The following is a 57,671-nucleotide window of genomic DNA, read 5'->3' as shown; positions in this document are numbered from 1 at the left end:
ACAAGTGTAACATTTCTTATTTTGAGTATAACGGCAGTGAGTACCAATGATTCTGGATTAATACTTTCTTGCTACAAGGCTATGCATGTTTTATCAACAACTTCTGTCAGGGCCTCGTTTATTGGAACAATAGTGACAGGACTGCTTTTATCCGTGTGGACTCACTGGGGTTTGGTGAGATATTATTGGATCATAGCGAAAGAATTCCTTAGTTTGATCGCGCTTACCCTAGGTCCTATTGGCATGTACATTTGGACGCTTCAAGGCATATCGCTGATAACGGACGTGGGAGTCCAGGGAGCAAATCAAGGGGCTATGGTAGTAAACACGGTATCGCTGTTCATTGGCATAGCTTTACAGTTGATCTCTTTGGTTGCCATGTTTCTGCTTTCCGTTTTTAAGCCATGGGGGAAGCGCAGATAGGGCAAGTGCAATTAGTTATCTGGAAATGAGATATCGAATATCTCATTTCCGTATTATACAAGATAGAAGAACCGTTGTAAGATACATAAGCAGACAGAAACAACACAGTTAGCTAGCGCCTAAGAAAAGGACGCTTTTTTTAAACAAATTAACTACCTTTTAATAGGTAGAAACGGAGAGTGGAGAAAATGAGTAAACAAGGTAAAGTTGTCGTAATTACAGGTGGAAGCAGTGGAATTGGGCAAGCAGCAGCTATTGAACTTGTAAAAAGAGGAGCAAATGTCGTTATCAACGGGCGTCGTGAGGAAGAGCTAGTTAAGGCTGCAAATGAAATCGATCCGACAGGTGCGCATGTCGCTTATATTGCAGGCGATATTTCAAACCCGAAAGTAGCTGAACAGTTGATCAGTGAAGGACTTTCGCGTTTTGGCCGCATTGACACATTAATTAATAATGCTGGGATTTTCATTGCGAAACCATTCACCGAATACACGGAAGAAGATTTTGCATCGATCCTTTCCGTCAATGTTGCAGGATTCTTCCATCTCACACAGCGCGCGCTGATCGAGATGTTGAAAGAGGGTTCAGGCCATATCATCAACATTACAGCAAGTGGCTTCATCGAGCAGCCAATTAAAGCTATTCCTGCTGCATTGCCCGCTTTAACCAAGGGAGGCTTGAACGCAGCAACGAAATCGCTAGCGATTGAGTATGCGGACAAAGGAATTCGGGTGAACGCTGTCGCACCGGGAATTACCAAAACGCCGATGCATCCGATTGAGAATCACAATTATTTGGCTACCTTACACCCGATGGGCCGAATGGGCGAGATGCAAGAGATTGTTGATGCGATTGTATATCTGGAATCCGCGAATTTTGTAACGGGAGAAATTCTTCACGTCGATGGCGGACAAAATGCAGGTCAGTGGTAAGACAAGTAAGCAAGTCGAAGAAAGCTAATCCGTGAATAGGTTCATAAAAATTAGGAAGTTTGGAGCGATATCCGTGAGCATTTTTAAGAAAATATTTAAAAAGGAGTCTGCACAAGTGCCAATATCAAAAGTGAATTTAGCAGTTATTTATTACAGTTCAAATGGTACCAATTATCAATTAGCGCAATGGGCCGCTGAAGGAGGCCTTCAAGCAGGTGCAGATGTCAAAATTCTAAAAGTTCCTGAAACTGTGCCACAATCCGTTATTGATAACAATCCATCTTGGAAAGCTCATCTTGAAGAAACCAAAGATATCCCTACCGTGTCTTTGGCAGACTTGGAGTGGGCAGACACGATCATCTTTAGTATGCCCACAAGATTCGGTAATCTGCCAGCGCAAATGAAACAGTTCATCGATACGACAGGAGGGCTTTGGGCCCAAGGGAAAACGGTAAATAAAGTGGTGAGCGCCATGACTTCCGCCCAAAATCCGAATGCAGGACAGGAACAAACGATTCTTCAATTGTACACCTCCATGTACCATTGGGGCGCGATTGTGGCTGCGCCAGGCTTCACAGATCCTTCGGTATTTGTTGCAGGTGGTAATCCATATGGGACAAGCGTAACCGTGGATCAAAATGGTGCGATAAAGGAAGATGCACGCGCTGCTGCTCAGCACCAAGCAAAACGCACTGTGTCTGTTGCCAAATGGGTAAAGGCCGGTTTGGAACAATAATATAGCAAAGTAGTTAATTATATATAAACCCAGTGCCGTAATGGCACTGGGTTTATGTGCGTTATTTCCTATCCATAAGAAGGAGAGCGCGATGAAGAAGGCTGCTTCATCATAGAATATTTTTGGATGAAAAATGGGAAATTAGATCTATCCGTGTTTTCTGTAGGAGGCTGTTCAGTGAAATGGTTTAGGAAATGGATGCGCACGAAACCTGGGTATCCAGTCATACCTGAGGAACTTCATACGGAAGATGAAGAAAACGGCGGATTAACCGAGGATTTAGAGCATAATGAATGGATTCTTAAACGGATATTCCATAACAGCTCGGATATCGTTTTTCGTCATGTTCAAACTGCGGGACGCAATCATTGGCTGATTATCTATTTTGCAACCCTTGTTGAAGAAGAATTGATTAATGATCATATCTTGAAGCCAATGATCGCTGCGTCCGAAAAACAGGATGGGATCGTAAAAACAGAATGGCTGGATGATCAAAGCATCTCCCTAGGAATGACGAGTGTTACATCCGAAGTATCTGTTATCGTAAAACAAGTGTTAAGTGGCCATGCAGCCGTGCTAACCATAGGGAACTGCGATGCGATGATGGTGAAAGTAAACGCTAAATCTACAAGAAGCTTGGATGAACCATCATCTGAACCCGTTATCCGCGGTCCCAGGGTTGGATTTATCGAAAATATATCAAAGAATATCGGGTTAATACGCTCATTAATCAAAACTTCAAGATTAAAAATGGAAACTTTTACACTCGGGGAGCTTTCTCAAACGCAAGTTGTTATGACTTATATTGTTGGAATTGCTTCGGATCATGTAATCGACGAAGTTCGAGAAAGGGTCGCGCGGATCAAAATAGATGGAATCCTTGATTCAGGGTACGTCGAGGAGTTTATAGAGGATAGCCCGTTCTCCCCGTTTCCGCTTGTGCATAGTACGGAACGCCCGGACGTAGTTGCCGCCGAATTGTTGGAAGGGAAAGTAGCTATTCTTGTAGATGCTTCTCCATTTGTATTAATTGTTCCCATGACGTTCTGGACGGGTCTCCAGGCAAGTGAGGATTACTACATCCGTTGGCCAATCGCCACTTTTGTGCGATGGATTCGATTCCTTTTTATCAGCATCGCCATATTTGCACCTCCGCTCTATGTTGCGATTACCACCTTCAATCAGGAAATGATTCCAACGAATCTCGTGCTGAGTATTGCCTCTTCTAGAGAACCTGTTCCTTTTCCAGCCGTTATCGAGGCTTTTCTCATGGAAATAATTTTTGAGGCGTTGCGGGAAGCAGGGATTCGGCTGCCCAAGCAAATCGGTCAAGCAATAAGTATTGTAGGGGCATTGGTTATCGGGCAAGCGGCTGTTCTAGCAGGTATTATTTCCGCACCGGTCGTTATTATTGTGTCAATTACCGGTATTGCAGCGTTTACAATTCCTCGATACAGTTTTGCTAACGGTATCCGTTTACTAAGATTTCCAATGTTATTTTTGGCGGGTACACTTGGACTTTATGGCATCGTAATAGGGTTACTTGGCATCGTATTACATATCTCATCGCTTCGTTCTTTCGGAGTTCCCTATTTTACTCCGGCGGCACCGATGGTTTTCTCGGAATTAAAGGATGTCATCATCCGGGCACCGATTTGGGCTAAAACGCGTCGACCTTCAGAAATAAGCACTAAGAACTCGGTACGTGAGCCTGCAGGTCAAAAACCAACACCGGAATCTGCGGGGAAAGGGAAGGGAGCTCCAGAATGAAACCATTCCTTTACATGGCTCTATTAGTCACATTACTAACCACAAGTGGCTGCTGGGATCGTACGGAAATAAATGATCTTGCTTTCATTATGGGTACGGCATTTGACGTAACGGAAGACGGGAACTATATATTATCTCATCAAATTGCGATTCCTTCCTCCGCTCAAGGAGGTCCGGGCAGTGGCGTCAGCAGCAAAGAAAAGTTTTTCGTTATTTCCGCTGTCGGCAGTAATATTAATGAAGCTTTCTATCGACTTCAGAAAAAAAGTTCACGCAGGCTGTTTACTGCACATCGCGTCGTGATTTACATCGGCGAGAAGTTGTCTAAACGCGGGATTAAAGACATCCTCGACATCTATACCCACGATTCAAAACAACGCTTAAGAACATATATCATGGTTGTAAAGGGGGGGGAAGGGCGGGAACTTTTGAAAGTGAAATACCCCTTTGAACAAGTGCCCAGCGAAGCTATCAAGGAAATGGAAGGGTTAAGAAGTGAGTTGGCCATTTCCTTGCGAGACTTTTTTTTAGCTTCATCAGGCGAAGGAATCAGTCCCGTATTGGGAGTCATAATGGCTGATGGCATCACAGAAGGAGTAAAAGAAGGCAATATATTCAAGCTAGCTGGATCGGCCATTTTTAAGGACTTCAAATTAGCCGGTTTTCTAAACGAGAATGAAACAAATGGCTTTCTGTGGGTGACAGATCGAATGAAGAATGGGAGCCTTAATGCGAATGTACCTGATAGTAGCGGAACGGTTGGTATGATCTTGGCAAAGACGGATCGGAAAATTACCCCGGAGATCAGCGGCGATAAGATTAAATTTAACATACAACTTCACGGTGAAGGGAACATTTGGGAAAATAATACTAATTTAGATATTCGAAAGCCAGAGAATCTGAGAATTGTGGAAACAGCGTTGGAGAAAGCGGTTGAAGGACAAATTCACGATACGTTATCCAAAGTCCAGAAGCAATACAAAGTAGATAGTGTGGGTTTTGGCAGAGAGATTTATCGCGACAAGCCGAAACAATGGAGAACGTTGAAAAATCAATGGGACAATAAGTTTCCTGAGGTAACCGTTTCCCTTGAAGTGAAGTTAACTATATTGGGCAGCGGGATGGCAGGTCCTCCTTTACATTTGGAGAGAAAGGAGATCATAAAATGATTATGAGTATCATCTATTATCTAACGTTCATGGTTGTATGGTCTTTTGTTACAATCCGATCGATGCTGCGCAGGCAAAAAAAAAGAGAGGCAGCGGTATTCGGCGGAATAATGACCGTATCGTCCATCATCGGCACTTTATTAATTGCGCGTGTTAATTTGCCCAGTATGATTGTTCCGTTCAAAATTGTTTTTGAGCCTTTCGGAAAAATGCTTTTAATGCGGTGATGCCACAGCTTTCCTTTTGATAGTGTCGATCAGGAGAAGAAGCAACGGGATGAGACTCTGTGTGACAAAGCCACCGCTCGGGTAAATAAACGTAAGATAATTTTGAAGTTCTGCACCATTTTTGAAAACCCAAATCGAGCCAACGAGGCTCAAGAGGGTGATTGGTGCCACGAGATCGCGATAGTTCCGAATGCCGAAAACCTGGCTTATGCTAAGACATAAAATAAACAATGTCACCGAAACTTTCACGAAGCTTCCAATGACCCATACCATGACAGCAATAGCCTCGAGACGTTCGAATGAACCTTCAATTCCAATATATTGTATGACGCTTAGATATGCATAGTTGAGTTGCCCCGTTAATGAACCGAGGACCAAAATCGCTGAAAAAACGACGATAAAAATAAATATAAATATAAACAAAAGCGCATACAAGGAGGTTTTGCGCGCTTTTTGGGGTTGATTCAAATAGGGAAGAAGCCAACCCAAGATAAACAACTGATTCATAAAAGCTCCTGCCGGTAGGATGGCTCCTTGTAATACGGGCAGAAAACCGTTTGCCAATACTGGTTTTAGTTGATTATGATCGGCTGCACCAATCGTTAGAATCAAGAGCGGAATCAAAAATACTAATTTCAGCGGCGTAAGAAACTCAGAACATCTTCCAATGACCTCAATTCCCTTATAAACAGCTAGACCGCAAAGGATCAATAATGTCAGACTTCCAATTATAGACGGACTTCTTGGCAATAGCAGTGTTTTAATGAAAAAGGTATGTTGTATGGTCATAATCGAAATAGACATAAGCCAATAGTAAATATAGTATAAGCCCAAACAAGTTCCTAACCATTTACCGAGTATTTTTTGACTGTACGCAATGATTGTCAAACCCGGATATCGATTCGCGAGTTTAATCATGACCCAAATACTCAGTAGACCTGTTGTTGTGGATGGTATCACCGATATCCATGCATCTTGTTTGGCAAACATCGCCATCAATCCAGGAATGGTTAAGATGATTGTGGAAGCAATATAAGAGAAAAGTAATATACCTAATTGGTTAGCTGTAATTTTTTCTGTAGTTTGCATGGAAGCGCCCCCTCTCCTAACCTCACAGAGATTGCTCCAAGTATTGACTTTTTGGCAGCTAATTATACGTTAAGACCCGAGAAGTGCGCACGCATCGCCGTTAGGAAAGCGGACAATGCAGGTGTAATCAAAGCGTCCCTGCGCCGGATAAAGACCGTTGTCACGATGGCATGCTTGCCCGTAATTTCATGCGTGCGGATTCGTCCTTGCTCCTGTGGTTCAGCGGCGATTGTACGAGGCAAAAGCGAAATGCCTAAACCTGCGCCGACACAACCGATAATCGTTTCCGGTGATCCGAAATCCATGAGTTTAACGGGAATTAAGCCTTCTTCTTTGAGCAGCAGATTTAATTTTGCCCGGTAAGCACAACCGCTGCGCAAGACGAGAAGCGGGCGATCCTGCACATCATGGATGGAACGGATGGGCGGGTGGGAAGATGAAGTGACCAGAACCAGTTCTTCATCAATGACTTTTTCTTGAATGAGATCAGGATGATCGACAGGACCTGCCACAAATGCTCCGTTAAGCTCATAATGAAGCACGCCATGGATATGCTGTTCTGTAGGACCTGTCGTTAATGTGAAATCGACAGCCGGATACGCTGTATGATAGTTGGTGAGCAGCATGGGCAGCCGGGCGGAGGCGGTTGTCTCCATAGAGCCAATATGCAGAGGACCGGCGGGCTCGGAGGAGTCTCCCACGGCAAGCCGGGCTTCCTGAATCACATGCAATATTTTCTCCGCATAGGAAACAAGGATTTGACCGGAAGGCGTAAGTGTGATGCCCCGATTGTGGCGATAGAAGAGCTGTGTCTGCAAATCGGCCTCAAGCTGTTGAATCTTGTGAGTGACGTTGGACTGAGCGAAGTTTAATTTATTAGCCGCTTTGGAAATGCTACCTTCATGTGCCGTGGTAAAAAATACTTTGAGCAACTGTATATCCATATTAAATATAAACCTCCTGTATTTGGTGCGATTAGCTATCTGTAATTGAGATAATGAATGTCATTATTCTGCATTATACATGATAAAAGATTACCTTGCATGTTGACACGTTATCTACTGAAAGCTAGAATTTATTTATGGATAAAAATAATAAAAATACTGCAGAATTTATTTTAGATACCGCTCAGTCGCTGGTGCAGCAATTTGGATTTAACGGTTTTAGCTATTCACACATTGCAGACAAAGTAGGGATACGGAATGCCAGTATTCATTATTATTTCCCTAACAAAGAGGATCTGGGAGAAGCATTGATTACACGGTATCAAAGAAATTTTATTACCTACGTCGCACAAATTGATTTGGATACTCAGCATAGTTTGGAGAAACTGCGCAAATTCATTTTACTTTACAGTGGTCCAGTCCAAGATTATCGTACTTGTCTGAGTGTTATGCTTTCAACGGATTTAGCTACTTTATCCGGCAAGGTTCGAGATGGATTAGCTCAATTCTTCACTTCGAATTTAGAATGGTTGGAACGTGTGCTGGAGCAGGGGCGGCTTGATGGACAGCTCAAGTTTGAAGGTCCCGCAGATGTAAGAGCTCATCAATTTCTGGCTTCACTTCAAGGGGCGCAGCTGCTTGCAAGAAGTTTTAGCGATGTCAAAAAGTTTGATATGATTGTCGATGGTTTATTATCCGCCTTAACTTGAAAAAGAAGGCGGATTGTTTTTATATTATTCCTACCTTTTAGTAGGTAAAACAATTATATTCTAAATGGCGTATCATTTCTTGAGAAATAAAGAAAAATAATGAAGGTAAATGAGTGTGCCGTCCATCGTAATTTAAAACGAAATCAATGATGAAATGAGGCAAATAAAATGAAAACTTTAGTCATCGTTACGCATCCGAACTTGGAAGGATCCACTTGGAATAAAGCATGGGTGAAGGCTCTGCAAGATCAAACGGATTACACCATCCATGAGTTATACAAAACGTACCCAGACGAAAATATCGATGTTGCTAAGGAGCAGAAGTTAATTGAGTCGCATGACCGCATTATTTTTCAATACCCGTTTTATTGGTACAGCACTCCGCCATTATTAAAAAAGTGGTTTGATACCGTATTATTATACGGGTGGGCTTATGGACCGGAAGGTAAACTGGCAGGAAAAGAAATCGGTGCTGCGATCTCGACGTATGGCACCAAAGAGTCGTATTCAAAAAGCGGATCCAATCGCTTTACATTGGAAGAGATGCTGCGCCCGGTAGAAGCGCTAGCTCATTTTATTAGCGCCTCGTATTTGCCTCACTTTGCTCTGAACGATACGTCGAATGCGACAGATGATCGTGTAGCAAAAAGCGCCCAAGATTATGTTCAGCATCTCAAAACGGTCAAACCCGTTGTGATGGTTTAAGAATGTTTTAGTTTAAAGGCTTTCGCCCTCGTGGGTGGAAGTCTTTTTAATTTAGTAAGTTTCCAGACTCGCAATTGTGCTACAATGGTTTCGTAATTAAAATGAATCCTTATCAAAAGAGAAAGGAGGGGTGTATATGCTTATCCGATTGAATAAAGTTCTCGAGAAGGCCATGCCTTTTGTCACGCCAACGGCTGTTATTGTTGGGCTAATTTGCAGTGTTTGGCTGCACAATCTGAGCTTTCTGGTGCCATGGATTTTTGCGCTGATGACGTTCTTCGGTAGTATTGGCTCTAATTTTAAAGATTTACAGAAGGTCATGATGCATCCGCTGCCGATTGTCGCTAACTTTATCATTCTGCATCTTGCCATGCCATTGCTTGGTTGGGCGGCCGGCTCGCTTTTTTTCCCGGGAGATGATTTGACTCAGACTGGTTTTGTTCTCCTATTCGTTATTCCTACAGGCGTAGTTAGCTTGGTATGGGTCACTATTTACGGAGGAAATATAGCGCTTACTTTGGCGCTGATCTTACTGGACACGCTTCTGTCTCCTTTTATTGTGCCACTTAGTCTTTCACTTATCGTTGGAGCGAAGGTACATATGGACCAATGGGACATTATGAGAGGATTATTTCTAATGGTCGTGATTCCCTCATTGATCGGCACGTTCCTGAATCAGTGGACAAAAGGGAGAATTAAAACCACATGGGGACCCAGGTTTGCGCCTTTTTCAAAAATAGGCCTTTTTGTGGTCGTCGCGATTAATTCCTCGGTCATAGCTCCTTATCTGAAGAACATGAATGGCCAATTGGTCAAAATCATTGTAATCGCTTTCGTGAGTGCGACCATCGGATACTTGGCAGGGTGGCTGGTGTCACGGATGATGAAATGGGAACGCGAAGTTACGATAGCTTTAACGTTTAATTCCGGGATGCGAAATTTAAGTGCAGGCGCGGTGCTCGCCATCAGCTTTTTTCCGCCGCCAGTGGCGCTTCCTGTTGTCGCAGGCATGCTGTTTCAGCAAATTTTGGCGGCAATATTCGGGCAACGTCTGGCTAAAAGCTACGGTGTGAACGGCCACACAGCAAAAGCAGCCTAGATGAGATGTACTTACACTTGACGTATACATAAGAATAGCGCGAAACTAAAAAAGCCTTCAGGACCACTCTCAAGTGGGCTGGAGGCTTTTAACGTTAATCCATATTTTACTGAATCATGGTAAAAGAAAAATGTTGATCAAGCGCAAAATTAATCGCGCCGAGTGCACCGCCGATTTCGGGTAAAACGGCCGTGTCCACGGCGATCCCGGCAGAGAGGGCTAACATGGACCGCTGCTTCATAACTTTTGTAGCGGTTTGGACATATGTGCTGCACATGCTGGGGATGGATCCCCCAAGAATGATCGCCTCCGGATTGAGCAAATTGACCACATTAGCCAGCGCGATCCCGAGGTACGTGGCGGCGCGGTTAATGATGCGTAAGGCCAAAGCATCACCTTGGTCTGCAGCTAAGCAAACGTCCTTAGCTTGCAGAATTTGCAGATCATTTCCGGCTATCACACGGTTGAGCACACTGTCTTCCTGTCCGGAACGGAGCTGCCTGCGCGCTTCCTGTTCAATGGCCGAAGCCGTTGAATAGAGGTGTAAGCAACCGTTATTTCCACATGGACATACGGGTCCGTCCGGCTCAACTGTAATATGTCCGAGTTCACCTGCTCCGCCGAACGAACCTGAAACCAATTGTCGATCATTAAAAATCCCGGCAGCAATCCCGGAACCGACCCCGACATAGATCATATGCTTATAGCTGCTGCCTGAACCGAAACGGCATTCGGCAAGTCCACGGGCACGGTGCCTGTTGATGGCTACAGTGGGCCAGCCAAGCTTTTTACTTACCATGTCCTCAATCTCCACGTTCGACCAGCCCAAATCGGAAGCGCTTTTAATAATACCTCTTCTTGTATCGACAAGACCAGGCACTCCCAGACCGAACAATTGGATGACGCCAATCTTTAATTCTTTAACAAATTTTTCCGTTTGCTCCGTTAACTCCTGAATCGCGATCTCGGGCAGGGGAGAGCTGACAGGTATTTTCGTAAGATGAATGACATTCCCAAGTAAATCAAACACGCCCAACGTCCATACTTGATTATCGAGATCAGCGCCCATAATGCCTGGTGATCCTGGGACAAGCTCTAGTGAAATAGCTGGACGGCCTCCCGTTGAAGGGGCTTTTTCTGTTTCTTGGACCAGCTTACAATCCATGAGCTCGGAAATCGTGGAAGAGATGGTCGCTCTGCTCAGTTCCGTAACTTTGGTCAATTTAATGCGAGGCATGGAACCGTGCATACGCAAAGCTTGAATGATACTGGTTTTGGTACCCTTTTGATCGCTTTTATATGGACTTATCATGTGTTTTCACCGTCGCTATATCATTATGTAATTAAACCGATTATACCTGAACCCATACGAATAGTGGTAATGAGCTTACTTTAATAAAAATCAGAACAAAGATCAAGGTTTTCCTAGCAAAAATAAATAATAATAACGGGATGACAAATAACTTAATTTAAATGTTGACATAAGTTGCGGGTTTAATTTATGATATCCTCATACTATTGAAAGCGCTATTACGGAAAGGGCGGGATGACAACAATGATCGTTTTAGGCGGTAATATGTATGATGATTCAACCATTGAGCATTTTTTGAAAGATGCAGCTGCTATTGGGTATGAGGGCGTCGAGATTCGTGGTGTCGGTGAATTAAAAGACGGCCATATCTCGCAAGAACGAGCGGAGCAAATTAAAAGCTTGCTCGTAGGTTATCGGCTTACTCCAATCAATCTATCCCTTTTTGTTGGGAATTTTGCCTGTAATACGGAAGAGGAAAACCATGAGGAATTTCTGAAGTGGGAGCGCTACCTCGATTTCGCCTCAACCATTGGATGCGGCATGATGCGATTGAACCCAGGGTTCCAGCATTCCGATGAGGTATCCAAGGAGGACTTTGCTAAGGCCGTCAAGTGGTTCCAACAATGCGCCGATGCGGCAAACAGCCGAAATATTCGGGCGGTTATTGAGATGCATCACGGAACGCTTTGTGATCATGCCGATTCCTCCATCGCTTTTGTAGAAGCAGTAGGGCGCAGCAATGTAGGGCTGATCATGGATCCGGTTAATTTGTATCAGGTGCCGACCGATTATGGGATCGCAACCATTCAACGTTTAAAACCGTATCTCCTCAACGTTCATATTAAGGATATTGTGAAGCTGCAAGGCAACCAGTATCCTTGGGCTTTCGAATATAGCGATTATGTGCCGCATATCGGCCGCTATCATAGAGTCATACCGAAGCAGGGTAAGCAAGATGAGCAATATTTCTGTCATCGGCTTATTAATCAAGGTGGGATTGATTGGTATGAAGTGTTCCGGGGGCTGAAACAAATCGGATACAACGGTTATCTTACCGTTGAAAGTGTGAGCAAGCCTGGCTCCGATCTTCCCGTACATACCGAACTAGCTCAGCAGTGTTATAACGATGTGCAGCACCTGCTTAGCGTCACAAAATCTAACGTTAATGTATAAGAAGTGCGTTGAGGGAGAGGGAGGACGGGCGGCTGTGGAACATTCGGATTTGAAAAAGCCTTATTCGTTTTCACTGTTTGTGAAACATTGGAAAGATCAATCGGCTCCCGAGCTGGCCAACTTTGTAAGCCGAATTGGATTTGACGGCATCGAGCTTCCGATTCGAGACGGGTTTCAGGTAGAGCCAGAGACTGCTTGGAAAACATTGCCGCAATTTGCCAAGCAGTTAAACGAGCAAGGGGTCAACATTTATAGCGTTGCCGCTTCAACGGATGAATCGATTTTCGCCGCATGCTCGGAAGCCGGTGTACCGCTGATCCGAATTATGGTCAATATCGATCAGGACGGATATAAGGCGACGGAAGAAAGGACCCGGCGGAAGCTGGAGGCGCTTGTCCCGCTTTGCGAGAAATATGGTGTAAAGGTCGGTATCCAGCAGCATTACGGAAACTACATCATCGATTCGAACGGCATTATGCAGTTGATGCATCCAATAAACCCCAAGCATATCGGCGTCGTCTGGGATGCTGCGCACGATGCATTTGCTGGGCAGCAGCCGGAATATGGTTTGGACATCGTATGGTCCCATCTGGCGATGGTGAATTTGAAAAATGGGTTCTTTCTACGAAGTAACGGACCCGAGGCTGAAACAGCGGAGTGGAAACGTCATTTCACCACCGGACGGCACGGCATGGCGCACTGGCCGAGAATTGCCAGCTATGTGAAAGCACGAAACTATGCCGGTGTCATTTGTTTGACTGCAGAGTACACGGATTTGGCCAATAAAGACCGCTACATCACCGAAGATCTTGCTTATGCGAAATCGCTGTTCAAGTAAATAGGAGGTGCAGGGCAAATGGCAGCTCAGAGTGAATGGCATCTGGGTAGCATCCCGGAAGCTGTCCCGCAAAGCAGATGGAAACATGTGCTGCATGGACTTAGACGAGATAAATTTCTGTATTTGTTAATTGCTCCAGGTGTGTTGTTTTTCCTAATCTTCAAGTATGTCCCGATGTGGGGAGTTGTGATCGCGTTCCAAGATTACTCCCCATATATGGGGGTATCGGGAAGCCCATGGGTTGGTTTTGACCATTTTATCCGCTTCTTCTCCAATCAAGACTTCTACTTATTATTTCGAAATACGATGGCCATCAGCTTGTTAAGTCTGGTATTCTTTTTCCCGCTGCCCATCTTACTTGCACTTCTGCTGAATGAACTACGTAATGAAGTTTACAAAAAGTGGATCCAATCCATCGTCTACATGCCGCACTTTCTTTCGTGGGTTATTATCGCAGGAATTACTTTCTTGTTGTTATCGCAATCATCGGGGATTATTAATAAGATGCTAGTCAGTTTAGGGGCTGCCAAATACGACTTTTTAACGAATGAAAACAGTTTCTGGATCCTGCTTACCGTGCAGAACGTCTGGAAAGAAGCGGGATGGGGAACGATTATTTTCCTTGCTGCTATCGCGGGGGTCGATCCTGGACTTTATGAAGCGGCGAAAATAGACGGAGCGGGCCGTATTCGGCAAGCTTGGCACGTAACGCTGCCTGCGATTCGAAGTGTCATTATCGTACTGTTTATCCTCAAGCTCGGGCACATCATGGATGTTGGGTTTGAGCAAGTATTTCTGATGATGAATGGCGCTGTTTCCAATGTGGCTGATGTTTTTGAAACCTATGCTTACCGTTTGGGTATTCAGCAAGGGCAATTTAGTTTCAGCACCGCCGTCGGCTTGTTCAAATCTGTGGTTGGTTTGATTCTGGTTATTGGAGCCAATAAACTGGCCAAACGATTTGGTGAGGAAGGCGTGTACTGATCTCCGCAAATACAGGAAACGGGGTGAGAATGATGAATCGAAGCTTAAGCGAGCGTTTATTTGATACGATGAATATTATCGTGCTCGGTATCATAGCGATCATTACGATTTTTCCGCTTTATTATGTGTTTGTCGTTTCATTTACGGATCCAGCAGAATACATTCAAAAGCAAGGCTATCTCTTATTTCCGCAGAAATGGACACTGGATTCCTACAAATATTTGTTATCTACCTCAGCCTTTCAAAATGCAACGATGATCAGTGGTTTTCTGGCAACTGTCGGAACAGCGCTCAGCCTGGTGATCACTGCTGCACTGGCTTATGGGTTATCCCGTAAGCGGTTGCAGGGCAGAAGACTGATTATGTTATTGATTCTGATCACTCTTTTGTTCAGTCCGGGACTGATCCCACCGTATCTTCTGGTTCGCGACTTGGGCTTGATTAACAGCGTCTGGTCCTTAATTCTACCGGTGCTGACAAGCGGGTGGTACGTCATTCTTATGAAAAGCTTCTTCGACAGCATCCCTGTTGAATTAGAAGAATCCGCCATCATTGACGGCTCCACGGATATCGGCGTTTTCTTCCGCATTGTCCTTCCGCTATCTCTTCCTGCTCTTGCCGCATTTGGATTATTCTACGCAGTGGCGTATTGGAACACCTTTTTTAGTGCGGTGTTGTACATTAATGACTACACCAAGTGGCCGCTTCAGCTCGTGCTCCGCAATATGTTAATCGACTCATCGACGCAAGCAGGAGGGGCTGCTGCAGCACAGATGATGGCCGAACAAAGCATCCCTACCGAAACTTTAAAAATGGCTGCTGTCGTCATTGCGACATTGCCAATCCTATGTGTTTATCCGTTCCTGCAAAAGCATTTTGCCAAAGGCGTCATGCTGGGTTCGGTGAAAGGATAATCTTTTTAAAATGATAGAGGAGGGTTCTTATGAAAAGAAATGAGAGGTCAATGACGAGCAAAGCGGTGCCTGTATCGTTAACTTTCATGATGGCAGCATCGGTTCTGTCGGCTTGCTCAGGCGGAGCACCGGCTTCAACAACAGGAACAGGAACGGGAGCTGCAGCTGACAGCGGTCCGCCAACGGAAATCAGCATTTTTACGGAGTTTAGCACACCGGAACCACCCGCAGCCGATAATCCGGTGACCAAGGAATTCGAGAAGCGCACGAATACGAAGCTGACGATTACTTGGGCATCTCCGAATGCATGGGAAGAGAAGCAGAATGTCATGTTAGCTTCAGGCGATATGCCGGATTTAATGAAAATCAAAGACATGAAGCAAACGCAAGCGATCACCATGATCAAGCAAGGTGCTTTTTGGGATTTGACGCCGTACTTGAAGGATTATAAAAATTTATCGGCTTATCCGCAAGAAATTATGGACAGTGTCAAAGTAAACGGCAAGCAATATATCCTGCCATCGGTACGACCGCTGCATGGAAGCAGCTTCTTTAATATCCGCCAAGACTGGTTGGATAACGTTGGGCTGAAGATGCCGCACACGATGGATGAGTTCTACACCGCTTTGAAAGCTTTCGTCGACAAAGATCCCGACAAGAACGGGAAAGCTGACACGTACGGGTATAACGGCAAGAACTGGGAGAAAGTCATTGATATTTTCAATAAAAGTAATGGCAAGTGGAAATTGCAAGATGGCAAACTGGTGGATACTGATTTAGAACAAGGAACAAGAGACGGACTTATTTATCTGAACAAGATGTACAAGGATAAAATATTGCCTGAAGATTTCGTTGCTATGAAAACTACCGATTTTGAAAACATGGCGAAAGCAGGAAAAGTCGGTGTTCAAATGGATACCACAGAAGGCGTTTTCCGTGCTACGGAAGGCGCGCAAAAGCTTGATCCGAAAGCAGATTTTGTGGCTATGACTTATTTGGAAAGTGCAGCCGGTAAAATGGTTCCTACAGGTAGCGGATTCGCAGGGCTGTATGTGATTCCGAAAAAAGTTCCTGAAGCCAAAATGAAGAAAATCCTGGCTTTGATGGATTACGGCGCATCCGAGGAAGGTTTCGAATTGGCCTGTTACGGCCTGAAGGATATCCACTTCACCGTGGTAGACGGTTTCAAAACGGCGACAGAACAAGCGGTGAAAGACAGTGTATCACAAAGCTCGTTCGGTAAAATCTTCGAAAGATTCGATCCCTACTTATGGGCTTATCGCGTGGGTATGCCGAAAGCTACCTTCGAACGTAATAAGAAAATTATTGATGAACGAGGAAATTATGGCGTACCAGATGTATCCATTGGTCTGATGTCCGATATTGATTTGAAAATGGGACCTGACTTCAAGAAGAAAATGGATGATATGAAGGTCAAAGTGATAATGGGGAAAGAGCCGATCGAATCCTGGGATGCGATGGTAAAAATGTATAAAGCGGATGCCAATTACATGAAGATGATAGATGAATTTAATAAGTCCTATCAAGACAGGAAAAACAGCAAATAAAGAGAAAAAGGAGTCGAGCAAACATGCTGCGTAAATTACGATTAGCCGTTGTCGGATTGGGACGTGTGTCGAAGTCCCATCTTCCGGCTATCCGGGAGCTATCCGATCACATTGAACTTGTTGCCCTTGTTTCTCGTGATGAAGGTAAACTGCGGCAGGAAGCCGAAAAGTGGGAGGGGGTCCATACCTATACGTCATACGATGACGCTGTAGATGATCCGGATATTGACGCGTTTTTGCTGCTTCTGCCGCATGATCTTCACGCAGAATATTCGATTAAGGCGCTTCGTGCCGGCAAACATGTGCTGGTCGAGAAGCCTATGGCGATGAATGTGCAGGAAGCGGAGGAGATGGCGGAGGCGGCGGAGCGTGCTAACGTTACGTTAATGATTGGGCAAAGCCGCCGTTTCTATCAACCGGTCATGGAATCAATTCGTCAGGTGAGAAAGAAAGCCATTGGTGATCTGATCAACATCAATGCGATGTTATTGGCGCATATGGATAAGCCGGCAGCGGACTGGTGGAAGGATGAATCAAAAATTGGCGGATTTATCATTCCATTATGGGGAAGCCATATTCTAGACTATATTCAGTGGGCATATGGCAGAGCTCCGAAGTCCGTTTATGCGCAGGGACATTCCAACAATCCGAATTGGTCGGGTGAAGATGAAGTGGCGATTTCCATGAATTTTGGTGAGGGTCAAATGGCGAATGTGTGGATGTCGTTTAACGCCGGTTGCCGCCCAACCGATGAGGATGGGCTTACTGGGAAGCGGATATGGTCGACGCAGAACAGTATTTATGAGCGCTATTTAATTGGATCGAACGGCTTACTGCATCTGAAGGATGAGTATGAACTTAGCCTGAACGGCGAGACGCTGGAAACGTGTGAGTCTACATTCCCTAATTTCAAATGGCAGCTTGAGGAATTTGCCAATGCGATTCGAGAAGGGCGTGAACCGCTGGCTTCAGGCAGGGAAATTATCCAGGTAATGAGAGTCATGGATGGTTGCTTTGAATCTATGCGGACCGGTCAGGTTGTGCAGCTTTAAGCTTGGGATTTGTCTAAGGAAAACAGAGGGAGGACTTTCTGCAATGAAGTTAAAAACATTGGTGTTATCACCACAATCACGATTGGATGAAGTCTGTTCAGAGGCGTGCCGTGCACGAATAAATGAGTACTTCGAACCCGTGTGGAATGAGACAGGGCGTGATTACACGCAGGCAGAGCTTTCAGAACGAATTGCTGAGGCAGAAGTCATTATTACCAGTTGGGGCTCGCCCAGCTTAACTGATGAAATGCTGGAGAAGGCCGTCAAGCTTCGTGCCGTTGGGCATGCAGCCGGAACAGTGAAGAACCTTGTTCCCAAACAAATTTTCGCACAAGGGGTCAAAGTTTTCTCGGCGGCTCCAAGAATTGCCTTAAGTGTGGGTGAATATTGTCTGGCAGCGCTGTTGACAACTCTGCGGCATTTACCTGAATTTGACTCAACCATGCGGGATGGCAAATGGAAGATTGCTGGTTTGAAGGGCAGAGAACTTACCGGAAGTACGGTTGGCATCATTTCGGCCAGCTCTACGGCTCGCGCGTTTATCAAGCTGCTTGCGCCTTTTCAAGTCAATGTTCGCATTTATGATCCCTATTTGAGCGAAGAAGCAGCGGCTCGGCTGAATGCTAAGAGGGCTACACTAGAGGAGGTTATGAGCTGCCCCATTATCTCGGTTCACGCGCCCAAGCTTCCTGCTACGGAAAGAATGCTGACCCGAGAATTGCTCGCGCTCATTCCGGACGGTGCTGTTTTTATTAACTCTTCTAGAGGTCCTGTGGTGGATGAACAGGCTTTCATGGAAGAGCTTCAAAGCGGACGATTTTTTGCTGCTCTTGATGTGTTCGAAAAAGAGCCTCTTGCTGTAGATCATCCTATCCGCTCTCTTCCTAATGTGCTTCTCTCACCTCATATTGCCGGAGCCTCCGTACAAGGACATCTTGCTTTAATGGAGGAAGTCGTCGAAGACATCATTAGAGGCTTGCAGGAAGAGAAGACCATGTATGAAGTGAACGAGAAGATGTGGGAAGTTATGGCTTAACAGGCTGAAGTAAACTTTTGGTAGATGGAAGGGGAATTATGTAAATGGTTAGAAAAATGTCCGTGCCTCCCATGGAATTGGTTGATTATGATGGTCCTGGTACACAAATGTGTGCGGTTATGGACGCCATTGGTGAAATTAGCGTAAGAAGAGCCTTGATTCCAGAACCCAAGGATGGAGAAGTAAGAGTTAAGGTCAAGTGGGTAGGGATATGCGGCAGTGATGTTGAAGTATTCCGTGGCGCGCGCGAGCCTGAATTTATTTCGTATCCTACGAGGCTGGGACATGAAGTTGCAGGCATCATTGATAAGGTCGGCCCTAATGTAATAGGTGTCAAGGTTGGCGATCATGTTGCTCTTCGGTATGTTTGGGGAGCTTTTGCCGAGTATGTATGCTGTACCCCGTTCTCAGTCAAAGTGCTGCCCAAAGATTTGCCGTTAATCGAGGGCTCGCTGATTGAAGTGCTACCAGGTATTATCCATGCCGCAGAACTCGGAGACATTTCGCCGAATAAAAATGTATTGATCACGGGACAAGGCGTGAGCGGTCTAGTGATGACGCAGGTTATCAATATGTTTAGTCCCAGAAATTTGGTTGTCACCGATTTATTTGACGAGAAACTGGCACTTGCACGCAAATATGGCGCCACCCATACGTACAAAATCCCTCATGAACATGCGGATACGATGGATATTGTAGGAGCGGATTTCCCGGATGGCTTTGATGTTGTCATTCCGTGTCTTCTGGAAGGGGCAGGTATGGTTGATGCGATAAATGCTGCAGCGCAGAATGGGCGAATTGTCATGTATGGGTGCATTGGTACCTGTCACAAGCCGGTTGATTTCTTCAAGGTGCATAAAAAACGGCTGGATATCCTTTCAACGGAACCCAAACGTGACATTGATAATCGGCGTTACTTCGATGAAGGCTTGCGGCTGGTTCTCGACGGATTAGTGAATACGGAGGAAATGATTACACATGTCGTTCCGCTTGCGGAAGTTTCCCGGGCTTTCCAATTGCGAAACGAGCATAAGGGAGATACCATTCACGTCATGATTGACTGTGAAGTGAAATAAAATGAGGGGCTAAGCAGCTGTATGTGCTTAGCTCTTTTTTTGCTGTAACGATGAGAAATATCGTTACAGGCTATTGCGTCTAGGCGAAATTTTATGCAAGCGCTCACAATACTTTGTTATACTGAGAGTAAATGAATCCAATTGGCTTAGAGGTAACAAGGAGGAAATGCCCCATGCGCAAGTGGCTTGTACCGGATACGAATGTCAGACATAAAGTTTTTATTCGTATGCTAATCCCTTATCTTTTATTTATTTGTATGCTGTTAGGTATTGGTTATATCGTCTACCGAGAAACCATTAATGTAATGGAGAAGGATGCCACGGAGAATCATAGGCTCGTTCTGGAGCAAAGCAGAGACATTCTTGAACGAAGAATGGATGAAATTACTTCGATTGGACGTCAAGTTGCCGCCAACACGAAAGTCATTCAGTTTATGACGGTGAAGGACCCTTTTCAGGGTGCCAACACGTATTCTGTTTTAGATACGATTAAAAGCTTATATGATTTCAAGCTTTCCAATAACTTCGTCTATAACTATTATATTCTTTTTAAGAATAGCGACCTTGTTTTAACGCCGGGCTCTAGCTATACCATGGATGAATTTTTTAACCGGATTGCCGTTTATGATGGCGGAGATACAGAGAAAATGCGGAAGAATTGGCTGCAAACCTATCATTCCCGTTCTTTTCTCCCCTCAGAACACATGAGTATCGGAGAAAGCTCGTACCAAATGATGACGTATTTACAATCGTTAGGACTACCGGGTAATCCGCAGGCGGTTATCGCCGTTATGATTGATCAAGCTGAGATCCGCAAACTGTTTCAGGGACTTAACTTATCGCAAGGCGGCTGGGCGTATATTCTGGATGACCAAGGCCGCATTATGAGCTCGTTATCTGGTGAAAATACCGGACTTCCCGTCCGATTGGCTGATCTGAAGGAACAGCATGGCATTGTTGAGCAAAAGCTGAATAATCAATCCATGATTGTGACGTATACCAAATCAACGATAAATGGATGGACATACGTCGTTGGTCAACCGAAAGTTATTCTTTTAGGAAAAGTTCATTATATTCAAAAGATTATTTTCTCCTTAACGCTGCTTTTTCTAGTGATCGGTGTTTCCATGGCTTATTTCCTTGCTTATCGGAATAGCAAACCGCTTCGAGCTCTTGCCCAGTCGCTGAAAGAACTCGTCGGAGGCGGAGTGAAACAGCACGATGTGTATGGCTTTATAAGTGAAGCTGTGTCCGGCCTGGCGCTTTCCAACCGTAAACTGCAATCCGAGCTGGAGCTGCAGGTGCCTTTATTACGCGCATCCTATTTCAGAAGGCTTATGCAAGGACAATTCCTATCAACAAGAGATGCAGATATCCTGCTCAAACATCTAGGGTTAGGCATGGAGGATGAAGATCGGCAATATGTCGTCGCACTCATTCGCATCCAAGGATATGACAATGGCTATAATGAACGGCTGCTCAAGGATCTGGATCGAGTTCGCTTCGCATCCGCTGAGTTAATCAGGGAGCTTGTAGGCGCAGACGGATTTGCCTATGATGTGGCACAAGACCAAATAGCTGTATTACTTAGTGTATATTCGCATGACGCTAACAAGCATCGTGAAAACATAACGAAACTGATGGAACAAGTCTGTCAGGCGATTAACTTACGGTTTCAAATTGTATCCGATTGTGGCATCGGTGGGTACTGTGACCGGGTAACCGCAATCTCACGCTCATATGAGCAGGCTAGAGAGGCATTGTTTGCCTTGGTCCGATTAGACAAGGATGGATTGCAGTGGTTTGATGAACTCCCAGCAGCGCTTAATGATTACCATTACCCGCAAGACATGGAAGGGCGTCTGATGAATGTGGCATTGGCCGGTGAACAGGAGGAGGTAACACGTCTATTGCAGGCGCTGTATACCGAAAATTTTGAGAACAGGCACCTCTCACAAACTGTGCTCCGTTTATTTATTGGCGAATTGTGGGGGAATCTCGTCAAACTTTTAAGGCAATTAGGCATGCAAGCTGAGGAGGTTTATATGCAAATACAGCGTATAGATGGCGCGGAGCCTTCTTATGAGAGCTTGCAGCAGCATTTTACTGCGATTCGTCTTGCTTATGCGACGATTTGCCAGCATGTCGTGGAGCAACGATCAAGTCGTAACATTGAACTACTGGATAATATTCGTACGATGCTTCAGAAAGACTTTGCCGACAAGGCGTTATGTCTGGATGAAGCCGCAGATCGACTTCGTGTATCCAAGGTGTATTTGTCACAGTTCTTCAAGGATCAAACGGGTATCAATTTCTCAGATTATTTGGAGCAATTGCGGATGGAACAAGCGAAGCATCTATTAAGAAATTCGGATTACGCCATTCAAGAAATTGCCGACAAGGTAGGATACGCCTCATCCAATACATTCTGCCGAGCGTTTAAGCGGCTGCATGGGGTTAGCGCAACGGTTTATCAAAGGTCTGTAGAAGTGAATGTTTAGCGGGAAAATAACATTTGCACATGAATAAAGCAATTGCACATCCTCAAAACCTAAGGATTGCACAGGATTTAAACGTTTTCATATATACATGCAACGAGGGTAACCCTTACATTGAAGCTATACAACGACGAAGGGAGGTTACCCCATTGAAAACGGTGGCAAGTGTAAATACGATGACAAAAGCCAATACGGGGATCAAACGAATGTCATTTTTAAAGAAGCTGCATCGTAGTTGGCAGCTGTACGTTTTATTAGCATTGCCTGTTCTTTACATTATCGTGTTCAAGTATTATCCGATGTACGGTGCGCAAATTGCTTTCAAAAATTTTATTGCTTCAAAAGGAATCACAGGCAGTAGTTGGGTGGGATTTAAACATTTCATAAGATTTTTTAACTCGTATGAATTTGGCACCCTTTTAAAAAACACATTAGTTCTGAATTTCTACAGCTTGCTTGCAGGTATTCCGTTCCCGATCCTTCTGGCACTGGCTATCAACAACATTCAAAACAAGTGGTTTAAGAAATCAGTACAGATGATTACGTATGCTCCGCATTTCATTTCTGTCGTCGTTATGGCAGGGATTGTGCTCGTCCTTCTGGATCCAGAAAAGGGGATTGTCAATCTTTTGCTTGGGGTGTTGGGGTTTGAACCCATTCATTTCATGGCGAAGCCAAGCTATTTTAGTTCTGTCTTTGTCTGGTCGGGTATCTGGCAAAACGTAGGTTTCTCTTGCATTATTTACTTGGCAGCGCTTTCAGGTATTGATCCGTCTCAGCATGAAGCTGCGGTGATTGATGGCGCCAGCAAATTTAAACGAATTTTGCATATCGATATTCCTGGTATTATGCCTGTTGTCATCATTTTACTGATTTTGAACACAGGGCATATTATGGATTCCGGCTTCGAGAAGGTACTGCTTCTACAAAATCAATTAAACCTGAGGACCTCAGAGGTTATTGATACTTACGTGTATAAGGTGGGACTTGCCTCACAAGCGATGAACTACTCTTACTCAACGGCTATTAACTTGTTCAAATCGGTTGTTGGACTTGCCATGCTTATTATTGTCAATCAAATCGCGAAACGTGCAAAGCAAGAAAGCTTATGGTAACGGTGTAGCAGGGGAGGTGCAAGGAGGTATGAAAGAGTCACATATCCTCGAATCACGAGGTGACAAATGGTTTAATTGGGTCAATATGCTGCTGATCTGTCTGTTTCTTGTGGTCATCCTGTACCCGCTAGTGTTTGTTGTAAGCGCTTCTATCAGTTCTCCTGATGCCGTGATCTCGGGCAAAGTTTGGCTGTGGCCGGTACAACCAACCTTAGATGGGTATGCGGCCGTTTTTAAACACAAATTGATTTGGAGCTCCTTTCGAAATTCTGTTTTTTATACGGTAGCAGGTACATTGCTCAGTGTTGTACTGACCATTGCTGCTGCATATCCGCTGTCCAGACGAGATTTATTCGGTAAAAATTGGTTTATGCTGTTGTTTGTTTTCACGACCATGTTCTCAGGGGGGCTAATTCCTTCTTATCTATTGGTCAAAGACCTGGGAATGCTGAATACGGCGTGGGCGATGATTATTCCAAGTGCGATGAGTGTGTTTAACATTATCATTACACGCACCTATTTCAAAACGACATTGCCGGACGAAATGCTGGAAGCGGCTCAGATCGATGGTTGCAACGATTTCCGCTATGTGTTTTCAATCGTTTTGCAGCTGTCAGGTCCGATTATTGCTGTAGTTGCCCTTTATTCTGCGGTTGGTTATTGGAATCAATATTTTAATGGCTTACTGTATCTGGATAATCAGAAGTTATATCCGCTGCAATTAGTTTTAAGAGAAATTCTGGTGCAAAACGAAGTGGATGCTTCCATGCTGGACATGAAAGAAATCGCTGCTCAAGAAGGCTTACGCGCACTTTTGAAATACTCGTTAATTGTTGTTTCATCACTGCCATTACTGCTCGTTTATCCTTTTGTGCAAAAGTATTTCATAAAAGGTGTTATGATTGGCTCTTTGAAAGGATAAATAAGGGGAGGTTGTTCTTGGAATGAAAAAAATATGGGGTATGGGATTAAGCGTTATTCTTGCAAGCGGAGTTGTCCTTGCAGGGTGTGCAGAAAAACAAGATGATGCGCCTGCAGAAGCGGCCAAGGATCCGGTGAAAACCAGCAACGTTACAGCAGCGGGTGAATTGCCGATAACCAAAGAGAAAACGACCATTAAAGTATTGGTCAAAGGTTTTCCAGGCGTAAGTGATTATGCAAACAACGAGTTTACGAAATATTTGGAGGAGAAAACGAATATTCATATTGAATGGACGGTTGCTCCCGAAAAGTCGGCTGTGGAAAAATTGAACCTTGTGCTCGGCAGTGGTGATCTACCTGACGTCATCATGGGTTTCGGAATCTCGCCAACCCAACAGTTGATTTATGGCACGCAAGGAGACTTCCTGGATCTCGCACCTTACATTAATCAGTACGGTGTTGAGACGAAGAAAATGTTCGATATCGTTCAAGGGGTTAAGGATGAGATTACAGCTCCTGGCGGTAAAATCTATGCTTTGCCTCAAGTGAATGAGTGCTATCACTGTTCAATGTCGCAGAAAATGTGGCTTTACCAGCCGTGGTTAGACAAGTTGGGCCTTCAAATGCCAAAAACAACAGACGACTTGTATAACGTTCTCAAAGCATTTAAGACGAAAGATCCCAACGGAAATGGTAAAGCAGATGAAATTCCGTTGTCGGGTGCAGCGGTTGGGCCGAACGTAAATATCGATTCCTTCATCATGAACTCATTTGTACTAGACTCCGGTATTACGACTCGGTTATATGTTGATAATGGCAAGGTGACAACTTCGGTTAATACACCAGGTTGGAAAGAAGGGCTGACTTACCTTCACAAGCTGTACGCTGAGGGCTTGATTGCTCCGCAATCGTTCACACAAGATCGAGATCAAGCGAAAGCGATGGGTGAGAATCCGGATATTAACATTCTGGGCGGCGAAGTTGCACAGCACAATGGGATCTTCACCACTTTTAGCGGTCCGAGCGGCAGGTGGTTGGAAGTGCAATCCGTTCCTTCTTTGAAAGGACCCACAGGTGTACAGACGACGCCATGGAAATCAAGCGTACTTCAAGGTTATTATGTCGTAACACGCATAGCGAAAAATCCAGAGGCTGCATTCCGTTTAGGTGACCTGCTTTACAATACAGAGATGACGTTACGTCAAACGATTGGGCGTCCTGGAACTGAGTGGGATTATGCAGCAAGCGGAGAGTTAGGCATTAACGGAAAACAAGCGATATGGAAAACACTTCCTAGCGCCGTCCCGACCAATGCAACGAACAATATCAATTGGAGTGGGCAATCCGCACCGTCACTTCGTTCCAACGATTTCCGGCTTGGGCAGATGGCAGATCCGAAAAATCCACAGGAAGTCAAGCTCTTTACAGAGACCAGAAATAACTATGAGCCATATAGGCAAAAGCCCGAGTCTGTCCTTCCAGCCTTGTTCTTCTCCAACGACCAAGCTACAGAGCTTGCTGATCTAGAGAAAACTTTGACGGACTACATCAATCAGATGATCGCTCGTTTCACAACAGGTGACGCTAATATTGATAAAGAATGGGACGGTTATGTGAAGAAATTGAACGATATGAATCTGAAAAAATATTTAGACATCTATCAAGCCGCTTATGATGCGAAAATGAAAAAATAAAGTTCTAGTGAAAAGCATGGTGGGAATCCATGCTTTTCGAACTGTCCATTCCATTTAGGAGGAGAAACAGATGAAATCCAAACAACCGAACATTATTTATATTCTGGCGGACGATATGGGGTATGGCGATATTTCCTATCTGAATAAAAATTCCAAAATTCATACGGTTCATTTTGACCGATTGGCCAAAGAAGGGATTGCCTTTACGGATGCTCATTCTTCATCTGCCGTCTGTACGCCATCTCGATATAGTATCTTAACGGGAAGATACAATTGGCGTTCCTCGCTCAAGAAGGGCGTTCTGAATGGATTCTCCGCTCCACTCATTGAGGATGGCCGAATGACAGTCGCCAGTTTACTTCGTGAACAGGGTTATAAGACGGCTTGTATCGGCAAATGGCATTTGGGCATGGAATGGGCGAAGGTGGGCGACGCGGAAAGTGAAGTTGATTATCGAGAGCCTGTTCAAAAGGGGCCGATATCACATGGATTTGACTATTATTACGGGATTAGCGCATCGCTGGATATGCCCCCTTATGTCTATATCGAGAACGACCGGGTTACTCAACTGCCGGATCGCATCACGCGCAACGATGATCCGGTGGCTTATTGGCGTGAAGGGGCTACAGCACCGGATTTCGAACACCAGCAAGTACTTCCTAAACTTACAGCTAAAACATTGGAGTGGATCGAGAAATGCAAGGATGAGCCTTTTTTCATCTATTTCCCGTTACCTGCTCCGCATACCCCGATCCTGCCATCGGAGGCATTCGTTGGTCAATCCGGTACGAACGCGTATGGTGACTTCGTGCTCATGTGTGACGATGTGATTGGCCAAATTATGAATAAACTCGATGAATTACAACTGTCCGACAATACCATTGTCATCTATACGAGCGATAATGGCTGCTCGCCTCGAGCAAATTATGAGGAGCTTGCAGCATTTGGGCATAATCCAAGTTATGTTTTCCGCGGTCATAAAGCGGATATTTATGAAGGCGGGCATCGGATACCGCTGATTGTAAAATGGCCGCAGCGCATACAAGCTGGGCGCTTGAGCGATGAGCCTGTCTGCCTGACGGATTTGCTGGCAACGGTTGCAGAGATAGTAGAAGTAACGTTACCTCCGGACGCAGGTGAGGATAGTGTGAGCAATCTGCCTGTTTGGGCTGATCAACCTTATGAACGGCCATTGCGAGAAGCCATTGTTCACCATTCCATTCAAGGGGCGTTCTCTATTCGCCAAGGGAACTGGAAGCTGGAGTTATGTCCGGGCTCGGGCGGATGGAGCTATCCAAAGCCAGGCGAAGAGCCGGAAGGGTCGCCGCAGTACCAACTGTATGATCTCAGTACAGATATTGGTGAAACGAATAATCTGGTTGACGCGTATCCCGAAATCGTCCAAGCCATGAAGCTTGTCCTCGAAAGATATCAGGAGTCGGGGAGAAGCGTTGCTGTTTCATCGGAATGACACGCGGTTTTCTCCGCGTTTCGTTGAGATTGGGAAAAGATCGCCGCTGGCGATCTTTTTTTAGCGTTTGGGGAGGGCTTGGCGGATAGGGTGAGGTCGAACCTCACCACCTAGCCCTTCAGCATCGCTGAATACGCAGCGCGTTGCACTTGCTCATTCAGCGAAGGGAATTCCAGGTCGCTATTTCCTCGAAATGCGCCCTTTTTCGCGGGGAGGGGAACTGGTGGCTCTTATTTCTTCATGTTGGGCTAAAAATCAGCCAAATGTGAAGAAATAAGGCCCTGTAGTTCCCCTCCAGTCGCCACCCCTCCACTATTCATCGAAATAGTGGAGTGTAGTTCCTCTATGTGAAAATTTGATCTTTTAGAACGTTCGTTCTATAATAGGCATACAACTTGCTGACAAATGTTAAGCCAATATCACATATAAGAGGAGAATGTAGAATGACAGAATTTTGGGAATCCAGCTTTATCGAGAATCAAAGGATGTGGGGATTTGAACCTGCAGACTCAGCCATCTTGACCAAGGACTTTTTCCTGGCGAAAAACGTCAAGGATATCTTGATACCGGGCATCGGGTATGGTAGAAACGCAAAGGTTTTTATGGATAATGACATCCATGTAACAGGCATTGAGATCTCGAAAACAGCGATTGAATTGGCCGGGCAAGAAGGACTTCACATTGACATTTTTCATGGTTCAGTGTCTGACATGCCGTTTGAGAACAAGCAGTATGACGGCATATTCAGCTATGCGCTTATTCATTTATTGAATGAAGACGAGAGAGCAAAGTTTATCAAGGATTGTTACAACCAGTTAAAGCCGAACGGATATATGGTGTTTACGACGATTTCAAAAGAAGCCCCTATGTTTGGAAAGGGTAAACAATTGGGTAAAGACTATTACGAGACTCCCGCAGGTGTAAAAATGTTTTTCTATGACGCAGACTCGATCACCCAAGAATTCGGGAAATACGGGCTGTTGGAATTTTCGGAAATTATTGAGCCGCATAAGAATGCGGAAAATAAACCGCCATTTAAATTTCTAATGATAAAATGTAAAAAAACGTCTGAATAGGACGATTAATAAAGGTTTTTCACCATTGGAGACGAATACACTTACTATCACTTGATTGAACTAGGGGATATTTACTCATGAATTTAAAAGAATACTTAATTGATTCCTTCATGAATTTAACATCCGATGGGATTGTAATCGTCGATATAAATGGAACTGTGCTGGAAGTGAATAAGAAATTTGAAGATTTACATGGCTGGACGAGGGAAGAGGTTATTGGACAAATATTGCCAATGACACCGGATGATTACAAAGACGATGCTCTTCGATTGTACCAGTCATTAATCAATGGCGAGCAAGTCAAGGATTTCGAAGCGATAAAACTTAGAAAAGACGGAACGACTTTTATTGCCAGTGTGACAGTCTCGCCTTTGAAAGATACGGACGGAAACGTAGTTGGCTTTGTCGGTTTGGAACGAGACATCAGTGAAAAGAAAAGAGTGGAAGAGGAGCTTTTTGAGAGTGAGAAGCAGTACAGGAGGCTGCTCAAGCTTAATCCTGAACCTATTGTTTTGCATAAAGACGGACTCATCCTGTTCGTGAATGATGCTTGTTGTAAACTTTTTGGCGAAACTTCATCCGATGAATTCATTGGAGCTTCGATTTATAATTATTTCTGTCCAACGGATAAGGCAGTGATCATTGAGCGAATAGAACAGATTATGCAGATGGATAACTACAGTGATTTTGTGGAGCGGAAAATGCGCAAGAAAGACGGCACGCTTTTTGATGCGGAAATATCCTCGATTTATGTTCACAAAAATATTGGGAATCCGGTCATGCAGAGCGTCATTCGCGATCTCACGGAGCGCAAGAAGTCGGAAGAAGCGATTATCCGATCGGAGAAATTGTCTTTAATTGGTCAATTGGCAGCTGGCATCGCACATGATATCCGTAATCCGTTAACCTCCCTGAAAGGGTTCGTACATTTACTAAAAGCGAAAAATGCCGACTATGTAGATGTGATGATGGAAGAACTCGAGCATATCAATTATGTCGTGAATGAATTTATGACGCTGGCGAAACCACACTTGAGTTACTATCTGGAGAGTAATCCCCGGGAGCTTGTTCGAAGTGTTATTGCTTTTCTTCAGCCCCATGCTCATCTGTATAACGTACAGATACAAATGGACATGGATCAAGACATCCCGGCCATTTATTGTATTCCAGACCAAATTAAACAAGTTTTAATTAATATTTTGAAGAATGCGATTGAGTCCATGGGAAATGGTGGATTGATACAGTTATCCGTAAGAAATGTCCTGAATCAACGACTGATTATTTGTGTCGAAGATCAAGGTGTAGGTATTTCGGAAGATAAGCTGACTCAGTTGGGTGAGCCGTTTTTCACGACAAAGACGAATGGCACCGGTTTAGGGCTAATGGTGTGCAAACGAATTATTCATGGACATAATGGAGATTTGACGATTCAAAGTAAGATTAACCAGGGAACTAAGGTGCAAATTGAGCTTCCGATAAAAAAATAGCGTTGCGTCAGGATCATATCCCTTCAGGTAAACAGTGCTGTTTACTTGGAGGTTTTTCTCCATTTGACCGGTAGTTTCCTTCTTTTGTCAGGTTGAACAATCCCCATTCTTGCTTTATCATATGAGGAAAGGATTTACAAATGGTAATTTGTAAGCGTTACCAATATACGTGTGCCACATTGTCGAGCCTCTATTTTACACAGAGAAAAGGAGATAACCATGCGATTTTTACAAGGTAACATATCGGCCAGATTCAAGGTAATTTATGGTGTGTTTTTCCTAATCATCATTTCATCCACCGTATGGTTGTCCTATTTAAGCTCGAAAGGGGGCATGGAAGATCAGCTCCGCCGCACGAATACAGCGCTGCTTCATCTCAGTCAGCAGAAGATAGAAATGATGCTGCATGAAATTGATACGAGCACAATTAATTTCATCCAAGAACCCGATGTCGAGTTATTCCTCAATGGCAGATATGCGAGCGATGAACTGCGGCTCAATTACTTCCGCATTTTGAATACGCGGTTCAAGACGCTGATGTTTACGAACAGCAATATCTCATCGTTTTATTTGTATTCTCTAGCGAACAAGAGCTTGTTGACCGATGTGACGTACTCGGATGAATCCAGCTTCTACGATATGGCTTGGCATGATGCTTATGTGAGCATGAAGGGCTACGGCGAATGGCTTGATACCAGGAAGGTAACGGAGGTCAGCTCAGGACTGCAAATTGAGAAAAACATGATTACATTGGTGCGGACTTACCCCCTGATCAGTTTACCGCAGTTTCGCAAAGGTGCCATTATTGTCAATGTCGCGGAAAGCACGTTATCCAATCTCATTCAAGATGTGGATCAGCAAAGGGCAGGTCAAACACTAGTTATTAATAACCAAGGGATGATTATATCTTCACAGAACAAAGAGCATCTGTTTCATTCCTTCAGCACGATTCCCGGCGCCCCCGAGATAAGTGAGTTTAAGGATAACGGTTATATCACGACGCACTCGAAAAGCGGAAGCTACACCACTTTTTATTTAACTTCCAGTTACAATGGCTGGAAATACATCAGTATCGTTCCCGATCCCGAAATGAACCGACCGTTAATGATTGTCCGCAATTTATTGCTGGTTGTGACAGCGGGAATGTTCTTTCTAGCTATCGTTCTTGTCTTTGCAGTAAGCAACTACACGTTTCGGCCGCTTGAGCTTTTCTTTCATTCCGTTGCGGGTAAGAAATCGGTCCGCACCGGCGACCTTACCTATATGGAGCAGTTTTTCAAACAGATGATATCTGACAACGAATCTTTGCAGAAACAAATGAATGACAGCTTGCCTGCGTTGAAATGGCGTCTGATCATGAGTCTGCTAATGGGGGATAAAACGAACTATAACCGGATGAAGCCGTATTTCCATACGCTCGGAATAGATTTATATCATAAACAATTCATCGTGCTCATCATTGAACTGGATCGCATTCAAGAGAATCACACTCCGCGAGATGTGTATTTATTTACTTATGCCATCAGCAATGTTGCGGACGAACTCATCGCAGGCGTATGCAAGGGGACTTCCGTGGAATTGACCGATGGGAGAGTCACTGTCATTATGAGCTTCGAATCGGAGGATTCGCAAGGCAATCAAATTCAAGCTCTGCAAGTGGCTGATCTGGTGAAAAATTATGTAGGGGTGCATTTTAAACAAACGGTAACCATTGGTGTAGGCAGTCCACAATCCAATTTGGAAGGTATCCAGATTTCCTATGAAGAAGCGCTGAATGCGTTGAAATATAAGTTAATTATGGGCGATAACACGGTTGTGTCCATCGACGATATTGCGGGCAGCAATTATAATGAGAAATTTTACCGGATCACAGCGCTAATTGATTCTGTTGTCAACCTGATTCGGGAAACGGATAAAAACAAGCTTCGATCGCAGCTCGATAAAATCTTTGGCGAGGTTGTGGCGGGCAATGTTCCTCCCGAGTTAATTAAACAGATGTGCATTCAGATGATTATGAAATCCATTAAGGTCATATCGGATAAAGGTCTCGAAATCAAAGAATTCCTGGACCCGAAGGAAAACATCTATGACCGGATTGAAAGCTGTGTCAAAGTCGCTGAGCTGAAGAGCTACATGTCCGATTTCCTGCATCAGCTTATTGTGCGCACCGAAGAGAAGCGGCTCTCCAAAGGGCACCACGATACCATCGAACAGGTTCTGGCGTATCTCGAGCAGCATTATATGGATAGCGATCTCTCACTTAATTTGTTGGCAGCGCAATTTGAGCTAAGCGTTCCTTATTTAAGCAAGCTCTTCAAGGAAACGACGGAAACCAATTTTATGGATTGTCTGATTCAGATCCGCATGGAGAAGTCAAAGGAGCTGCTGCTGGGTTCAAAGCTGAAAGTCAACACCATTGCGGAGAGCGTTGGTTATAACAATGTTCAGAGCTTTATACGTATTTTCAAGAAATATACAGGCCTAACACCAGGGGAATTCAGGGAAAATCTTAAAAAAGGCGAAGATGATAAAAATAGCGAATCCGTTTCCGGTTAAAAAAGGTGTGTATTTTTAAAAAGTGTCTATATGCTAAATCGATCCTGGAACGATACCATAAAGGTGCAAGACATCGACCTGAAAGGAGGTAGGGACATGAAATCACGAACCGTCGGGGCCACCACCGCACAAGCCATTGCCGGCAAGAAGGAGCAAACAACGAAGCTTAAACGGGCATGGAAGTATGTGAAGCGGGACAAATACTTATATCTCTTGCTGCTTCCCATCTTTGCTTACTATTTCCTATTTAAGTACACGCCGATGTTCGGTGAGATCATTGCCTTCAAAAATTATCGTTTCGCCGATGGGATATGGGGGAGTCAGTGGGTTGGCCTAAAACATTTCAACAGATTGTTCACGAGTCCGGATTTTTTCAATGTATTAAAGAACACGCTTCTCCTGAATGTGTACAGTATCGTTTTCGCTTTCCCGGTTCCTATTGCACTAGCCATCCTTTTAAATGAAGTCCGGTTGGAGTGGTACAAGCGAACGATTCAGAATCTGCTTTATATTCCGCATTTTATCTCCTGGGTAGTGCTTGGCGGAATTGTTATCGCGCTGCTGTCTCCTTCCACGGGGATCGTAAACTTTGCTTTAGTGAAGCTGTTCGGCATTGAGCCGATCTATTTCATGGCAAGCACCTTCTGGTGGCCGATTACATTCATCTTGTCGGGAATATGGCAGAATGCGGGTTGGGGAACCATTCTCTACCTGGCCGCCATGGCCGGCATTGATCCTCAGCTGTATGAAGCAGCGAAGATTGACGGAGCGAGCAAGCTTCGTCGCATCTGGCACGTTACACTTCCGGGCATCCGATCCACAATCGCGATTCTGCTGATCCTGCGTGTGGGTCAGATGATGGATGTGGGCTTCGAGCATATTTTCGTGCTGCAAAATAAAGCGGTTTCAGAGGTCGCGAATGTCATCAGCACCTATGTTTATCATGTAGGTCTTGAAGGCGCGCAGTACAGCTATACGACGGCACTTGGTCTGTTTCAATCCGTCATTGGCTTGATTCTGGTGGTCAGCGTGAATCGATTAATTAAAGCCTTAGGCGAGAATGGGCTATGGTAGGAGGGGAATGCGGTGTCCGGCAGTCAGAGCTCGTCAGTTAAGCTAGTTTATGGTGTCATCTATGTGTTTCTGGCGGTACTTGCCATGATGACGTTGTTCCCGTTCATTCATGTGCTATCTACCTCATTAAGCAGTTCTCGGGCCATTATGTCAGGGGAAGTGTTCCTATGGCCGAAGGAAATCACATTCACTTCTTTTAAAAACTTAATTGAAGACGGTCAGCTGTTTAATGCTATGAAAAATACATTAATTATTACGGTTGTGGGAACTTCCATTAACCTTGTAGCAACGATCATGGCGGCCTATCCGTTAAGTCGCAAGCGGCTCAAAGGCAGGAATGCTCTGCTTATGATCATAACGTTCACCATGCTGTTCGGCGGAGGGATCATTCCCAATTATATTCTCATCAAAACGCTGGGCATCATGAACACGTATTGGGCACTTTGGCTGCCGGGGCTATTAAGTACGTACAATTTTTTCGTCATGAAATCATTTTTCGAAGGATTGCCTTCTGAACTTGAGGAATCTGCAGCGATTGACGGAGCTAATGACCTGTTCATTATTTGGAAAATTATCCTTCCGCTCTCCATGCCAATTATTGCGGCGTTGACGTTATTTTATTCGGTTACCTGGTGGAATTCGTATATGAATGTGCTCATGTATATTACGAATTCGGGGAAGCTTTCTTTGATGGTGAAGCTGCTGCAGATGATCGATACGACAAGCCAGAATCTGCTTAATACGAATGCGACCAACGGGAGCGAAGGTGCTTCTATGCAAACGATGGTAACTCCGGAGGGGTTAAGGGCTGCTGCCATCATCATCTCGGTGCTTCCGATCTTGTGTGTTTATCCATTCTTACAGAAGTATTTTGTCAAAGGCGTCTTGATTGGTTCAATTAAAGGCTAATCGAAAATTCAAGCTTATCATTCTTATTGCAGGAGGCGAAGATTTCATGATGAAACAAAAGCACGTAGCTTTAACGCTAGTCGCTTCTTTATTCACAATTGCAGCTTGCTCCTCTCCAACTAGCTCAGATAATACTGGAAAATCGTCTGGAGAGAATAAGAAACTGGAAGTCAGTGTTTCCATCCTTGACCGCGGCCAAGTAGCGAGTGACGAAGGGACTTACGAGAGTAACCGGACGACTAAATACATCAGTGAGAAATCGGGTATCAATGTAAAGTGGGTTCCGATCCTGCGGACTGAATCAACGAAGAAATTAAACACGCTCATCGCAGCCGGCGAAGCCCCGGATATGATGTGGGAGTTCGGGCGAGATTACATGGCGACATTGAAAGAGCAGGGAGCCATTCAGCCAATCGACGAATATATCGAGAAATACAGCACCTCCTACAAAGCTTATTTGAAAGCGCATCCGGAGCTGAAGCCGTACACGATGTTTGATGGCAAAACCTATATGGCGACCAGCGCAAGGGGCATTGACGCCATCGCGAATCACGGCATGTGGATCCGCCAAGACTGGCTCGATAAGCTGGGTCTGAAGGCGCCGACGACCATGGATGAGTTGGTCACTGTCATGCGGGCGTTTCGGGATAAAGATCCTGATGGCAACGGTAAAAATGACACGTTGGGTGCTGCTTTTAACTATAACTACACGGGTATTATTCAGGCGATGTACGCATCCAACAAGAGTAACTGGTATCTGGATAATGATAAAATCGTTTACGGCGGCTTAACGGATCGGTATGCCGATGTGCTTGCTGAGCTTAAACTTTTCTTCGATGAAGGGCTGATTGACAAAGAATATATCACAGACAAGAACTTCCAGAAGGAAAGACAGCTGTTCGTGACAGGTAAAGCAGGCATCTACTTCGCAAGTTGGAACATTAGTGCCGAATACCGTGAATTGAAACAAAATGTACCTAATTCGCAGCTTGTACCGCTGGAGCCGGTATCAACGAAGTATGGGAAGTTCGGCTTGTATCAAGAACCGCCGGCAAACCGTTTGATTGTGTTTAATAAGGATATGAAAAATCCGGAAGCTGCAATCAAATTGCTGGATTGGTGGATAGACAAAAACTGGTTCGATGTCAGATTCGGCACGGAAGGTGTTCATTACAAGCTGGTTAATGGTGTTCCTCAAACGATTGATGCCGAGAAGAATAAGAAGGAAACGATCTATGCGCCAGAGTATGCCGTGCTCGATCAATGGAGTCCGAAACCAGAGGATTTCGCTGTGATGGCGGCAACGGATGCAATCTCTCAGGAATATGCCAAAGTGCAGGGTGAATCGCTCAAGGTCGCTATGAAAAACAAATACAGACGCGATATTCCGTTCAACCCAACATTCCCAGAACTGAGCGAAACTTCTACGTCATTCGGACCACTGTCGGATGATATTGAAACAAAAGTCATTACAGGCGGTGCCCAATATTCGCCGCAATGGGGCATGGAACAGCTTCGCAAGGAATGGAAACGTCTCGGTGGGGATAACGTTGATAAGTTAGCGCAAGATTGGTATCAGAAAAATGTGAAGGGCAAGTAAACGGCATAGAAGGCTAAGCAGCCTCCCGATTCGAACAGGAGTTGGGGGGCTATTTCATACGAATGAGGGAGTGTAATCACGATGACAATGGATGCAAATAAGATGCTGCTTAATCAGCTTGATAAATGGCATGAAGACTATACGCCTGAACTGCGGATGGTTCGCAAGCCTTTCCATACGCCGGGTTATCACAGTACGTTGAAAGATGTAGCGTTTACTCACCCGACCCTGGCAGCGTGTGTGTATGCGCTGGGATTGCTGGACAGCCGCCAGCCTCTTCATGTAGAACGAGCACAAGGCATTCTTGAGCAGGTGATCAGCTTGCAGGATCAGAATCCGGAGCATGCTACCTTCGGAATCTGGTCTTGGTTCTACGAAGAGCCGCTGGAGAGGATGGCCCCGCCAGATTGGAATTGGGCGGACTTCTGCGGCAAGCGGCTGGTGCTGGCCGAGCAGCGGCACTCCGATATCCTGAGCCCGGAGCTGCGCGAACAAATCCGGCATGCACTTTATTGTGCATGCGACGCCATTATCAAGCGAAATGTCGGTCCAAGCTATACGAACATTGCCATTATGGGGGCATTCGTTACTTTGCTTACCGGCGAGGTCTATGGCGAAGAAAAGTACTTGAATTACGGTTTGGAGCGGTTACGCCTTTTCAGCGAGTACACGAAACAGCTGGGAACTTTTCAGGAGTATAACAGTCCGACTTATACGATCGTGGCGATACAGGAATTGTCCAGTATTCATACTGCGACCCAAGTTGCGGAAGCGAAACAACTCAGCTCGGAGATGCTGGATGTGGCATGGGGGATGGTAGCCGAGCATTTCCATGTCCCCAGCAAGCAATGGTCAGGCCCGCACAGCCGTGCCTATCATACGATGATGACGCCAGAAGTTTTATCGTTCTTGCAGCTTGCCAGCCAAGGGGAGTTGGTCTTCATGCCGGACGAACAGTTAACCTACAATCTGGATTGGTACGGCAATGATATCGGATGTCCTGAGAAGTACATACCGGCGTTCAAACGAACAGAAACAGCGGAGCATGTTCAGACGATTAGCAAAGACGAGGCTGGCGATACGGTTAACCAAGCAACTACGTATATGGAAGGGCCGGTCAGTGTGGGAACCTTCAGCAAAGATGTGATGTGGAATCAGCGTCGCAATTTGCTAGCTTATGTACGCAATGGTGACGCATCCACCTACATTCATTTGCGCCTTTTGAACGAAGGCTACGACTACTCCTCCGGAATTTATTCCAGTGTTCAAAAGGGGAAGGATGTGTTGTTCGGCATCGGATTTTGCACGAATGGCGGCAATACGCACATTGGACTCGATCCCATTGACGGGACTATCGAATCGGCGGACCTAAGAGTTCGCTTTGAGATTGGAGGCAGCCAGCACGAGGTTCGGGCAGAAGCTGTTTCACCAGCGGCCGATTCAGCTTTGGTACACATAGCTGAGCAGACGCTGCAGGTGAAAAAAATATTCGCAGCCTTTGACGATGAACAGCCAAGATGGGAGCTCGGGCAGGAGCCGGATAAACGGTTTCTTGACTATGTCATCTACGCCGGCGAGCGGAAGAAATTTGATTTCGCTAGCATGCAGGAAGCGCTGCTTCTGTTTGCATGGCGTTTGGGTGAACAGGGAGATGAGCTCGACGCTGAGGCTTCTGTCGTACAAGCGAACGCAGAGGTTCGGGCGGAGTTCCGTGCTCCAAACCGCTCGGTCCTTCAATTGACCTTGCCGCTTAAACCTGCCGAGAAGATGAAGATGCTGCGGCCTCGGCCCTAACATTAAGAGAATGGAGTGATCACAGATGGCTAAAGGATCTACGATTCGTAACGAGTTCCATTCGTTTGCCGATGCCTACACGGGCCGATCTATGACGCGTTTGACAGCCCCGGAGCAGGTAAATCATCATCCTTATTTTTATTATAAAATGATTACAAACGACAATCGCTATCTCATTTACGCTAGCGAGCGAGAGGGATCCCGTCAGCTTTACCGGATGAATCTCAACGATGGAACGGCCCTGCAATTAACAGAAGGGCCCGATATTCACGATTTCAGCTGCAGTCTGACGAGTGACGACAACTACTTGATTTATTGCAGAGATCAGCGAATTATGCGATTGAATATGACGACGCTGATGGAAGACGTTCTCTATACGACACCTGCAGGTTGGAAATCCAATGCCAATCCCGGTCTCAGCTCAGATGACAAGTATCTCGTACTGGTCGAAATCAATGAAAAGGATGTCGTACCAGGCAAAGGGGACTGGTCCAACTTCGAACCCCAATGGGCAGCGAAACCGCACTGCCGAATCATCTACCTGGATATCGAACAGCGAACCAGCCATATCGCGTTTGAGGAGCTGGACTGCTGGCTCGGGCATCCGCAAATTCGTCCCAATGACCCATCGACCCTTTTATTTTGTCATGAAGGTCCTGGACATCTGATTGATGCCAGACTCTGGCTAGTCCAAAAGGACGGGACGCGGCTGCGCTGTGCGAAGGAACAGACGCATGATGAGCTCATCACGCATGAATATTGGCTTGCTGATGGCTCTAGATTCGCTTATGTGTACCGGCATAAAGATGATCTCTATCACGAAAGTATCCGTTTCATGGACTCAGAGACATTAGTGGAAGAAGTCTGGATGAATTGCTCCAAGTATTGCCACTTTATTTCGAATGCCAATCATACGATGATCGTCGGGGACGGGCAGCTGCCCGAGCAGCACTTCATCTATTTAGTGGATGTAGAACAGAGACAAGAAAAGCGGCTATGCTCCCATGGTACCAGTTGGAAGTCATATGGCAACACACAGGATGCCCACCCGCACCCGGCTTTTTCTCCAGATGGCACATTTATCATCTTTACCTCTGATATGGAGGGCGTTCCTTGTATATATAAAGTGGATTTGTGACAAGGTTCGAGGCAGCCGGCTAGTTTGATCGGCTGCCTCGAATATATGATTGACATTAGTTTGACGTCAAACTATAATGTGAATATGAAACCAACAGATGCTGTGTCAATTATTTCCAGAATTAGAGAAAAGACCAATCGGTTTATCATAGCCGAGATGGCGAAATATGAGGTCGACGATATTGCCATTTCACATGGGGATATTATCTTTGCTCTATTTAAGATGCCTAGATTGACTATGGCTGAGATTGCCAAGAAAATTGATAGAGATAAGTCTACTGTGACTGCACTTGTCGACAAATTGGTCCGGCTCGGATACGTAACTAAGGAAAGGGACACCGTTGACTCAAGGGTCGTCTATGTTGCCTTAACGCCAAAAGGGGAGGAACTGAGACCTATATTTGAAACCATCTCAGAAAAAATGTTAGATGTATTTTACATGGACATTTCAGATAAAGAAAAGGAAGAATTACTGAGAATTCTAACGAAAATTTATAACAATTTTTAAATTTTTTTAAACCAATAGTTTGATGTCAAACTATATAATGAGGTGAAACTGATCATGAAAGATTATACAAAAGATTTGCCAGATCATCGTGTGAAATATATCGGAGAAAATGATCTATGTATAGAAATTTTCGAGGGAGATGAGCTACCGAAGGGAGCCTCCAAAAGACCTCCGCTTTTATTTGTACACGGTGCCTACACGGGCAGTTGGATGTGGAGCAAATACATCCCACACTTTATAAACAAGGGATGGAATTGTTATGTTATGAATTTGAGAGGTCACTACAAAAGTAGAGTGCTCGATTTGACAAATGTAACATTCGAAGATTATTTGGAGGATATGAAAGAGGTTTTCGCCGAGTGTGAGGTTCCACCGATTCTCATAGGATTTAGCATGGGAGGAATTTTGAGCCAGAAGCTGGCTGAAACCAACGAACTTGCAGGCTTAGTGGTGATCGATACAAGCATAAGTAAGGAAGTTTATGAAGCTGTACCCTACAAAGAAATAGCTGCAATGACAACAGGCGTTTTAATGCCCGCACCATCCCGAGAAGAGAATTCCAGTATAGATGAATCAGCGGATGACATTGATTTTCAGAGAAAGTATATAACTGTGGAGTCATTACAAGCATTTAACGATTTTTATTTCTCTTTGGGGGCAAATGGTGGAATATCGATAGACAGCAGTTTGATGGTTCATCCAGCCTTGGTTATTAAAGCAATTAATAGTGAAGAGGATGATCGGCGGGGAAAGGCGACAGCGGAGCATCTCCATGCTGAATATACAGGACTTTGGGATACGACTCACACCGGATTGCTTGTTGGGCAAAGATATATGGAGGTAGTAGATCGGATCATGTTATGGTTACAAGGGATGTATGACTAAGGACATAGAATAGATAAGAAAATATTACTATTGCTTCTCTTTATACATTGGAGTAAATTGATAAAATACGCTTAATTCTTTAGATTAAAGAAGCGGGGGAACCAAGTTTCCTGGGGTGAGTACACATGTAAAGTGTTAGGGTTAACTTTCAACCCGAATCCGTCAGCTAACTTCGTCAGCGTAGAAAGAAATGGATAGAAACATTCAATAGAACAATGTGATTTGAGGTTCTATATCCCTCGCTTCCTTTTTCTCTTCTAGAGAAAATAGGAGGAACTAGACATGCTGCTTATGAAAGTAACCAAAGAATGGAAGAATCTTCTTCCATGGAAGAGAGCCAACGATTCCGTACAGCGTCAACATGAGATTCTCCATTTGAAACAGCGGTTGGAGACGTACGACATTCAATTTCCGAATTTGGCTTACCGGCCATCAGACGTCGAAACACAGACGTTAATGGAAATTAGCAAAACGGTCGCTCTAAACAATGAGCTGCTTAAACAACTGAGTTCAGAAAAGGAATTAGCGGTTGAACTATCGCTAGCCCATCGCGTCGGAACCACGCTCCAAATTTTACAGGATCACCTCACCTTTATCGTAGCCATGGCGCATATTTTCAGTGGTCCGTATCCTAGCCTCAGAGCGTATATCAGTCATACCATTTAACGATCTTCAACAATAGAGAAGGAGCTTGCCTTGCGGCAGCTCCTTTTTTGTTTTTTCTCATGAATAGATACGGCCAAAAAAACGCTTGATCAGCTCCGCAACTTGCTGGCTTTGCTCTTCCAATACAAAATGGCCCCCGCATAAAAAGTGAGTTTCCACACACGTTAATAGTTCTCCGAAAGCAAGAGCCCCTTGCACCGTAAAAATAAAATCATTTTTGCCCCAGGTTATAAGCGTAGGAGGTTGATAAGTTCGCAAGTACTGCTGCCAAACAGGATATTGTTCGACGTTGGTCCGATAATCGTAACCCAATTCCAACTGAATTTGGCTATTGCCGGGTCGATCCAAAAATAACTGGTCCATTAAATAACCATCGGGACTAATCCGGTAGGGATGACACACGCCCGTAACATACTGCATTTTCGTAAAATGAAAGGTTGCAAGCTGAGCAAAGGCCGCTTCGGTTGCAGGATTTCGATCCGCCCAGAGGGCTTTGAAGAGATCGAACGGTTTCCCTAATCCGTTTTCACTAACTACGGCATTCTGAATAACGAATCCTAGAATACGGTGAGGATTTCTTACGGCCAGTCTGAATCCGATAGGACCTCCATAGTCATGGGTGTACAAAATAAAATGAGAAATACAGAGATTATCAACTAATTTTTCAATCAGAATGGATAGATTCTCGAAGGTGTAAGCAAATTCTTCTGTGGAAGGCATACTGCTATTTCCGTATCCAAGATAGTCAGGAGCAATGATATGAAAGTGGTCTGTGAGTTGAGGAATTAAATCCCTGAACATATGGGATGAGCTTGGAAAACCATGAAGAAGGATGATGGTTGGGTTGTATGGACTCCCGGCTTGGCGAAAAAATAACTCCCAACCGTCAATTTTCATTTTTTTATAATGAACCATAATGTCAACTTCCTCTCCGGCGAGCGAGCGCATACTATTCCCTAACAAAAATATGTGAATATAAGTTATTTAAGTACTTAGGAGCTAGAGGACGTGGTACAATTTAACTTAAGGTAAGCTAATTAGTTGTCATCTTCATTAAACTGGTATTCATCCACATGAAAGGGAGAGATCAGACATGAAACAAGAACTGCTAAATGAGCCATCGAGAAATCAAGCTTCCAGTACGCCAATCATTACCGAACTAAAAGTAATTCCAGTTGCAGGGCATGATAGCATGCTCTTCAATCTTAGTGGAGCGCATGCTCCATTCTTTACACGTAACATCGTAATTCTCAGAGACAGTGCAGGTCATACGGGCGTAGGTGAAGTACCGGGCGGCGAGAATATTCGTAAAACGCTTGAAGACGCGAGCCCACTGGTAATCGGTCAATCGATCGGTCAATACAATAACATTCTTACGAAAGTTCGCAAGCAATTCGCTGATCGGGATCAAGGAGGACGCGGTTTGCAGACTTTTGATCTTCGCATCACGATACACGCCGTTACGGCATTGGAAGCAGCACTACTTGATCTCTTAGGTAAATTCCTGGATGTTCCGGTTGCAGCACTGCTAGGAGAAGGTCAACAGCGCGATAAAGTAGAGATGTTAGGCTACTTGTTCTATGTTGGGGACCGGAATCGGACAAACCTTCCGTACCTGAGTGCAGAGGATGCTGCGAATGATTGGTTTCGACTGCGTCATGAGGAAGCGCTTACACCTGAAGCCGTCGTGAAACTTGCCGAAGCGGCGTATCAACGATATGGCTTTAATGATTTTAAGTTAAAAGGTGGCGTCCTACGCGGTGAGGAGGAGATTGAAGCGGTCACTGCGCTGGCGGAACGTTTCCCTCAAGCCAGAATTACCCTTGACCCTAATGGGGCATGGTCTTTAGCTGAGGCGATTCACCTGTGCCGTGATCAGCATCACGTATTGGCTTATGCAGAAGACCCATGCGGAGCAGAAAACGGTTATTCAGGCCGTGAAATCATGGCCGAGTTCCGGCGTGAGACAGGTCTCCCAACGGCAACGAACATGATTGCTACCGATTGGCGCCAAATGGGACATACGATTCAGCTGCAATCTGTCGATATTCCGTTAGCCGATCCACATTTCTGGACGATGCAAGGCTCTGTTCGAGTAGCTCAGATGTGTCATGAATGGGGGCTTACATGGGGATCTCATTCGAACAACCATTTTGATATCTCGCTTGCGATGTTTACCCATGTGGCAGCAGCAGCGCCGGGAAAAATAACGGCCATTGATACGCACTGGATTTGGCAGGATGGACAGCAGTTAACCAAGGAGCCATTTCAGATTGTCGGAGGCATGGTGGAGGTTCCGAACAAGCCGGGTCTGGGAGTAGAACTTGATATGGACGCCATTGAGAAGGCGCATCAGCTGTACAACCAAGAGGGCTTGGGAGCTCGCGATGATGCGCTGGCTATGCAGTTTTATATCCCTAATTGGAAATTTGATAACAAACGTCCTTGTCTTTTGAGATAGTTGATCATAGATAGCCGCTGTTTCCTGATTAGGGGAAACAGCGGCTATTTTTACATATATTCAGGTCAATTATCAGTTACTTTTTGCTGACAGCCGTGGGCTCCATCTTGTCATTGTAAGCGATGGCGTACCAAGGTTCTGACGCCGATTCCGCATTCACTTGAATGTCTATTTCCCAGGGAGCCTCATAACTGGCGCCAAGAAGCTGATTACCTTGGTAAATGGCGATTGCAAATGGAGGTTCACCCCGCTCGTTCTCCAGCTTAGGATAAACAAGAACGGTTTGTTTGCCAGTAGGAAGAGATTGACCGGTAACAGGTGTATAGCGATATGAGATGGGGTCAACACCTGTCTCTACTTTGCTTATAAACCAATCGGATTGAATCAGCCTTTGATATAAACCATCTATGAAAGGGTTCTCCCCAATATCATACACATAAGCTCGGTTCGTCCGAATTGCTTGAGCTCGACTGAAGTTAAAATAGGTGATGGCTTTCACCTGCGGAAACAATCGCGGCAGTAAACCGTACATGTACCCCAGTTGGCCTTCCGACCAACTCCAGTACGTTTGATTCGTAGGTAAATAGGTGTGAGCAATAGCGCCCTCTGAAATCATAATGGGCTTATGGCGATAACGCTCATAGAGAGGAGCGAAGGTATCGATGACGGTCCCTTTTAGCTGCTCTTTGTCTGCTGAATAGGGTGTGTTATACAAAGAGAAACCAACCCAATCTACATAAGAATCACCTGGATAGTAGTCGTCAATCGTATTCGACGGCGAGAAATTAGGGGACCAAACCATTGCTACATTAGGAGCTTCTTCGGCCATGATGTCGTGAACAAGGCGGAATTTCTCAATATACTGCTGAGGACTTCCATGCCATGGCACCCATGCGCCATTCATCTCCGAAGCATAGCGCAAGAAGATGGGAATGCCGGATGCCTTGGCTTCCCGGGCAAAGCGGCGAACGTATTCGTCATCCAGCACGTCGTCCAAGCCAAAGCGCGGCTCCCAACCGATCTGGAGTGCGCCGCCGAGTTCTTTCACTCTTTCCGCAGTTCGCGTCGGGAAATAGGTATTCGTATCGGATTGGACCTTCCGCCAGCCGACATAAGCCAAATAAAGGGCGTGTTTTCGCCCATACACGTCTTCAATCTTCGTAACATCGTAGCCGACTCTGCGATCTGCCCCTAACATCCCAATATAAGTCCCTGATGCTGGCTCGTGTTTGGCGAGATGAGTGGATTCCGTTGTCATTGGAACGCGGAGATAAAGCTCCATTTCCGCTGAAGGACTTTGGATGCTGGACCAATCATAGGTTAGTGGCGATATCGAAGGTAGACCGGCTGAGTAGGCAGCGATCCGATTTTGATAGGCAGCTGCGGCTTCCGAATAACCGGATTGTGCGGATTTCTTCTCTTGGTTCGTCCAATAAGTTAAAATATCCGGCTGTTTGGGCTTGGGAGATGAGGAAGCAACGTTGGGATGTGTTAGTGCAACAGCAGGTTCTGATCGGCTTTGTTCGAGGTCATTTAATTCCGTATCAATGACAAAAAAAGTGACCGCGATGCAACATGCCAAGACGATGGCACCTATTGTCCAGACAACCTTATTAAGCATGGTATAAGTAAGTTCCTCTCATAAGGAAGATAGTAGCCTCCGTAGATTCAGTAAGTTAATTGTATGCCCAAAGCTGGGAGACGGTCAATGGAGAGGTCTAGGCTGTTCCAAAGGTTAGGAGAACCTGGGGGCAGCTTTTATGCCTTTACAATTACTTATCTTGCTGCTAACACAGCAATAATATTTCTAAGTTAAATTAAGTGTGTGGGAACGGTCTCACATACAGAAATGAGGTCGCATCATGGAGCATACGATTAAGGAAATTGCCCTACGCGCCGGTGTATCCAAATCCACGGTGTCTCGCGTGATATCTGGCAAGGGCTATACCAGCTTGGAAGTACGCAATAAAGTGCTGCAGCTGATTGAAGAACTGCAATATAAGCCCAATGCCGTAGCTAGGGCAATGGTTTCACAAAGAACACATAACATTGGCGTTCTGATTTATCGCCGGCATCATCCGATTGCTTCCCATCCGTTTTATGGGAAAATTCTAGATGCTATTTTAATGACAGCGGCAAGCATGAATTATTCTGTTTTCGTTACGACGGATCATGAAATGTCGCTGCGTTCGGCCGATTTTATGATGGAAAAAAGGGTGGACGGGCTAATCCTGATTAGCCGTTTACAGCAGAATGTGATTGATTACATCGCAAACTTCGGAGTGCCCTATGTCATGGTCAATGGCTCCACGGATGTCGATGGTGTCATGCATATTGTGAATCAAGACGAGGAAGGTGGCCGAATGGTTGCTGAGCATCTCGCAGATCAGGGGCATCGTCGCATCTTCGTAATCGCTGGACCACAAACGCATCGCAGTCACAATTTGAGACTGAAAGGTTTCAAAAATCATTTAAAAAAATTGGGGATTCCGTTCCCTTCAAGCTCGATCTTACAGGCATCGACGTCCACGTTTGGCGAAGGGTATGAGCTCATGCGAGCCCATTGGGAGGAGTTTCGCGCAGGCGGATATACATCGTTATTTGCTACAAACGACATGATCGCGCTCGGCGCTATGAAGTTTATGCTGGAACAGTCGGTACGTATTCCCGAACAAGTAGCGGTTGTCGGCTTCGATGATATTGATTTTGCCGCTATGTTTTCACCCTCTTTGACAACGATCAGGGTCAATACGGAAGAGATGGGGATTCAGGCTTTCAGTTTGCTCGACAAGTTAATCCGTCAGGAAGCCTACATTGAGCATCCCAAGCAATTAGTACCCAAACTCATTGTCCGTCAGTCGACTCAAACATTTTCTATTGAAAGGAGTGGTTAGTCCGCATGCGTTGGTATTTAAAAGCAATTGGCCCGCGTAAAATCGTAGAATTTCTCATCCTTGTTGTGTTCGTCATCTTTTTCTTGGGCCCGCTGCTCAATCTTGCTATTCTGGCTTTTACCGGCAAATGGACCTACCCCGATATCTTGCCGCATGAGTGGTCACTGAAATGGTGGACGTTTGTGTTCCAGCAAGAAGATATTGCAAAATCAATCGGCTTGTCTTTTGTCATCGCAACGATCGTAACGGCACTTTCTATTGTGCTTTGCATTCCAGCAGCCTATGCGTTTGCGCGTATACGATTTCCACTTAGCAAGTTTTTCTTGTTTTCGTTTCTTCTGACACATGCTTTTCCGAAAATGGGACTTTACGTTTCGATCGCTGTGCTTTTCTTCAAACTCGGACTGATGAACACGTTAATAGGCGTTGTTTTAATCCATATGATTAACGTGCTCATGTTCATGACGTGGATTCCAACAGCTGCTTTCCGCAATGTGCATATGGCGCAAGAGGAATCCGCCAGAGATGTAGGAGCGAGCCCGTTTCGCGTGTTTCGCAGTATTACGCTGCCTATGGCTATGCCGGGAATTATCGTAGCTTCTATCTTTACATTCCTGAACTCGCTCGACGAAGCTCAGGGCACATTCCTTGTGGGCATCCCAAACTATAAAACGATGCCGATTGTCATGTACTCGATCATCAGCGATTATCCGGCCTATGCGGGAGCTGTATTTTCCATTATTTTGACAGCACCGACGATTATTCTCTTGCTGGCTGCACAGCGCTTTGTGAGCGCAGATATTATGTCCAGCGGCTTCCAACTCAAATGACGACAGATCCATTCCTAAAATAGAAGGGGGCACACATGGACATTCAGCTTTCAGTTCAACAATTGACGAAACGCTATAAAACAGGAGAAGGCGTAACCGGAATTTCTCTTGATGTTCGTAAAGGGGAGTTAATTACATTGCTTGGCCCTTCAGGCTGCGGTAAAACAACCGTTCTTCGCAGCATCGGAGGCTTCCTAGATCCCGATTCCGGCGACATTCTCATTGAGGGTAAAAGTGTGCTTCAAGCACCTCCTGAGAAACGTCCGACATCCATGGTTTTTCAAGGTTACAATCTATGGCCGCATATGACGGTGTATGACAACCTCGCATTCGGTCTTAAAATACGTAAGATCAAAAAGGCGGAAATCGATAAAGCCGTAAACGAAGTGCTGCAGTTGGTTCGCTTGCCTGGAGCCGAGAAGAAATTTCCGGGCGAACTCTCCGGTGGTCAACAGCAGCGTATAGCGGTTGCAAGATCACTACTTCTGAAGCCGGCTGTTCTATTGCTCGATGAGCCCTTCTCCGCACTGGATGCCAAACTTCGCCACGAGATGAGGGAAGAGCTAAGGGAAATTCAGTCTAAAACAGGCCTTACGATGGTATTCGTCACTCATGATCAGGAAGAAGCTTTATCGATTTCGGATCGTATTGTCGTAATGAATCAAGGGAACATCGAACAAATCGCTTCACCACAAGAAATTTACGATGAACCAAGTACGTTGTTCGTTTCTCAATTTATCGGCAAAATGAACTTTTTGAAAGGGGTGATCGCTGCCGAACGCGTTACCGTCGGGCATCTAAGTTTTCCAAATATAAAAAATCTGTCCGGGCATGTACACCTTGCCGTTCGACCTGAAGATGTGATCATAGAAAGTGAAGAAGGACAAGGCCTTTCGGGTGTAATTAAACAAGTGATGGTGCTTGGGCATTATGCCGAAGTATCCATTGATTTACCTCAGTACGGAACAATCCGGGCGTTTCAACCAAGGGATTCTGTCAAGGATCTCCATACAGGACAACAGGTAAAAGCAAACTTTGCCAAAATCATTGCATTTTCCGAAAATTAAACCCAAATCCAAGGAGGCAATACCATGTTACGCAAGAAATCCGCAATTACGTTAGTCACTTTAATGACCGCTACGGCCGCTTTCATCTCCGGGTGTGGTAATTCTGCGACAACTGCAGGTTCATCTGCTGCTCCAAGCAACGCTCCGGTTAAAGCAGCGATCGATAGCAAAAAACCTGTTGAGTTTACCTTCTATTTTACGGGATCGCAAAATGTTAAAGATCTATGGGATACATTAATCCCGATGTTTGAGAAACAAAATGCAGATGTGAAGGTAAAACCGGTTTACATTCCTTCAGGTACTGGCGCACAACCAACGTATGACCGTATTCTTGCTGCCAAACAAGCCAATAAAGGATCCGGCGATATTGATTTATATGAAGATGGCTTGTCTAATGTCACACGGGGACAAAAAGATGATCTGTGGGATACTTTAGCAACTGACAAAATTAAAAATTTGACTTCTGTTGATGAAAAAACGATAAAAGATATCTCCAATCTCGCAATTCCTTACCGCTCATCTGCCGTTGTATTGGCTTATAACAGCGATAAAGTAGCAACACCTCCAAAAACGTTGGATGAACTGTACGATTGGATCAAGAAAAATCCGTCCAAATTCGCTTATAACGATCCATCCACAGGTGGGGCTGGTAACTCCTTCGTAGCAACTGCCCTATATAAGTTCTTGCCGGAAGAAGCGATTCACAATTCTGATCCAAGCGTTGAAAAAGGTTGGGATCAAGGTTTTACTCTGCTCAAAGAACTTGGGAAATCCGTGTATGGCAAAGGGATTTATCCGAAGAAAAACCAAGGGACTCTAGATTTGTTGACAAGCGGTGAAGTCGACATGATTCCGGCTTGGTCCGACATGGTACTTGAGCAAGTGGCGAAAGGCCAGCTTCCGAAATCAACTAAAATGACACAATTGACACCAGGGTTTAACGGCGGACCAACATACTTAATGGTGCCTAAGCTGTCTGAGAAGAAAGATGCTGTCTACAAATTCCTGGATTTCGTTCTTTCACCTGAAGCACAAGGCGTAGTTGTTGATAAAATGCATGGCTTCCCAGGCATCAAGCTTTCTAACATGTCCAAAGAAATTCAAGATTCGTTCAAAGGTGCTTCCGAAGGATTCCGCTCGTTCAATATCGGCGAATTGGATAAAGATATGACGAAGCGTTGGCAAAGTGAAGTTGCTGCACAATGAGTAAACAAATGAAAATGGGGATATTCGGATTACTTCTGGTTATCCCCTCTTTTTTATTACTTTTCGTCACTGTCGTCATACCTATTATCATTTCCTTTAAAGAAAGCTTGACGAATAAATCGGGCGGCTATGATTTGTCCAATTACACGTATTTATTCACGGATAAGCTGATGCGCTCCAACATCATTTTCACCCTGGAAGTGACGGTTGTTTCCGTAATTCTCGTGCTGATTATCAGCTATGCTTTAGCTGCTTATATGAGATTCAATACAGGTACGATGGTAAAATGGATACGTAAATTGTATATGATTCCAATCTTTATTCCGTCTGTTATCGCGACCTACGGTTTAATCCAATTGCTTGGCAATCATGGATGGGTTGCCCGACTGCTGCTTCTGGTAAACGGTGGAGAGATGCCGCGTATTATTTTCGACATGAAAGGGATAATTATCGCGAATTTGTGGTTTAACATTCCTTTTACGACGATGCTGCTTGGTTCAGCTTTATCCGCAGTTCCTAATTCCATTATTGAAAGCGCGAAGGACGTAGGAGCACGTAAATTGCAAATCTTTGTCCGTTTCATTTTGCCGCTGACCTATAAAACATTGCTAGTGGCCGTTACTTTTGTGTTTATGGGTGTGATCGGTTCATTTACGGCTCCATTTCTCATTGGGCCCAATGCTCCGCAAATGTTAGGGGTGTCGATGGAACAAGTTTTCGGTGTGTTCCAAGAGAAACAATTAGCTGCGGCGATTGCGTTCTTTACGTTCTTGCTTTGTTCGGTTATGGGGTACTTTTATATTCGTAGTATGATTACGGAGGAAAGTGCTAGGGCTAGATGATTTGATGTAAATGAAGATAAACTGGAGACAATAGCACATGGATGATCAGAATCTCATTGCCGGATTCAAAAAACTAACACGCAGCACGAAATGGGTGCTGAAAAACCAAATAGAACTACAATTCAACAATTACCACTCCCAAGGGATGGTTCGAATCGGCGACTTCTTTTATATGTCATCGGTTGAACTTATCGAATGGCCAATAAGATATGACCAGGCTAAACAAGGTCATGATCGTACGTCTGGTAAAGGAATCGGCCATATATTTGTCTTCGATCGTCAAGGAAAGCTAGTGAAGGAGACATCGTTGGGTGAGGGTGACATGTATCATCCGGGTGGTATTGATTTTGATGGTACGTATATTTGGGTTCCTGTCGCAGAATACCGACCACACAGCCAATCTATCGTTTACAAAATGAATCCTCTCACTTTAAAAGCAGAAGAATCATTCCGGGTTCAAGATCATATCGGAGGCTTGGTCCGTGAGGGGCAGAATGGTAAGTTAATCGGCAACAGCTGGGGCTCACGCAAATTCTATGTATGGGACTCATGTGGGCGACAGCTGCTGGATAAAGAAAATATGAGTCATTTTATCGACTATCAAGATGGACAATATGTAGGTGATGGAAAAATGATTGTGAGCGGCATCTCTGAGTTAGTCAATCCTGCTAGCAAATCCAAGCCTTTCGAGTTGGGTGGATTAGCGCTAATAGATCTGTTTACGTTAGAAACCCTTCACGAAATACCAATTACTGAAATATCTCCGCAAGGTCATGTAATTACCCGTAATCCAGTGTTCCTAGAGATTGCTGCTGAAACCATAAGGCTTTATGCTGTTCCGGACGATAATGACGGATCAATGCTGATTTATGAAGCAGCTATTTAAAACGATCAAAATGAAGAAGCACTCGCTAGAGTGCTTTTTTCATTTATCAATAGGATTCGCCATGTGGATTGCACTTATTCAATGTAGAAGCTGGTATCTGAAAACTAGATATTCAGTATCACGATTCTATATTATGCAGGATGACTTCGATCATAGTATGATGAGTGGGCGGTTGAATATCCGAGAAAGAGAGGAGTTGAAACTCTATCTACTAAAAGGTAGAACGCGATGAGTAATCATAAAAATACCGCAGAGATTATTTTGGATACAGCCCAGTACATGGTGCAAGAAGTTGGATTTAACGGATTCAGCTATGCACATATTGCGGAAAAAGTAGGGATACGGACAGCCAGCATTCATTACCATTTTCCAAATAAAGAGGATTTAGGAGAAGCGCTGATCACTCGCTATCACAAACATTCGATGTCAGCCATTGCTCAAATCGATATCGAAACACAGAACAACTTGGAGAAATTACGCAAATTCATCTTGATCTTCGATGGTCCTGTACAGGATTACTGCACGTGTTTAAGTGTCATGCTTTCTACGGAACTGGCTACTTTATCAGCGAAAGTACGCGACAGGCTAGCACAGTTTTTCACTACGAATTTAACATGGCTGGAACGCATATTGGATCAGGGGCGTCGGGAAGGGCATATTAACTTTGAAGGTGCCGCGGATGTACAAGCCCATAAATTTCTGGCATCCCTCCAGGGAGCGCAGTTGCTTGCAAGAAGTTTTCGAGATAAAAGCAGGTTCGAAGTGATTGCCGATGGCTTAATTGCCGGTTTAAAGTAAAAGAGATAAGCGAATGTTTTTTTAAAGCCAATCTACCTTTTAATAGGTAAATGATATGAATGAAAACTTTCCATTAGGAGGCGTAAAGGATGATATATGAGCTGCGGATTTATGATGTTAATCCTGGTAAGATGCAGGTTATTTTAGATAGATTCAGGGATCATGTTATTCAATTATTTAATAAACATCAGATGAAAATAACGCTTTTTTGGGAAGATTCCGATGAATCCAATAACCGGCTCTATTATATTGTTGAACATGCTTCCATGGAGGATCGTAACCTGAACTATGATAGATTCCGCAACGACCCGGAGTGGATTGAAGTAAAACGACTTTCAGAACTTGATGGACCGCTGGTTAAGAAGCAAGAAAGTATCTTTATGAAAGATGTACCCTTTTTTGAAAACAAATAAAAATCCAACACTGAATAGGAGCAAATACAATGAAAATTTTAGTTATCGTAACTCACCCGAATATCGAAGCATCCAATTGGAACAAATCATGGGTCAATGAATTGCAAAAACATGATGATATCACGATTCATGAACTGCATAAAGAGTACCCGGACGAAAACATTGATGTCGCTAGAGAGCAGCAACTGGTTGAGTCGCATGATCGGATTATTTTCCAATACCCGCTATATTGGTACAGCACACCGCCATTACTGAAAAAATGGTTTGATAATGTCCTGCTATACAACTGGGCTTATGGACCTGAAGCAACTAAAACGGTCGGTAAAGAATTTGGCTTTGCGATTTCCGCGTATGGTACGGAAGAGTCTTATCAAGCAACTGGGTCCAACCGTTTTACTATCGAACAAATTTTGACACCTATGCAGGCGCTCACTCGCTTTATTAGTGGCACTTATCTGCCTCACTTTGTTCTAAACGACACTTCTGACGTAACAGAGGAAAGATTAGCACAAAGCAGTAAAGACTTCGTCAACCATATTAAAACTGTAAGACCAGCTGAGGTGTTGACAAAATGAGTGAATTGCTGATTGACGTGTATATGGATACTAGTTGCCCTTGGTGCCGTATGGGAACGACTAGTCTGTTAACCGCTCTAAAGCAATTGCCAGAAGATAAAAAGGCAACTGTCCGTTGGAATGCCTTTCAGATTAACCCAGGTATTCGTCCAGAGGGCGAAGATTATCGTCAAGTGATGATCGGCCGCTTAGGCGGAGTTCCTCAATTCGAAGCAAGGAAGCAGCAATATCACGAAAACGGCAATCGTTTCGGGCTTAAATATAATATGGATATCGTCCAATATACGCCTAATACAACATTATCACATCAGTTAATATCGATGGCGCCTGAGCACGTAAAAGTGCAATTGATTGAGAAAATATATACAGCTTATTTTGAAGAGGGCGTAAATATCGGCGATGTGGATGAACTTGTGAAAATAGGATCTTCAGTCGGGATGGGTGAAGCCGCGGAACTCAAAGAGCGCCTCCTTCAGGGTGAAGGGCTGGACAAAGTAGAACTTGGACAGCATACAGCTCAAAAACTCGGTGTCAGAGGGGTACCTTTCTTTGTTATTAATGAAGAATTCAGCTTGTCTGGGCTGCAATCACCGGCAGAGTTTGTAAAATTGTTTGAACAACTGTAAGTCGATTCAGTCAATCAACATCTAGAACATCATCATAAAGGAGAATAACCAATGACGGTACAAGGCAAAGTAGTAGTGATTACTGGCGGAAGCAGCGGTCTCGGAAGAGCGATGGCGATCGAGATGGTGAATCAGGGAGCGAGAGTCGTCATCAATGGACGCCGTGAAGAGGCATTGGCTGAGGTTGCAAAAGAAATAGATCCCACAGGAAAAAGCGTGCGGTTCGTCGCTGGCGATATCGCCGATCCCGAGGTTGCACAGCGCTTAATCCAAGAGGGGGTAACCCACTTCGGACGCATTGATACGCTAGTTAATAACGCTGGGATTTTCATGTCTAAACCATTTACGGAATATACGGAAGATGATTTTGCAACGTATTTATCCACGAATGTGGTCGGTTTCTTCCACGTTACTCAACGTGCAGTGACGGAGATGCTGAAACAAGGCTCAGGACACATCGTGAATATTACGACAAGTCTGGTTGATCAGCCGTCGGTAAAAGTGCCTTCTGTGCTTGCTTCATTGACGAAAGGTGGTCTGAAGTCGGCTACCAAATCTTTGGCAATTGAGTATGCAGCAAGTGGTATTCGCGTAAATGCTGTTTCGCCGGGAGTCATCAAAACACCAATGCACGCTGTTGAGACACATGAAGCTCTTGCCGGTTTACATCCAGTTGGACGCATGGGCGAATCTAAAGACATCGTAGATGCTGTTTTATACCTGGATTCTGCGAACTTTGTTACTGGTGAAATCCTTTATGTTGATGGTGGGCAAAACGCGGGTACGATGTAAATCTAGCAAATTAGATCCATCTAATTTTAATAGAAATGGGGAGAATTTCGATGCCAATCGTAAATATCCAAGTGACCCGTGAGGGCACAACTCCGGATCGTCAGTCCGTTACTGCTGAAGAGAAAGCCGCGATTATTAAAGGGGTTAGTGAAGTTCTGCTCAATGTGTTGAACAAACCATTAGAATCTACTTTTGTGGTTATTGAAGAAGTTGACACCGATAATTGGGGTTGGGGTGGACTGCCTGCCTTGGAATATCGCAAGAAGCTTGCTGAGAAGTTGAAGTAATCGGAGGGTCGCATTACAATGTCTAGCCATGCAATAAATACGCAACAAAGCCAAGTCGGTAAAGACTTTTGGTATTTAGGAACTTTGATGACGGTCAAAGCCGACGCGGTTTCTACCAACAATTCGTTTGGAATGGTAGAATGCTCGGTACCGGTAGGATTTGAGCCGCCGTATCACATTCATCAAGAGGAAGACGAATCTTTTTACATCTTAGATGGGGAAGTTGACTTTTTTCTAGATGGTAAGAAGATCGAAGCTAAAGCTGGCGCATTTGTGTTCTTGCCGAAAGGAATTGCACACGGCTTGCGGGTCGTTGGCAGCAAGCCTGCGCGCCTTCTGAACTTCTTCAGCCGTGCAGAATTTTTAGGGATGTTCCTGGAAATGGCTGAACCAGCGCTAAAGAAAGAGCTTCCTCCCCCTGCTCCAATTGATGTTCCTAGACTTTTGCAGCTTTCTGAGAAATATAATGCCGTTACGTTAGGCCCATTAGATCAATTTGTGAAATAATGTATCATCTAGAAGGAAGACATCGCCGAGAAATTAGGCGGTGTTTTTTCTTTACAATAAATCTATTCCTCTTTGACATCAGGTGAACAAATGAAAGCTAAGATGTAGAAGTACACCTGAGAGTTTGAAGGAGGATTATGTAGTGAATATCAACACCTACGCATGGGAAAATTTGATGTCTCATAATACGATGAAAAATGAACAAGTGATGAAACCTGAGAAAATAAAAGTAGAAAACGAAACCAGCTTTTTCACCAAATTGCTGCCCTTAAGCTTTATCCGTTAATGCAGCCAATTTCAATCTTGTCGTATACAAAATCCCGGAAGATTTACTTCGGGGATTTTTTGGCTTAAAGTATCTCGAAAGCAGGTGTAGCATTTAGAATGACGAATAAATAAGCAAACATACAAAATTTAGGTGGTGTGAGATGATGAGAGTTCTTGTTACCGGTGCCGCGGGCAATGGCGGTCAAGCCGTGTGCAGAGCATTAGTTCATGCAGGTTACACGGTTAGGATGGCAGACATTATGCCTCCACATGCAGATGATTTGAGGGAACTCGAGTTTGTAAGGTGCGACACAAGAAGCCCTGGGGATGTACGGCTTGCGGTACAAGGCGTGGATGCGGTTGTTCATCTGGCAGCCTGGCATTGCGCACATAATCCGCCTGTCAGTGATGAAACGATCTTTGCTGTGAACGTGGATGGAACCTTTCATGTTATGGAAGCATGCAAGCAAGCTGGAATACAAGCTATCGTCTATGCTTCTTCAATGGCCTATGGATGGGGATCAGTCTACGGAGTTAGTAAAGTTATTGGCGAAGATTTATGTAAAACTTATCATGAAATGACGGGTGCCTCGATAGCGATGCTGCGTTACCATGAGTTTATTCCACGCCCCTATTTAGAGTTCGGTACTCGTTTGCTTCGCAATGGTGTGGATAGAAGGGATGTAGCTGAAGCTACAGTTGCTTCTGTTAAGGCCGTTTTGGAGAAAAAAGTGGGGCTTTTTCGTACAATTGTACATACGAATCATGGTATGCCCGTGGATGTTATTCAAGACTTTAAGAAAAAGGGTCCTGCGTGGTGCGAGTCACAAGTTCCAGGCGCCATTCAATTACTGAACAAGTACGAGATCGAATTGCCGGAGCAAGTGGAACAACATGACCTATCTATGGCTGAAGAAATTCTGGGTTGGAAACCTAGATATAACTTCCTTGAGTTTCTAAAAGACTTGAAAGCTCGCGATGAGAAGGGCCTCGATGTCACTAATCTGAAGGTGCCTTCTGAGATTCCAGCAATATGATGCCGCCAGAAGCCAGAAAAAGACCGGGACCTTATGCAGCAAGAGGTCCCGGTCTTTCATTTAACCGATCACAGTGTCAATAAACTTTTCTAACGAAGCAACATCCGTCAAATTCTTATTACATTCTTGACCATTCATACATAAATAGTTACCGACCGCTTTATAATAATCAGGCGTAGTATGAGCCGGCCTTTTCTTGGAGATTGCCGTAAATAGAGCAAGTTCTTCATATCTATTACATAAAAAACAAAAGCCCTTCTTGTTAGTTGGGGTATATTTCCCCTCTACTCCAACGAATTGCCCATTCAGATGATAGACAATGAACAGCTTATTCGTCGCTATATCGATCCAACTAAGATAGGTAACGTATCGGTAGTCGATCGCTGACAAATCTGGCAGTTTAAGCTTTTTGTTCTTGGGGAATAGCTTTAGAATCTGCTTTGCGCTAATTGGCGGAAATTCCATCAAATGAGGCTCTAACGCCTTAAGATGTTTTTGAAAATCTTCCGCTGCTTTCAGCTTGAAGATGGTTTCCAACATTTGTTTCTGGTTGTCTGTAGCGTCTGGAAATAGTTCATAAATCTTCGATTCTGAGCTATATCGAACGGATTCCAATACTTTTGGATCTGCGTTCGTTTTCAACGCATGCTCCAGAATCCCAGCTTGTTTTTTAATAAAATTGAATTGATGGTTTCTAATTAATGGTTCACACATATGGAACAGCCCCTTATTTTATAATCGTAAAATGAATAAGGTGCAAAGCCACATCGTGGAACCGATCTATGCTGAATTAGGCGATGTTTGTACTGCTCAATCCCCGCCCATGCAAAGTATCGCCTCCAAAACAGGCTTTGCATGAGGCTGTGCCAATCTGGCAATCGGTTATTGCCATCGATACCAACTCCTTATACTTGCGATAACATCTATTATAAGAAAATCACGACGGTATTTCAAAGGAAAGTCTATGTATAATTAATAATTACATGAAACAGGATGAAGGAGCTGCCGCGTGCAGCTCTTTTTTTTTTGAATATG

The 57,671-nt window shown here is 44.6% G+C and carries 55 protein-coding genes and 1 riboswitch (1 of these 56 cut by a window edge); of the genes, 49 read left to right on the top strand and 6 right to left on the bottom strand.

The window, feature by feature from the left end:
• The 6 genes from GON05_RS19395 to GON05_RS19370 all read left to right on the top strand — a co-directional run.
• Window positions 1-423 carry the 3' portion of a hypothetical protein gene (locus tag GON05_RS19395; RefSeq protein ID WP_157321068.1) on the top strand. 75 nt of this gene lie to the left of the window's left edge, so the window shows 423 of its 498 coding nt (coding positions 76-498); the start codon falls outside the window, past its left edge; it ends in the stop codon at window positions 421-423.
• A 188-nt stretch (window positions 424-611) separates the two neighbouring features.
• Window positions 612-1,355, top strand: coding sequence for an SDR family NAD(P)-dependent oxidoreductase (locus tag GON05_RS19390; RefSeq protein ID WP_157321066.1), 744 nt, complete (start codon window positions 612-614; stop codon window positions 1,353-1,355).
• 121 nt (window positions 1,356-1,476) lie between these two features.
• The gene (gene wrbA / locus GON05_RS19385; protein WP_181646199.1) at window positions 1,477-2,091 is read left to right on the top strand and encodes an NAD(P)H:quinone oxidoreductase; all 615 of its coding nucleotides are present in this window, start codon (window positions 1,477-1,479) and stop codon (window positions 2,089-2,091) included.
• Between the two features lie 177 nt (window positions 2,092-2,268).
• Complete coding sequence (locus tag GON05_RS19380) at window positions 2,269-3,861, top strand: spore germination protein (RefSeq protein ID WP_309491756.1); 1,593 nt, start codon at window positions 2,269-2,271, stop codon at window positions 3,859-3,861.
• Entirely contained in the window at window positions 3,858-5,030 is a 1,173-nt protein-coding gene (locus tag GON05_RS19375) for a Ger(x)C family spore germination protein (RefSeq protein ID WP_157321064.1), read from the top strand. Before GON05_RS19380 ends, GON05_RS19375 begins: the two co-directional genes overlap by 4 nt.
• Window positions 5,027-5,257: a hypothetical protein gene (locus tag GON05_RS19370; protein ID WP_157321062.1), complete on the top strand. Its 231-nt coding sequence runs from the start codon at window positions 5,027-5,029 to the stop codon at window positions 5,255-5,257. The genes GON05_RS19375 and GON05_RS19370 overlap by 4 nt, the downstream gene beginning before the upstream one ends.
• Here GON05_RS19370 and GON05_RS19365 read toward each other — a convergent pair.
• Together GON05_RS19365 and GON05_RS19360 are read right to left on the bottom strand one after the other, a co-directional pair.
• Window positions 5,246-6,346 carry a GerAB/ArcD/ProY family transporter gene (locus GON05_RS19365; protein ID WP_157321059.1) on the bottom strand — a complete coding sequence of 367 codons (1,101 nt, stop codon included), beginning with the start codon at window positions 6,344-6,346 and terminating at the stop codon, window positions 5,246-5,248. The genes GON05_RS19370 and GON05_RS19365 overlap by 12 nt on opposite strands.
• A 62-nt stretch (window positions 6,347-6,408) precedes the next feature.
• A complete protein-coding gene (locus tag GON05_RS19360) occupies window positions 6,409-7,290 on the bottom strand; it encodes a LysR family transcriptional regulator (protein ID WP_157321057.1) in 882 nt (293 codons plus the stop codon).
• A 137-nt stretch (window positions 7,291-7,427) separates the two neighbouring features.
• On the opposite strand from GON05_RS19360, the gene GON05_RS19355 reads away from it, so the two are divergent.
• The 3 genes from GON05_RS19355 (at window position 7,428) to GON05_RS19345 (ending at window position 9,804) form a co-directional block, all read left to right on the top strand.
• Window positions 7,428-8,000 (top strand): TetR/AcrR family transcriptional regulator, encoded by a 573-nt coding sequence (locus GON05_RS19355; protein ID WP_157321054.1) that lies wholly within the window; start codon window positions 7,428-7,430, stop codon window positions 7,998-8,000.
• 168 nt (window positions 8,001-8,168) lie between these two features.
• Window positions 8,169-8,705 (top strand): NAD(P)H-dependent oxidoreductase, encoded by a 537-nt coding sequence (locus GON05_RS19350; protein WP_157321052.1) that lies wholly within the window; start codon window positions 8,169-8,171, stop codon window positions 8,703-8,705.
• A gap of 136 nt (window positions 8,706-8,841) precedes the next feature.
• A complete protein-coding gene (locus GON05_RS19345) occupies window positions 8,842-9,804 on the top strand; it encodes a bile acid:sodium symporter family protein (RefSeq protein ID WP_157321050.1) in 963 nt (320 codons plus the stop codon).
• Between the two features lie 106 nt (window positions 9,805-9,910).
• Here the strand turns inward: GON05_RS19345 and GON05_RS19340 are convergent, their stop codons facing one another.
• Window positions 9,911-11,116: an ROK family protein gene (locus tag GON05_RS19340; protein ID WP_157321048.1), complete on the bottom strand. Its 1,206-nt coding sequence runs from the start codon at window positions 11,114-11,116 to the stop codon at window positions 9,911-9,913.
• 234 nt (window positions 11,117-11,350) lie between these two features.
• On the opposite strand from GON05_RS19340, the gene GON05_RS19335 reads away from it, so the two are divergent.
• The 24 genes from GON05_RS19335 (at window position 11,351) to GON05_RS19220 (ending at window position 41,148) form a co-directional block, all read left to right on the top strand.
• Complete coding sequence (locus GON05_RS19335) at window positions 11,351-12,289, top strand: sugar phosphate isomerase/epimerase family protein (RefSeq protein ID WP_157321045.1); 939 nt, start codon at window positions 11,351-11,353, stop codon at window positions 12,287-12,289.
• 34 nt (window positions 12,290-12,323) lie between these two features.
• A complete protein-coding gene (locus GON05_RS19330) occupies window positions 12,324-13,127 on the top strand; it encodes a sugar phosphate isomerase/epimerase family protein (RefSeq protein ID WP_157321043.1) in 804 nt (267 codons plus the stop codon).
• Between the two features lie 18 nt (window positions 13,128-13,145).
• A complete protein-coding gene (locus GON05_RS19325) occupies window positions 13,146-14,111 on the top strand; it encodes an ABC transporter permease (RefSeq protein WP_127450857.1) in 966 nt (321 codons plus the stop codon).
• Window positions 14,112-14,143: 32 nt separating this feature from the next.
• Window positions 14,144-15,025, top strand: a complete 882-nt coding sequence (locus GON05_RS19320; RefSeq protein WP_157321041.1) for a carbohydrate ABC transporter permease — start codon at window positions 14,144-14,146, stop codon at window positions 15,023-15,025.
• A 29-nt stretch (window positions 15,026-15,054) separates the two neighbouring features.
• Window positions 15,055-16,593, top strand: coding sequence for a type 2 periplasmic-binding domain-containing protein (locus GON05_RS19315; RefSeq protein WP_246239253.1), 1,539 nt, complete (start codon window positions 15,055-15,057; stop codon window positions 16,591-16,593).
• Between the two features lie 23 nt (window positions 16,594-16,616).
• The gene (locus GON05_RS19310; RefSeq protein ID WP_157321039.1) at window positions 16,617-17,645 is read left to right on the top strand and encodes a Gfo/Idh/MocA family protein; all 1,029 of its coding nucleotides are present in this window, start codon (window positions 16,617-16,619) and stop codon (window positions 17,643-17,645) included.
• A gap of 43 nt (window positions 17,646-17,688) precedes the next feature.
• On the top strand, window positions 17,689-18,681 hold the full coding sequence (locus tag GON05_RS19305) for a hydroxyacid dehydrogenase (RefSeq protein WP_157321037.1): 993 nt from the start codon (window positions 17,689-17,691) through the stop codon (window positions 18,679-18,681).
• A 44-nt stretch (window positions 18,682-18,725) separates the two neighbouring features.
• Window positions 18,726-19,757, top strand: a complete 1,032-nt coding sequence (locus GON05_RS19300) for a zinc-dependent alcohol dehydrogenase (protein ID WP_157321035.1) — start codon at window positions 18,726-18,728, stop codon at window positions 19,755-19,757.
• Window positions 19,758-19,930: 173 nt separating this feature from the next.
• Window positions 19,931-22,258 (top strand): helix-turn-helix domain-containing protein, encoded by a 2,328-nt coding sequence (locus tag GON05_RS19295; protein ID WP_181646147.1) that lies wholly within the window; start codon window positions 19,931-19,933, stop codon window positions 22,256-22,258.
• Window positions 22,259-22,554: 296 nt separating this feature from the next.
• On the top strand, window positions 22,555-23,370 hold the full coding sequence (locus tag GON05_RS19290; RefSeq protein WP_397369014.1) for an ABC transporter permease: 816 nt from the start codon (window positions 22,555-22,557) through the stop codon (window positions 23,368-23,370).
• A 28-nt stretch (window positions 23,371-23,398) separates the two neighbouring features.
• Complete coding sequence (locus GON05_RS19285) at window positions 23,399-24,292, top strand: carbohydrate ABC transporter permease (RefSeq protein ID WP_127450845.1); 894 nt, start codon at window positions 23,399-23,401, stop codon at window positions 24,290-24,292.
• A gap of 22 nt (window positions 24,293-24,314) precedes the next feature.
• Window positions 24,315-25,985, top strand: coding sequence for an ABC transporter substrate-binding protein (locus GON05_RS19280; protein ID WP_157321031.1), 1,671 nt, complete (start codon window positions 24,315-24,317; stop codon window positions 25,983-25,985).
• 70 nt (window positions 25,986-26,055) lie between these two features.
• Window positions 26,056-27,456, top strand: a complete 1,401-nt coding sequence (locus GON05_RS19275) for a sulfatase family protein (RefSeq protein ID WP_157321029.1) — start codon at window positions 26,056-26,058, stop codon at window positions 27,454-27,456.
• Between the two features lie 443 nt (window positions 27,457-27,899).
• On the top strand, window positions 27,900-28,532 hold the full coding sequence (locus GON05_RS19270) for a class I SAM-dependent methyltransferase (RefSeq protein ID WP_157321027.1): 633 nt from the start codon (window positions 27,900-27,902) through the stop codon (window positions 28,530-28,532).
• Window positions 28,533-28,609: 77 nt separating this feature from the next.
• Window positions 28,610-30,019 (top strand): PAS domain-containing sensor histidine kinase, encoded by a 1,410-nt coding sequence (locus tag GON05_RS19265; protein ID WP_157321025.1) that lies wholly within the window; start codon window positions 28,610-28,612, stop codon window positions 30,017-30,019.
• A gap of 219 nt (window positions 30,020-30,238) precedes the next feature.
• Window positions 30,239-32,575 (top strand): helix-turn-helix domain-containing protein, encoded by a 2,337-nt coding sequence (locus GON05_RS19260; RefSeq protein ID WP_157321023.1) that lies wholly within the window; start codon window positions 30,239-30,241, stop codon window positions 32,573-32,575.
• Window positions 32,576-32,671: 96 nt separating this feature from the next.
• Window positions 32,672-33,649, top strand: coding sequence for an ABC transporter permease (locus tag GON05_RS19255; RefSeq protein WP_157321021.1), 978 nt, complete (start codon window positions 32,672-32,674; stop codon window positions 33,647-33,649).
• Window positions 33,650-33,661: 12 nt separating this feature from the next.
• Window positions 33,662-34,558 (top strand): carbohydrate ABC transporter permease, encoded by an 897-nt coding sequence (locus tag GON05_RS19250; RefSeq protein ID WP_309491755.1) that lies wholly within the window; start codon window positions 33,662-33,664, stop codon window positions 34,556-34,558.
• Window positions 34,559-34,604: 46 nt separating this feature from the next.
• On the top strand, window positions 34,605-36,158 hold the full coding sequence (locus GON05_RS19245) for an extracellular solute-binding protein (protein ID WP_157321019.1): 1,554 nt from the start codon (window positions 34,605-34,607) through the stop codon (window positions 36,156-36,158).
• Between the two features lie 81 nt (window positions 36,159-36,239).
• On the top strand, window positions 36,240-37,952 hold the full coding sequence (locus GON05_RS19240) for a hypothetical protein (RefSeq protein WP_157321017.1): 1,713 nt from the start codon (window positions 36,240-36,242) through the stop codon (window positions 37,950-37,952).
• Between the two features lie 25 nt (window positions 37,953-37,977).
• The gene (locus GON05_RS19235) at window positions 37,978-39,090 is read left to right on the top strand and encodes an oligogalacturonate lyase family protein (protein WP_157321015.1); all 1,113 of its coding nucleotides are present in this window, start codon (window positions 37,978-37,980) and stop codon (window positions 39,088-39,090) included.
• 84 nt (window positions 39,091-39,174) lie between these two features.
• The gene (locus GON05_RS19230; RefSeq protein WP_157322221.1) at window positions 39,175-39,597 is read left to right on the top strand and encodes a MarR family winged helix-turn-helix transcriptional regulator; all 423 of its coding nucleotides are present in this window, start codon (window positions 39,175-39,177) and stop codon (window positions 39,595-39,597) included.
• Window positions 39,598-39,651: 54 nt separating this feature from the next.
• Entirely contained in the window at window positions 39,652-40,482 is an 831-nt protein-coding gene (locus tag GON05_RS19225) for an alpha/beta hydrolase (RefSeq protein WP_157321013.1), read from the top strand.
• A gap of 58 nt (window positions 40,483-40,540) precedes the next feature.
• Window positions 40,541-40,677, top strand: a riboswitch (cyclic di-AMP (ydaO/yuaA leader).
• Between the two features lie 87 nt (window positions 40,678-40,764).
• Complete coding sequence (locus GON05_RS19220) at window positions 40,765-41,148, top strand: hypothetical protein (protein ID WP_157321011.1); 384 nt, start codon at window positions 40,765-40,767, stop codon at window positions 41,146-41,148.
• Between the two features lie 57 nt (window positions 41,149-41,205).
• Here GON05_RS19220 and GON05_RS19215 read toward each other — a convergent pair whose 3' ends face one another.
• A complete protein-coding gene (locus GON05_RS19215; RefSeq protein WP_157321009.1) occupies window positions 41,206-42,063 on the bottom strand; it encodes an alpha/beta fold hydrolase in 858 nt (285 codons plus the stop codon).
• 178 nt (window positions 42,064-42,241) lie between these two features.
• Between GON05_RS19215 and gudD the strand changes: the two genes are divergently transcribed.
• Entirely contained in the window at window positions 42,242-43,609 is a 1,368-nt protein-coding gene (gene gudD, locus GON05_RS19210) for a glucarate dehydratase (protein WP_157321007.1), read from the top strand.
• A gap of 76 nt (window positions 43,610-43,685) precedes the next feature.
• Here gudD and GON05_RS19205 read toward each other — a convergent pair whose 3' ends face one another.
• Complete coding sequence (locus tag GON05_RS19205) at window positions 43,686-45,230, bottom strand: glycoside hydrolase family 26 protein (protein WP_157321005.1); 1,545 nt, start codon at window positions 45,228-45,230, stop codon at window positions 43,686-43,688.
• Window positions 45,231-45,471: 241 nt separating this feature from the next.
• Between GON05_RS19205 and GON05_RS19200 the strand changes: the two genes are divergently transcribed.
• The 15 genes from GON05_RS19200 to GON05_RS19130 all read left to right on the top strand — a co-directional run bounded on the left by GON05_RS19200 (window position 45,472) and on the right by GON05_RS19130 (window position 56,636).
• Window positions 45,472-46,503, top strand: coding sequence for a LacI family DNA-binding transcriptional regulator (locus GON05_RS19200; RefSeq protein ID WP_157321003.1), 1,032 nt, complete (start codon window positions 45,472-45,474; stop codon window positions 46,501-46,503).
• A 5-nt stretch (window positions 46,504-46,508) separates the two neighbouring features.
• Window positions 46,509-47,333, top strand: a complete 825-nt coding sequence (locus GON05_RS19195) for an ABC transporter permease (protein WP_127450819.1) — start codon at window positions 46,509-46,511, stop codon at window positions 47,331-47,333.
• A 35-nt stretch (window positions 47,334-47,368) separates the two neighbouring features.
• Window positions 47,369-48,400 (top strand): ABC transporter ATP-binding protein, encoded by a 1,032-nt coding sequence (locus tag GON05_RS19190; protein ID WP_157320995.1) that lies wholly within the window; start codon window positions 47,369-47,371, stop codon window positions 48,398-48,400.
• Window positions 48,401-48,424: 24 nt separating this feature from the next.
• Window positions 48,425-49,606 (top strand): extracellular solute-binding protein, encoded by a 1,182-nt coding sequence (locus GON05_RS19185; protein WP_157320993.1) that lies wholly within the window; start codon window positions 48,425-48,427, stop codon window positions 49,604-49,606.
• Window positions 49,603-50,448: an ABC transporter permease gene (locus GON05_RS19180; protein WP_127450813.1), complete on the top strand. Its 846-nt coding sequence runs from the start codon at window positions 49,603-49,605 to the stop codon at window positions 50,446-50,448. Before GON05_RS19185 ends, GON05_RS19180 begins: the two co-directional genes overlap by 4 nt.
• 37 nt (window positions 50,449-50,485) lie before the next feature.
• Window positions 50,486-51,334 carry a DUF6454 family protein gene (locus GON05_RS19175; protein ID WP_157320991.1) on the top strand — a complete coding sequence of 283 codons (849 nt, stop codon included), beginning with the start codon at window positions 50,486-50,488 and terminating at the stop codon, window positions 51,332-51,334.
• A gap of 228 nt (window positions 51,335-51,562) precedes the next feature.
• Complete coding sequence (locus tag GON05_RS19170; RefSeq protein WP_157320989.1) at window positions 51,563-52,132, top strand: TetR/AcrR family transcriptional regulator; 570 nt, start codon at window positions 51,563-51,565, stop codon at window positions 52,130-52,132.
• 89 nt (window positions 52,133-52,221) lie between these two features.
• Window positions 52,222-52,545: an NIPSNAP family protein gene (locus tag GON05_RS19165; protein ID WP_157320987.1), complete on the top strand. Its 324-nt coding sequence runs from the start codon at window positions 52,222-52,224 to the stop codon at window positions 52,543-52,545.
• Window positions 52,546-52,574: 29 nt separating this feature from the next.
• Window positions 52,575-53,120: an NAD(P)H-dependent oxidoreductase gene (locus GON05_RS19160; protein ID WP_157320985.1), complete on the top strand. Its 546-nt coding sequence runs from the start codon at window positions 52,575-52,577 to the stop codon at window positions 53,118-53,120.
• Complete coding sequence (locus GON05_RS19155) at window positions 53,117-53,746, top strand: DsbA family oxidoreductase (RefSeq protein ID WP_157320983.1); 630 nt, start codon at window positions 53,117-53,119, stop codon at window positions 53,744-53,746. Before GON05_RS19160 ends, GON05_RS19155 begins: the two co-directional genes overlap by 4 nt.
• Window positions 53,747-53,797: 51 nt before the next feature.
• Window positions 53,798-54,538 carry an SDR family NAD(P)-dependent oxidoreductase gene (locus tag GON05_RS19150; protein WP_157320981.1) on the top strand — a complete coding sequence of 247 codons (741 nt, stop codon included), beginning with the start codon at window positions 53,798-53,800 and terminating at the stop codon, window positions 54,536-54,538.
• Between the two features lie 50 nt (window positions 54,539-54,588).
• A complete protein-coding gene (locus GON05_RS19145) occupies window positions 54,589-54,825 on the top strand; it encodes a tautomerase family protein (RefSeq protein WP_127450801.1) in 237 nt (78 codons plus the stop codon).
• An 18-nt stretch (window positions 54,826-54,843) separates the two neighbouring features.
• Window positions 54,844-55,332, top strand: a complete 489-nt coding sequence (locus GON05_RS19140; RefSeq protein ID WP_157320979.1) for a cupin domain-containing protein — start codon at window positions 54,844-54,846, stop codon at window positions 55,330-55,332.
• A 142-nt stretch (window positions 55,333-55,474) separates the two neighbouring features.
• On the top strand, window positions 55,475-55,618 hold the full coding sequence (locus GON05_RS19135; RefSeq protein WP_157320977.1) for a hypothetical protein: 144 nt from the start codon (window positions 55,475-55,477) through the stop codon (window positions 55,616-55,618).
• A 142-nt stretch (window positions 55,619-55,760) separates the two neighbouring features.
• Window positions 55,761-56,636 carry an NAD-dependent epimerase/dehydratase family protein gene (locus tag GON05_RS19130; protein ID WP_246239251.1) on the top strand — a complete coding sequence of 292 codons (876 nt, stop codon included), beginning with the start codon at window positions 55,761-55,763 and terminating at the stop codon, window positions 56,634-56,636.
• A gap of 60 nt (window positions 56,637-56,696) precedes the next feature.
• Here GON05_RS19130 and GON05_RS19125 read toward each other — a convergent pair whose 3' ends face one another.
• Window positions 56,697-57,350, bottom strand: a complete 654-nt coding sequence (locus GON05_RS19125) for a FusB/FusC family EF-G-binding protein (RefSeq protein WP_157320975.1) — start codon at window positions 57,348-57,350, stop codon at window positions 56,697-56,699.
• Window positions 57,351-57,671: the final 321 nt, after the last annotated feature.

It is taken from the genome of Paenibacillus anseongensis, from assembly GCF_009757995.1.
GTDB lineage: Bacteria > Bacillota > Bacilli > Paenibacillales > NBRC-103111 > Paenibacillus_E > Paenibacillus_E chondroitinus.
This window is presented reverse-complemented; position numbering and strand designations above follow the sequence as displayed.

Coding starts and splice junctions, on each gene's coding strand:
- GON05_RS19390 (WP_157321066.1), top strand. CDS start 612: ATGAGTAAACAAGGTAAAGTTGTCGTAATTACAGGTGGAAGCAGTGGA.
- GON05_RS19375 (WP_157321064.1), top strand. CDS start 3,858: ATGAAACCATTCCTTTACATGGCTCTATTAGTCACATTACTAACCACA.
- GON05_RS19370 (WP_157321062.1), top strand. CDS start 5,027: ATGATTATGAGTATCATCTATTATCTAACGTTCATGGTTGTATGGTCT.
- GON05_RS19365 (WP_157321059.1), bottom strand. CDS start 6,346: ATGCAAACTACAGAAAAAATTACAGCTAACCAATTAGGTATATTACTT.
- GON05_RS19360 (WP_157321057.1), bottom strand. CDS start 7,290: ATGGATATACAGTTGCTCAAAGTATTTTTTACCACGGCACATGAAGGT.
- GON05_RS19355 (WP_157321054.1), top strand. CDS start 7,428: ATGGATAAAAATAATAAAAATACTGCAGAATTTATTTTAGATACCGCT.
- GON05_RS19350 (WP_157321052.1), top strand. CDS start 8,169: ATGAAAACTTTAGTCATCGTTACGCATCCGAACTTGGAAGGATCCACT.
- GON05_RS19345 (WP_157321050.1), top strand. CDS start 8,842: ATGCTTATCCGATTGAATAAAGTTCTCGAGAAGGCCATGCCTTTTGTC.
- GON05_RS19340 (WP_157321048.1), bottom strand. CDS start 11,116: ATGATAAGTCCATATAAAAGCGATCAAAAGGGTACCAAAACCAGTATC.
- GON05_RS19335 (WP_157321045.1), top strand. CDS start 11,351: ATGACAACAATGATCGTTTTAGGCGGTAATATGTATGATGATTCAACC.
- GON05_RS19325 (WP_127450857.1), top strand. CDS start 13,146: ATGGCAGCTCAGAGTGAATGGCATCTGGGTAGCATCCCGGAAGCTGTC.
- GON05_RS19320 (WP_157321041.1), top strand. CDS start 14,144: ATGAATCGAAGCTTAAGCGAGCGTTTATTTGATACGATGAATATTATC.
- GON05_RS19315 (WP_246239253.1), top strand. CDS start 15,055: ATGAAAAGAAATGAGAGGTCAATGACGAGCAAAGCGGTGCCTGTATCG.
- GON05_RS19310 (WP_157321039.1), top strand. CDS start 16,617: ATGCTGCGTAAATTACGATTAGCCGTTGTCGGATTGGGACGTGTGTCG.
- GON05_RS19305 (WP_157321037.1), top strand. CDS start 17,689: ATGAAGTTAAAAACATTGGTGTTATCACCACAATCACGATTGGATGAA.
- GON05_RS19300 (WP_157321035.1), top strand. CDS start 18,726: ATGGTTAGAAAAATGTCCGTGCCTCCCATGGAATTGGTTGATTATGAT.
- GON05_RS19295 (WP_181646147.1), top strand. CDS start 19,931: ATGCGCAAGTGGCTTGTACCGGATACGAATGTCAGACATAAAGTTTTT.
- GON05_RS19290 (WP_397369014.1), top strand. CDS start 22,555: ATGTACGGTGCGCAAATTGCTTTCAAAAATTTTATTGCTTCAAAAGGA.
- GON05_RS19285 (WP_127450845.1), top strand. CDS start 23,399: ATGAAAGAGTCACATATCCTCGAATCACGAGGTGACAAATGGTTTAAT.
- GON05_RS19280 (WP_157321031.1), top strand. CDS start 24,315: ATGAAAAAAATATGGGGTATGGGATTAAGCGTTATTCTTGCAAGCGGA.
- GON05_RS19275 (WP_157321029.1), top strand. CDS start 26,056: ATGAAATCCAAACAACCGAACATTATTTATATTCTGGCGGACGATATG.
- GON05_RS19270 (WP_157321027.1), top strand. CDS start 27,900: ATGACAGAATTTTGGGAATCCAGCTTTATCGAGAATCAAAGGATGTGG.
- GON05_RS19265 (WP_157321025.1), top strand. CDS start 28,610: ATGAATTTAAAAGAATACTTAATTGATTCCTTCATGAATTTAACATCC.
- GON05_RS19260 (WP_157321023.1), top strand. CDS start 30,239: ATGCGATTTTTACAAGGTAACATATCGGCCAGATTCAAGGTAATTTAT.
- GON05_RS19255 (WP_157321021.1), top strand. CDS start 32,672: ATGAAATCACGAACCGTCGGGGCCACCACCGCACAAGCCATTGCCGGC.
- GON05_RS19245 (WP_157321019.1), top strand. CDS start 34,605: ATGATGAAACAAAAGCACGTAGCTTTAACGCTAGTCGCTTCTTTATTC.
- GON05_RS19240 (WP_157321017.1), top strand. CDS start 36,240: ATGACAATGGATGCAAATAAGATGCTGCTTAATCAGCTTGATAAATGG.
- GON05_RS19235 (WP_157321015.1), top strand. CDS start 37,978: ATGGCTAAAGGATCTACGATTCGTAACGAGTTCCATTCGTTTGCCGAT.
- GON05_RS19230 (WP_157322221.1), top strand. CDS start 39,175: ATGAAACCAACAGATGCTGTGTCAATTATTTCCAGAATTAGAGAAAAG.
- GON05_RS19225 (WP_157321013.1), top strand. CDS start 39,652: ATGAAAGATTATACAAAAGATTTGCCAGATCATCGTGTGAAATATATC.
- GON05_RS19220 (WP_157321011.1), top strand. CDS start 40,765: ATGCTGCTTATGAAAGTAACCAAAGAATGGAAGAATCTTCTTCCATGG.
- GON05_RS19215 (WP_157321009.1), bottom strand. CDS start 42,063: ATGGTTCATTATAAAAAAATGAAAATTGACGGTTGGGAGTTATTTTTT.
- gudD (WP_157321007.1), top strand. CDS start 42,242: ATGAAACAAGAACTGCTAAATGAGCCATCGAGAAATCAAGCTTCCAGT.
- GON05_RS19205 (WP_157321005.1), bottom strand. CDS start 45,230: ATGCTTAATAAGGTTGTCTGGACAATAGGTGCCATCGTCTTGGCATGT.
- GON05_RS19200 (WP_157321003.1), top strand. CDS start 45,472: ATGGAGCATACGATTAAGGAAATTGCCCTACGCGCCGGTGTATCCAAA.
- GON05_RS19195 (WP_127450819.1), top strand. CDS start 46,509: ATGCGTTGGTATTTAAAAGCAATTGGCCCGCGTAAAATCGTAGAATTT.
- GON05_RS19190 (WP_157320995.1), top strand. CDS start 47,369: ATGGACATTCAGCTTTCAGTTCAACAATTGACGAAACGCTATAAAACA.
- GON05_RS19185 (WP_157320993.1), top strand. CDS start 48,425: ATGTTACGCAAGAAATCCGCAATTACGTTAGTCACTTTAATGACCGCT.
- GON05_RS19180 (WP_127450813.1), top strand. CDS start 49,603: ATGAGTAAACAAATGAAAATGGGGATATTCGGATTACTTCTGGTTATC.
- GON05_RS19175 (WP_157320991.1), top strand. CDS start 50,486: ATGGATGATCAGAATCTCATTGCCGGATTCAAAAAACTAACACGCAGC.
- GON05_RS19170 (WP_157320989.1), top strand. CDS start 51,563: ATGAGTAATCATAAAAATACCGCAGAGATTATTTTGGATACAGCCCAG.
- GON05_RS19165 (WP_157320987.1), top strand. CDS start 52,222: ATGATATATGAGCTGCGGATTTATGATGTTAATCCTGGTAAGATGCAG.
- GON05_RS19160 (WP_157320985.1), top strand. CDS start 52,575: ATGAAAATTTTAGTTATCGTAACTCACCCGAATATCGAAGCATCCAAT.
- GON05_RS19155 (WP_157320983.1), top strand. CDS start 53,117: ATGAGTGAATTGCTGATTGACGTGTATATGGATACTAGTTGCCCTTGG.
- GON05_RS19150 (WP_157320981.1), top strand. CDS start 53,798: ATGACGGTACAAGGCAAAGTAGTAGTGATTACTGGCGGAAGCAGCGGT.
- GON05_RS19145 (WP_127450801.1), top strand. CDS start 54,589: ATGCCAATCGTAAATATCCAAGTGACCCGTGAGGGCACAACTCCGGAT.
- GON05_RS19140 (WP_157320979.1), top strand. CDS start 54,844: ATGTCTAGCCATGCAATAAATACGCAACAAAGCCAAGTCGGTAAAGAC.
- GON05_RS19130 (WP_246239251.1), top strand. CDS start 55,761: ATGATGAGAGTTCTTGTTACCGGTGCCGCGGGCAATGGCGGTCAAGCC.
- GON05_RS19125 (WP_157320975.1), bottom strand. CDS start 57,350: ATGTGTGAACCATTAATTAGAAACCATCAATTCAATTTTATTAAAAAA.